Origin of the sequence: Pseudofrankia coriaricola (assembly GCF_001854805.1) — a bacterium.
Classification (GTDB): Bacteria; Actinomycetota; Actinomycetes; order Frankiales; family Frankiaceae; genus Pseudofrankia.
On sequence record NZ_MBLO01000044.1, the window covers coordinates 1 to 48136 of the forward strand.

General features: G+C 68.9%; 34 protein-coding genes. 13 read left to right on the top strand and 21 right to left on the bottom strand.

The genetic code is table 11. The annotated features are described in order from the left end of the window. The first annotated feature begins 574 nt into the window (after positions 1-574). Positions 575-5425 carry a MobF family relaxase gene (gene mobF, locus BCD48_RS45745; RefSeq protein ID WP_083418363.1) on the top strand — a complete coding sequence of 1617 codons (4851 nt, stop codon included), beginning with the start codon at positions 575-577 and terminating at the stop codon, positions 5423-5425. Positions 5426-5591: 166 nt separating this feature from the next. Next, entirely contained in the window at positions 5592-6104 is a 513-nt protein-coding gene (locus BCD48_RS08850) for a DUF4279 domain-containing protein (protein ID WP_071047836.1), read from the top strand. 61 nt (positions 6105-6165) lie between these two features. Here BCD48_RS08850 and BCD48_RS08855 read toward each other — a convergent pair whose 3' ends face one another. Next, positions 6166-7344, bottom strand: coding sequence for an ankyrin repeat domain-containing protein (locus tag BCD48_RS08855; RefSeq protein ID WP_071047837.1), 1179 nt, complete (start codon positions 7342-7344; stop codon positions 6166-6168). Beyond that, positions 7341-8066, bottom strand: a complete 726-nt coding sequence (locus BCD48_RS52105) for a hypothetical protein (protein ID WP_198543156.1) — start codon at positions 8064-8066, stop codon at positions 7341-7343. Before BCD48_RS52105 ends, BCD48_RS08855 begins: the two co-directional genes overlap by 4 nt. 30 nt (positions 8067-8096) lie before the next feature. Here BCD48_RS52105 and BCD48_RS52110 point away from each other — a divergent pair, with 30 nt between their 5' ends. Beyond that, on the top strand, positions 8097-8312 hold the full coding sequence (locus BCD48_RS52110) for a hypothetical protein (protein ID WP_198543157.1): 216 nt from the start codon (positions 8097-8099) through the stop codon (positions 8310-8312). Positions 8313-8677: 365 nt separating this feature from the next. On the opposite strand, the gene BCD48_RS08865 is transcribed toward BCD48_RS52110, so the two are convergent. Together BCD48_RS08865 and BCD48_RS08870 are read right to left on the bottom strand one after the other, a co-directional pair. Continuing rightward, positions 8678-9769 (bottom strand): DUF2637 domain-containing protein, encoded by a 1092-nt coding sequence (locus tag BCD48_RS08865; protein ID WP_083418356.1) that lies wholly within the window; start codon positions 9767-9769, stop codon positions 8678-8680. Between the two features lie 248 nt (positions 9770-10017). Continuing rightward, positions 10018-10908, bottom strand: coding sequence for a hypothetical protein (locus BCD48_RS08870; RefSeq protein WP_157910454.1), 891 nt, complete (start codon positions 10906-10908; stop codon positions 10018-10020). Positions 10909-11073: 165 nt separating this feature from the next. On the opposite strand from BCD48_RS08870, the gene BCD48_RS08875 reads away from it, so the two are divergent. Continuing rightward, positions 11074-11832 carry a GntR family transcriptional regulator gene (locus tag BCD48_RS08875; RefSeq protein ID WP_071047840.1) on the top strand — a complete coding sequence of 253 codons (759 nt, stop codon included), beginning with the start codon at positions 11074-11076 and terminating at the stop codon, positions 11830-11832. Between the two features lie 215 nt (positions 11833-12047). Here BCD48_RS08875 and BCD48_RS50540 read toward each other — a convergent pair whose 3' ends face one another. Genes BCD48_RS50540 through yhhA form a run of 3 tightly spaced genes read right to left on the bottom strand, consistent with a single transcriptional unit; the run spans position 12048 to position 15879 of the window. Further along, complete coding sequence (locus tag BCD48_RS50540) at positions 12048-13499, bottom strand: GNAT family N-acetyltransferase (protein WP_131803850.1); 1452 nt, start codon at positions 13497-13499, stop codon at positions 12048-12050. Next, positions 13499-15679 (bottom strand): cyclophane-forming radical SAM/SPASM peptide maturase YhhB, encoded by a 2181-nt coding sequence (gene yhhB / locus BCD48_RS45750; RefSeq protein ID WP_083418358.1) that lies wholly within the window; start codon positions 15677-15679, stop codon positions 13499-13501. Before yhhB ends, BCD48_RS50540 begins: the two co-directional genes overlap by 1 nt. 26 nt (positions 15680-15705) lie before the next feature. Further along, positions 15706-15879 carry a YhhA family cyclophane-containing RiPP gene (yhhA, locus tag BCD48_RS56435; protein ID WP_491677123.1) on the bottom strand — a complete coding sequence of 58 codons (174 nt, stop codon included), beginning with the start codon at positions 15877-15879 and terminating at the stop codon, positions 15706-15708. Positions 15880-16357: 478 nt separating this feature from the next. Here yhhA and BCD48_RS08890 point away from each other — a divergent pair, with 478 nt between their 5' ends. Further along, positions 16358-16924, top strand: coding sequence for an N-acetyltransferase (locus tag BCD48_RS08890; RefSeq protein ID WP_071047843.1), 567 nt, complete (start codon positions 16358-16360; stop codon positions 16922-16924). Here the strand turns inward: BCD48_RS08890 and BCD48_RS08895 are convergent. The 8 genes from BCD48_RS08895 to fxlM all read right to left on the bottom strand — a co-directional run bounded on the left by BCD48_RS08895 (position 16876) and on the right by fxlM (position 26680). Continuing rightward, positions 16876-18048: an NsdA family TPR-like regulatory protein gene (locus BCD48_RS08895; protein ID WP_071047844.1), complete on the bottom strand. Its 1173-nt coding sequence runs from the start codon at positions 18046-18048 to the stop codon at positions 16876-16878. The genes BCD48_RS08890 and BCD48_RS08895 overlap by 49 nt on opposite strands. A gap of 47 nt (positions 18049-18095) precedes the next feature. After that, complete coding sequence (locus BCD48_RS08900) at positions 18096-18731, bottom strand: PIG-L deacetylase family protein (RefSeq protein WP_071047864.1); 636 nt, start codon at positions 18729-18731, stop codon at positions 18096-18098. Next, positions 18728-19630, bottom strand: coding sequence for a 5'-3' exonuclease (locus BCD48_RS08905; protein WP_071047845.1), 903 nt, complete (start codon positions 19628-19630; stop codon positions 18728-18730). The genes BCD48_RS08900 and BCD48_RS08905 overlap by 4 nt, the downstream gene beginning before the upstream one ends. A 118-nt stretch (positions 19631-19748) precedes the next feature. Continuing rightward, the gene (locus BCD48_RS08910) at positions 19749-20792 is read right to left on the bottom strand and encodes a thiopeptide-type bacteriocin biosynthesis protein (RefSeq protein WP_071047846.1); all 1044 of its coding nucleotides are present in this window, start codon (positions 20790-20792) and stop codon (positions 19749-19751) included. Beyond that, on the bottom strand, positions 20774-22006 hold the full coding sequence (locus tag BCD48_RS08915; protein ID WP_071047847.1) for a lanthionine synthetase C family protein: 1233 nt from the start codon (positions 22004-22006) through the stop codon (positions 20774-20776). The genes BCD48_RS08910 and BCD48_RS08915 overlap by 19 nt, the downstream gene beginning before the upstream one ends. Continuing rightward, entirely contained in the window at positions 21978-25115 is a 3138-nt protein-coding gene (locus BCD48_RS08920; protein ID WP_071047848.1) for a lantibiotic dehydratase, read from the bottom strand. The genes BCD48_RS08915 and BCD48_RS08920 overlap by 29 nt, the downstream gene beginning before the upstream one ends. A gap of 105 nt (positions 25116-25220) precedes the next feature. Next, on the bottom strand, positions 25221-25406 hold the full coding sequence (locus BCD48_RS08925) for a hypothetical protein (protein WP_071047849.1): 186 nt from the start codon (positions 25404-25406) through the stop codon (positions 25221-25223). Beyond that, on the bottom strand, positions 25403-26680 hold the full coding sequence (gene fxlM, locus BCD48_RS08930; protein WP_071047850.1) for a methyltransferase, FxLD system: 1278 nt from the start codon (positions 26678-26680) through the stop codon (positions 25403-25405). The genes BCD48_RS08925 and fxlM overlap by 4 nt, the downstream gene beginning before the upstream one ends. A gap of 264 nt (positions 26681-26944) precedes the next feature. Here fxlM and BCD48_RS08935 point away from each other — a divergent pair, with 264 nt between their 5' ends. Then, positions 26945-28405 carry a hypothetical protein gene (locus tag BCD48_RS08935; protein WP_071047851.1) on the top strand — a complete coding sequence of 487 codons (1461 nt, stop codon included), beginning with the start codon at positions 26945-26947 and terminating at the stop codon, positions 28403-28405. Here the strand turns inward: BCD48_RS08935 and BCD48_RS08940 are convergent. Next, a complete protein-coding gene (locus tag BCD48_RS08940) occupies positions 28371-29450 on the bottom strand; it encodes an NAD-dependent epimerase/dehydratase family protein (protein ID WP_071047852.1) in 1080 nt (359 codons plus the stop codon). The two genes, BCD48_RS08935 and BCD48_RS08940, sit on opposite strands and share 35 nt — an antisense overlap. A gap of 535 nt (positions 29451-29985) precedes the next feature. On the opposite strand from BCD48_RS08940, the gene BCD48_RS08945 reads away from it, so the two are divergent. Beyond that, on the top strand, positions 29986-31731 hold the full coding sequence (locus BCD48_RS08945; RefSeq protein ID WP_071047853.1) for an IS1634 family transposase: 1746 nt from the start codon (positions 29986-29988) through the stop codon (positions 31729-31731). 115 nt (positions 31732-31846) lie between these two features. After that, positions 31847-32008, top strand: coding sequence for a GNAT family N-acetyltransferase (locus BCD48_RS55480; RefSeq protein WP_349308002.1), 162 nt, complete (start codon positions 31847-31849; stop codon positions 32006-32008). Between the two features lie 114 nt (positions 32009-32122). Here BCD48_RS55480 and BCD48_RS08950 read toward each other — a convergent pair whose 3' ends face one another. Genes BCD48_RS08950 through BCD48_RS08965 form a run of 4 tightly spaced genes read right to left on the bottom strand, consistent with a single transcriptional unit; the run spans position 32123 to position 39982 of the window. After that, positions 32123-35308 carry a type I restriction endonuclease subunit R gene (locus tag BCD48_RS08950; protein WP_071047854.1) on the bottom strand — a complete coding sequence of 1062 codons (3186 nt, stop codon included), beginning with the start codon at positions 35306-35308 and terminating at the stop codon, positions 32123-32125. Next, on the bottom strand, positions 35308-36483 hold the full coding sequence (locus tag BCD48_RS08955) for a restriction endonuclease subunit S (RefSeq protein WP_083418359.1): 1176 nt from the start codon (positions 36481-36483) through the stop codon (positions 35308-35310). Before BCD48_RS08955 ends, BCD48_RS08950 begins: the two co-directional genes overlap by 1 nt. Then, on the bottom strand, positions 36425-38050 hold the full coding sequence (locus BCD48_RS08960) for a class I SAM-dependent DNA methyltransferase (protein ID WP_071047856.1): 1626 nt from the start codon (positions 38048-38050) through the stop codon (positions 36425-36427). Before BCD48_RS08960 ends, BCD48_RS08955 begins: the two co-directional genes overlap by 59 nt. Positions 38051-38080: 30 nt before the next feature. After that, on the bottom strand, positions 38081-39982 hold the full coding sequence (locus BCD48_RS08965; protein ID WP_083418360.1) for a helix-turn-helix transcriptional regulator: 1902 nt from the start codon (positions 39980-39982) through the stop codon (positions 38081-38083). Positions 39983-40182: 200 nt separating this feature from the next. Between BCD48_RS08965 and BCD48_RS08970 the strand changes: the two genes are divergently transcribed. The 3 genes from BCD48_RS08970 to BCD48_RS08980 all read left to right on the top strand — a co-directional run bounded on the left by BCD48_RS08970 (position 40183) and on the right by BCD48_RS08980 (position 43671). Next, the gene (locus tag BCD48_RS08970; RefSeq protein WP_071047857.1) at positions 40183-42717 is read left to right on the top strand and encodes an AAA family ATPase; all 2535 of its coding nucleotides are present in this window, start codon (positions 40183-40185) and stop codon (positions 42715-42717) included. After that, positions 42714-43157, top strand: coding sequence for a hypothetical protein (locus BCD48_RS08975; RefSeq protein ID WP_083418361.1), 444 nt, complete (start codon positions 42714-42716; stop codon positions 43155-43157). The genes BCD48_RS08970 and BCD48_RS08975 overlap by 4 nt, the downstream gene beginning before the upstream one ends. A gap of 154 nt (positions 43158-43311) precedes the next feature. Beyond that, a complete protein-coding gene (locus BCD48_RS08980) occupies positions 43312-43671 on the top strand; it encodes a hypothetical protein (protein WP_071047858.1) in 360 nt (119 codons plus the stop codon). 396 nt (positions 43672-44067) lie between these two features. Here BCD48_RS08980 and BCD48_RS08985 read toward each other — a convergent pair whose 3' ends face one another. After that, positions 44068-45246: a site-specific integrase gene (locus BCD48_RS08985; protein WP_071047859.1), complete on the bottom strand. Its 1179-nt coding sequence runs from the start codon at positions 45244-45246 to the stop codon at positions 44068-44070. Positions 45247-46841: 1595 nt separating this feature from the next. Here BCD48_RS08985 and BCD48_RS09000 point away from each other — a divergent pair. Next, positions 46842-47819 carry a zinc-dependent alcohol dehydrogenase family protein gene (locus BCD48_RS09000; protein WP_071047862.1) on the top strand — a complete coding sequence of 326 codons (978 nt, stop codon included), beginning with the start codon at positions 46842-46844 and terminating at the stop codon, positions 47817-47819. A 132-nt stretch (positions 47820-47951) separates the two neighbouring features. Beyond that, positions 47952-48136, top strand: a 185-nt coding sequence (locus tag BCD48_RS52895; RefSeq protein ID WP_206745004.1) for a hypothetical protein, incomplete at its 3' end; no start/stop codon positions are given.

Genomic DNA, 48136 nt, shown 5'->3' on the forward strand with positions numbered 1-48136 from the left:
GTGACGTGTTCCGAGACCAGGTAGACGAAGACACCCGCGATGGCAACCAGGCCGTCCCGCCCGCCGGCGACGTCGGCGACGACTCGACGAGTGTTGCGAGAAAACCGGTAGCGGTAGCCAGTGATTTGACAGACCGATGACCACAGGCCATATAGACRGCACCGGCGAGTAGTGGTAAAGGGCCGCCTTAACTTACTGGTATTGCCCCATAGGTGCCGGAGCAGATGGACCCGAAGCGGGTGGCGGGATGTCGTCGGTTCTGGCGTCCGACATCCAGGTGGTCGTACTGCCCGTGGGAGGGCCGCCGGTCACGGCCACTGCGCGCTCGGTGTTAAAACCCGTGTTCGTGGTTCCCAATTAGATTCAATACCCCGGCTGCCAGCGTGCCGTCGCATGCATCCCTCCGCATACCCGATCATCGGATGGTGTCACCGACTAACCGGGAAGGGCTCTGATCATCTCCTGGAATACGGTAGGTGCGTCGTCGAGATAGGGCCATGCCGAGTTTCGTACGAGGCGCGCGGCGACGACGAGTTCGGTGGTGCTTCCGTCATCCTCGAGCATGTTGGCGAGGATGCTGAGGGGGCCGGTGATTTCGGCCGCGAGTTCGTCGGAGAGCTGGTCGAACAGGACGGCGTCGGGTGCGAGGAGTACGTCGGCGAGGCGTGCGAGATCCGGGACCAGCCGGTCGCGGGGGCAGTTGGCGGCGCTGGTTGGGTTGCGGGGCGAGGTGACGGGAGAGGCGCTGGCTCGGCTTCTCGAGGGGCGGCATGCGGTGACGGGTCGGCCGTTGCTGGCCGCGTCCGGGTCGGCGGGGCGGGCGCAGGTCGCTGCTCGGGATGCCGGCGCGGCAGCGGCGGGGGCAATGGGCGGGAGCGGCGCGGCGGCGGGCGAGTGGCTGACGTTGGCGGAGGCGTCGGCGCTCGCTGGGGTGAGCGCGACCTACCTGCGTTTCCTCGTCGGGAAGGCAGCCCGGGCCAGCGCCGGGCAGACCGCCGCCGATGGTGGTTCGGACCTGTCCGAGCCGGCGGGCCTACCTGCGGATGATGTCCGGGCCGGGCGGTCGACGCCGGGTCCGCCGTCCCGTGACACCGCAGCCGGTCCGCCGGCCGGTGGGCTGGTCGGGGTGAAGGGTGCGGATGGGCGGTGGCGGGTGCGCCGTGGCGATCTGCAGCGGTGGGTCGCTGCAAGGGTGGTGCCGGCGACGGTGCTTGGGTTCGACGTGGTCTGTGCGGTGCCGAAGTCGGTCAGTCTGCTGTGGGCGTTCGGGGACGCGCAGACGCGGGCCGATGTGGCGGCCGCGTTGGATGCGGCGGTCGACGCGACGATCGGCTATCTGGAGCGGTATGCCGCGTTCGGGAAGGTCGCCGGGCACAACCGGCGGGCGACGGGCCTTGCGGTGGCGTCGTACCTGCACGACGTGTCGCGCAGCGTCGAGGCGCACCTGCACGTCCACAACATCGTGTTCAACACGGTCGTCGTACCTGCCGACGAGGACGCCGAGAGCGGGGCCAGGTCGGGGTGGGAGTGGCGGGCGGTGGACGGTGAGGTGTTGCTGTCCCAGGTCCGCACGGCGGGCTTTGTCGGCGCGGCGGTGCTGCGCCACGAGCTCGCCCAGCGTCGCGGCCTGCAGTGGGGGCCGGTGCGTAACGGGGTGGCGGAGCTGGCGGCGTTTCCGGTCGAGTTGTTGGCGGCGTTCTCGACGCGCCACGGGGAGGTGATGGAGGAGTTCGCGCAGCTCGTCGCCGCGGGGTTCGAGCCGTCGGGGGCGACGATGACCGCCGCGCAACGCGGCTCCCGCTCCCCCAAGAAGGTGCTCGCCGACGAGACGGTGCGCGCGCTGCAACTCGAACAGCTTACGGCGGCCGGCTGGACCGTCGACCAGGTCCGCCACCTTGCCACGGCGGACGAGCACCGGCCGATGCCGGTCGGCGATCAGGACGTCGCCGAGCTGTTCACACTGCTGACCGGCCCGGCGGGGTTGACGGAGAAATCGACGACGTTCGACCGCCGCGACATCGTCCAACAGATCGCCGCCTGGAGCGGCGACCGGCTCGACTCGGAGGCCATCGACCGGCTCGCCGATCTGTTCCTCGCCGATCCGCGGGTCGTCTACCTGTGGGACACGGCACCAGGGCAGCGGCGCCGCCAGGAACCGGAACCACTCTACACCGTCGAGGACATGCTGAACGCCGAGCACCGGCTGCTCGCGCTGGTCGGTCAGGGCCGGGTCGCCGCCGGTGCTGCACCCCGCGTACTGGCCAGCCCTCGCCTCGTCGAGATCCACCTGACCGCCGCGACCCGCACCCCGGCTGGCCCCGGCGCGGTCAGCGGCGCGAGCCCGGGCGGCGCGTCCGGCGCTACCGGCGCGAACTCGACCGGCGCGAACGGCGCGACTGGCGCAGCGGTCAATCGCGCCGAGCCGCGCCGTGGAGCAGTGCGCGCCGCTCGCGCCGTCAGCCCACGGGCCGTCGCCGGTGCGGGGCCCCACGTGGAAAGCACGACCGGCTTGCAGCCCCATGGCGCGGAGCGCGCCGGGCCGGTGCTGTCCGCGGAGCAGGCGGAGCTGGTACGCCGGCTGCTCGCCGACCAGGACCTGGTGCGCCTCGCGGTCGGGGCCGCGGGGACGGGCAAGACGGAGGCGATGCGCATCCTGGCCGACATCGTCGAAGCCGAGGGCCGGGCGGTGTTCGCGACCGCGCCCGGCGGACGCCAGGCCGAGGAGCTGGCCGACCGGATCGGCGTCCCGGCGCGGGTCGTCGCGGGCTGGCTGACCCTGCTCGACGCGCTCGACGCCGACCCCACCGGCGACCTGGCCGACGTCTGGCCGGCCGGATCGGTACTCATCGTGGACGAGGCAACCCAGGTAGGGACCCGCGACGCCGCACGTCTCCTGGACTACGCAGCCCGAACCGGGACGGTCGTGATCCTGCTCGGTGACCCGGCGCAGCTCGGGTCGGTCGCGGCCGGCGGCTGGTTCCGCCACCTCGTCGAGACCACCCCCGACGTGCCGACCCTGACGACCGTGCACCGCCAGGCCGGGCCGGAGCTGGCGGCGATGCGGGCCGCGCTCGACGCGCTGCGCGCCGAGTCCGGCACCCCGATCGCCGCGCTCGAGCGTCTCGCCGCAGCCGGCAAGATCCACCTCGCCGATGACCCGGACGCACTGTTCGCCCAGGTCGTGGCCGACTGGTACGCCGAACGCCGCCGCCACCTCGACGCCACCGCGCCGAAGCCGGACGCCGACAACCCTGCTGACGGTGCCGCTCGCCCTCCGCCTGCCCGGACACCGCGGCCGGTCAAGGCCCACCTGATGGCCGAGCGCCACCGCGACGTCGAAACACTCAACCGGGCCGCCCGCACACTCCTGGCCGCCGACGGCACCCTGACCGGACCGGCACTGACCGCAGCGGGCCGACAGTTCCAGGCCGGCGATGAAGTCGTGACCCTCACCCAGGCCGGCCACACCCTCATCCCCACCGGCCGGCCCGGCTCGGCCTACATCCGCACCGGCACCATCGGCGTCGTCACCGCCGTCCACCTCGACCCCGACAACCCGGCCTGTCAGACGGTGACGGTCTACTTCCCATCCAAGGGCACCGTGGTGGTCCCGTGGACGTATCTGACACACCAGTTCGACGACGGCCGCGACGGCGGCCTCACCCACGCCTACGCCCTAACCGCCGCGAAAGCACAGGGCTCGACGATGAACACCGCCCGCGCCCTCGTCACCGACGACACCTCCCGCCCCGGCCTCTACGTCATGCTCTCCCGCGCCCGCACCGACCTCGCCGCCTACCTCATCCGCCGCGACGACCTCAACACCCACAACGACGACGAGACCTGGCTACCCACCACCGCGGGCCCCGGCCCAAGCGACCCGGTCGAGCGGCTGGCTGCCCGACTCGACCACTCCGAACCTGACCAGCCCACCCACGCCCAAGACCCGCTCGCCACCGCGGCCCACCAACTCCGCGCCACCCACACCCTCGCCGAGCTCACCGCCCTACGCATCGGTCCACGAGTCCCCGAGCAACGCCCGGGCCAGAGCGATGCGGCAGCGACCGGGCCGACGGCGGCGCCCCTCGCCGCAGCCGAAGCAACCCGCACGCCACACGCGCCGTTCGCGCCGTTCGCGCCGGACCGCGCCGCGCCGGTCGCGCCGAACAAGGACCAGCCGATCGAGCCGAACACGCTCACCGCGCCTTACCGCGCCGCGCCGGACGGGAGGGGCACGCCGGCGAGGGACGCGCCGATCGGGCCGGTTGCCAGGCGGACGGCGCCCACCGGACCGACCGACAGCCACGGCGCGGGGAGTGGCGAGTTGCCCCGACAGGTGGTGCTGCGTCGCGCCGACCTGGCCGCCGAAGCCGCGATCCGCACCGCGGCACTCGCAGACCCACCAGCCGAACTCCTCGCCCGGATCGGACCACAGCCAGCGACAGGACCACAGCGCGCGATATGGGACGCCGCGGTCGGCGCCCTCGCCGTCTACCACGCCCGCCACCAGCCAGCCGCCCCCACCTGGTCAGCCGGCCCACCACCCGGCGCTTCCCCCGACGACCGGGGACGAGACCTGTGGCTGCTGATGCGTGACCAGGCCGTCCGGCTCGCCGACGCCTGGGCCGCGACCCTGCCCGACCCGGCCCGGACCCGGTTCGCCAGCACCGGCCAGACCGTGCCCCGCCAGCGGGCCATCGCCGGCCTACACGCACTCCTCGACGCCGGCCACCCCGCCGACCAACTCACCGCCGCCCTCCGCCAAGACCCGGTCGACCAGGTCCGGACCGCAGCCGCGGTCCTCGACCACCGCGTAGCCAACCTCTGCCACCACGCCAGCATCGACCCGACGCCCTACGACCTGCCCACCCCCAGCACCGCCCAGCAGGAATGGAACACCGTCACCGACCAACTCGCCCGCGCCGAGACAACCCACCTCGCCACAAGCCCAACCCCGGTACTCGCCGCCGAACGCCGCGATCTCACCACGACGCCGGCCCTCCCCGCCGACCACAACGCCACCGGTTCGGCAGCGGCGGCAGACGGCACCGCGGCCTGGCCGGCGGGGACAGCGACAAGAGCCGACCTGGAGAACCGGCTTCGCCGCGTCGAGGCCGCGCTCGACCGCCAGACCACCGACGCCCTCCTCCACGCGGAATCCGAACCCGCCGGCTACCTCACCGCACTGCTGGGCCCCCGCCCGGCCACCGGCACCGACGTGACGTTGTGGAATCAGGCGGCCAGCCGCATCGAGCACTACCGCCACCACGTCCTCGGCCTGCCCCACGGCACCCCCGCCCAGCCCGACGCCGCCGATCCCACCCAATACGCACTCGGCGGCCGCCCCACCAACCCCACCGACGGCGCCGAATACGACCAGGCCCGCGACATCGGCGGCCTGCACGGCGGGCAACTGACACTGTAGGAATGGCACTCGCAAGGTCGGGCGACGGAACCTACGATGCCGAATTTGGATGGCAAGGCCAGGCGAGCCACCGAGACCGATTCCAGAAACCAAATCCGATGATCAACACAGGCAGCGGCAATAAATAGAGGGCATGCCGCGGCGGGCTGCCCTACTCTCTGCCCCGATGACAGCCGAAACCGTCCGCACTGCGAGTTGCACCCAGCGCGCGTATCTGTACCTGAACCGCAGTCACAACTTCGGCGAGCCGCCATACAGCGACAGTGACCTGGTCGAGATGGCGTTCGACCCTGACGAGGTCACCTCCCTGGTCGGACTCACCCCGACCACGGCGTGGCGGTGTGGGGATCCCTCTGCGCGGGCCGATGGACCACCGCGCCGGTTCAGCTGCTGGGACTACGAGCTACCGGAGGTCAGTACCTTCGACACCGAAGAGGTCGTCGCCGCGCTTCTGGACGCGATCGAGCCGCACGCCGCGGGGCTCACCCGCGCCTGTGGCACTCTGGGCATGCGTGCCGCCGTCATGGTGGTCATCTGGATGCACGGCGCACGAAACGAATGCGGTGACGCCTTCGTGTCAACTCCCACGCTCAGCTACAGCGAGCAGACCATGCGGCGGCTGGCCCAGTTACACCTGGCCCTGCACCATGATCTGAACGTCGAACTACCCGACGCGTAGGCCAAGACCGGCCCGACCGCCAGCCGTGCCTGAACGCCGCGGGTGTTGGCATTGGCGTGCCCTACCGGCCGAGTTGCCGGTTGAGTTCCTCCAGCATGTCGGTGATCTCCAACCTGCCGGTGCCGGCGGGCATGGTACGCGTGGTGCCGTAGGCGAGCTCGTTCAAGGCCGAGCGTGCGGCGGCGAGTTCTTCCGCGGTGGCGTCGAGCTGGTACCAGGACGCGTTGGTCGCCGGGACGCTCTCGTCACGCAGCCGCGCGGCGATCGTCCTCGCCGTCTCAACATCCAGACCCGTGCGGATCCTCCACTCGGCGTCCCCGAGGTCGTCCAGGGCGATGTCGATGACGCTCGCCAGCAGGAGAAGCATCGGCCGGTCGCCGGTGAGCCGGACGCCGATCGGGACGATCCGAACGGCGGTCCGAGCGATCGGGACGTCGTCCAGGCCGGCGTGGTTCTCGCCCAGCATGAACTCGACATGCTGGCGCTGCCAGCCGCGGGCCAGCCGCAGCGCCGTCATACCGTCCGCGCTGACGGCGTCGATGGTGGCACCGGCGAGCAGCAGGGTCGCGATGACCTGTCGTTCGTTGCGTTCGACCGCGTGCATCAGCGCCGTTCGCCCCTGCCCGTCGCGGGCGTCCACGTCGGCGCCGGCCTGCAGGAGCACGTCGACCGCGGCATGGTCGCCTCGGCGGGCGGCCAGGACGATCGCCGGTGTCGTGTCGGTGCGCCGCTGGTCAGCGTCCGCGCCGTAGGCCAGTAGCAGGCGCAGCACAGCCGGCGCGACGGGCCACATCACCGCGGTGATGAGCGGCGCCTCCTCGCCCGGCCCCGGGGCCGCGCCCGCTTCCAACAGCACCCGCAGCGTCGCGAGAGACGCCGGTCCTGGGCGGAACCTGGTGTGGGACGCAGCATGGGTCAACACGCTCGACCGGGTGGCGGGCTCCGCCGCGAGCGCCCCACGCGCGATGAGGAACCGCACCACCTCCACGTTCGCCCCGTCCACGGCGGCGCGCAGCGGCGACGCCGAATAGGGGTCGGCAGGGCCAACGCGGGCGCCGGCCCCCACCAGCCGGTGCGCGATCTCCAACCGGCCGGCGCCCGCCGCCTCGGCCAGGACCGATCCCCGAAACCGGCCAGCCTTCACATCCGGATCCGCGCCGTCGGCCAGCGCCTGTCCGACGGCCGTCTCATCACCGGACCGGACCGCCTCGACCAGGTGCTGATCGGCACCATGTCTCACTGGTCATCACCGCCGGATAGCTCGGCGAACGCGCGCAGGTGCAGTCGCGCCGCAACAGCGCCGGCAAACCAGGTGAAGAAGCTGCTGTTCTCGGCCAGGTCGGCACGGACCGCGTCGCACCACTCCTGCCGGTCGAGCACCGCGAGATACTGCCGCACCAGGTCGTCGCGCTGCTCACTGGTGCAGCCGGATCGTTGCGCGTTCCGATCCGCCAGATGGTCCGCGATGGTCGCCGCGTCGACGTACCGGTCGACGGTTGGTGCCTGCCGGCCGAGGTGAGCCACGTGCGCGGCCAGGACGACGGGCGCTGGCGGATAGTGCTCCAGGGTCATGCCCATGCCACCGCAATCGGCCATGATCTTGAGTAGTCGACCGGTGTGATCGAGCAGCTCATCGTCGACGTCGGTCCCGACAATCGCTTCGTGCAGGTAGGCCACAGTGGCGACCTTGCCGGCGAAGTAGCCGTCGACGAAGTCGCCGTCGCAGGCATGGCGCAGCAGCCAGGGGCGTGCGTCGAAAGCACCGTGCCGACACAGTTCCTCGACGACGTAGACCCGCCCCCAACCCGCGACCCGCTGCGCCAGCCACAGCAGCGCTTGATCGCCGCCGGTGCGACGTCGTAGCGCCTCGGCGGCCAACGGCCCGAACCGGTTCGACAGCAGGCCGATGGTCTGGATCAGCGGGATGTCTTCCTCGGCCCAGTCCGTGGCCAGCAGCGCCAACCCGACGGTGACGGAGCATCGATCGCCGCTGTGCCGTACCAGCCACCGGCCGGTCCGCCGCACCCGCTGCCGATCCGCGCGCAGCGCCGCCGCGGCGATGTGCTCGTTGTGGTGAATCGGGACGGACACGTCGTGGAACGCGTCGGCAAGTTCGCGTGGTACTGCGCCCGCCTTGCCGAGGTGCGCCTCGAGGATGGCGGCGACATCAGCCCCGTCGACCCGTCGATCCTTCGGTTCCCGCGATAGCTCTTGCTGACGGTGAAGTTCGTCGTCCGGATACGGCGCACCATCGCGCGGCAAAGGACGATCCGGATCCTGCCGGTGCAGACGCAGCGCGTGGTCGAACAGGGCGGTCCGAGATCCGAGCGATCCAGGCTCGGTCGTCGCGCTCACCGGCGGACGGAGGACTCAATTCTTCCGATCATCATGGTGGGGATCATGCCAGCGTCGACCCGCAGGGGGCAAGTGCGCACCCCACGCCAGGCATTCTCGAGTCCCGGGTCGTCGCCCGCGAATGGCACAGATCCTCGAGCCGCGCCGACGCCGATGCCAAAACGATCACCTGTTTCCGATCTTGACAGTCTGGATGACCGACCCAAGCGGACTTTGTCTCAGGCCGCGGCGGGTTGGGCGGTGGCCTGGCGGCGCCATTCGGCGAGGTAGCGGCGGGCGGTGCCCGCGTGCAGGTTGATGACGGGCCCGAGGTCGCGGGCGAGGGCGTAGTCGGTACGCGGGTCGCCGGGGGCGACGTCGCGCAGCAGGACGGCGGCGAGACGGGCGCGTTTGCTGCCGCGACGGGCGGTGCGCAGGGCCCGGGTGAGCACGGCAGGCGGGATCGGCTCTGGCGCCGCGTTCCACGCGGTGGCACTGTCCGGCCAGGGCACGTCGCGCCTGGTCGACGGTTGCACCGCCGCGTTCTCGGTGGGCGGGGTTGGCTCTGACCGCGGTGGGTCAGAGGCTTCCGGGCGCTTGGCGCCGTCGCGGCCTGTAGTGGTCGGTTCCGCGTGCTGCCTGCCGTGAAAATCGCGCTGTCGGTCCACGCTGCGCCCGGTCGTGCCGCCGGGGCTGTCGTCGTGGCCGGAGCCAGGCGAGTGGGCGCGGCTGGATGCGAGGTGTTGGGCGCTCCCCGGGCCGGGCCTGTGGGTGCTGGTGTGGCCGGCCGGTCGGGGGCGGGCCTTGCGGATCTGGTTCATGAGCATTTCGTAGGACCCGATCAACGCCGCCGAAGGCCACGCGGCAATCAGCCGGGCCGCAAGATCAACCTCGGCGTGCATGACGTTCGCTGCGATGCTCGCGGCGGAGGCCAGGGCAAGCAGGGCGTAGGGCAACGGGGAGCGGCGGCGGCCGGCGCGGCTGTCGGCGAGCAGGGTCAGGCTCGCCGCGACGATCAGCCCGTCGACCGAGATCGGCACGATCGCCGCCGTCACCCGGTCCTCGCCATGCTCGCGGGCGACGCCGGCCATGTGTCTATAGGACACCGCGCCAGCGATGAGAGCGACGGTGACGACAGCGGCGACGGTCGCCAGACGGATCCACAGCTCCCCACTCCCCCACCGCGACCGGCGGACGGCTACGTCGCCCGGCCAGGTCGCCAGGGCGGTGGAAACGTCGATCGTAGGGGCCGTCGGAGCGACCTCGGCCAGGCGAGCCTGGGCGCCGGCTGGCTGGTCGGGGCGAGGCCGGGCAGAGGTTGGAGCGGTCATGGCGACCTACCAGAGGTGTAGGGGTTCCTACAAAGGCAGTGCGAATCCGCGGGCCGATTCCGGACGCCCGCGTCGGAAGCTGGGGCGAAGGTCCCGAACGCGGCCGTACAGCGCACTGCCATCGCCGATGTCACCGTGGATGTCATCGCCGCAGACATCGCGCTGAACTGGGTCACCGCCGAGGGCACCCGCGCGAACATCGCCGGCCTCACCCGACCGCTCGGCAGTCTGGCGGGGTGATGACCGGGTCAGGCCGCGCGAGCCCGGGCTCGTCGCAGAAGGCTGCTGATGGTGAGGGCACGTTCGGCGGTCTGGGTCGCCAGCCAGGTCAGCACGCATTCGTCCTGCGGCCCGAGCGACATCCCGGCGAGCGCGGCATGCAGCCTGTCGGCGAGGTCGTCGGCGGTGAGACCGACCAGCTCCCGGCCGGTCGAGCCGGTCGGGACCGCGTAGGCGAACGGCATCGGGTCACCGAGCGGTCCGGAACCCTTGGTTGGCAGTGGGGCGGGCAGGAAGACGAGCGTCGTCTCGACGTCGCCCAGAGCCTCGAGGAACCGGGCGGCGGCGGGGAGCTGTCGCAGCGTCGCGATCACACCGGCGACGTCGTCGTCCGGTTCGACCATCACCTCGAATGTGCCTTCCGCGGTCAACCGCGCCCGGCCCGCACCGGCCACGGGCGCCGGGTGAGCGTCGAGTGCGTGGATCTCGGTCACGACGGTGGCGTACTGCTCGTCGAACACCACGCGGCCGGCCGCGGCGGTCGGCAGGTGCGACAGGTCCGGGACGAGCAGCAGCGCCTCAGGGTGGCGAGCGATCTCGTCGATCGCGAGGTGCAGTCCGGGGCGGTCGCCGTCGTCGGCGCTGGCCGGCCGGTCGACGTAGACCTCGACCAGGTCGAGGCCGGCGCGTTCCGCGTGACCTGTGAGCCGTCCGTGTAGACCGTTGACGACGTCTTCGTCGTCAAAGACGCAGACGTAGCCGACTGCCGGGCGCGGTCGGGCCGGTGGCGTGGCCAGGCACGTCACCTTGGCCAGCGTCGCGGGTCCGGCCGGCTCCATCGGGGTTGGCGGGGTGTCGGGAGCGGCTACGGGCGTGGCCAAGGTGGGGGTGGGCAGGGAGCGTGGCACAGGATGGGCCATCGCATCCTCCAGACCAAGGGGGTGCGGTAGACGGATACGCCAGCCTGTCGCGGGGTCGGCGGCCGGAGGCGTGGGCCGACAGTAACCCATGCCTTAAGGCATGTCTATGCGCCTTATGGCATGCAATAGCGCTGCGGGGCAACGGTTCTCGCTATGGTCTAGGGCATGTCGCCCAACGGGCCGCCCTACACACGGATCGCCGCGTCACTACGCGCCCAGATCGCCTCCGGCGAATATCCACCCGGATCCCGCCTCCCGCCCCACCGCGAACTCGCCCGCACCCACGCGGCCGCGCAGGAAACGATCAGACGAGCCATCGCCCAACTCCAAGCCGAAGGACTCATCGAGACCCGCGGCCAGCACGGCACCTTCGTCCAGACCCGCCCCACGATCCGCCGGATCGCCAACGACCACTACCAGCGCCGACCAACCACCACGGGCGAACCCACCTCACCGTTCGCACACTCCGCGGAGGCCTCCGGCGGCCACGCCACCTGGGACCACGAGACCACCCGCGAGACCGCCGACGAAACCATCGCCACCCGACTCGCAATCCAGCCCGGTGACCCCGTCGTCGTCACCCGCTACCTCTACCGCTACGACGGAACACCCACCCAGACCGCCGTCTCCTGGGAACCCGCAGCCCTCACAGCCGGAACACCGATCGAACTACCCGAAACAGGCACCGCCGTCGGCGTCATCCCCCGCTTCGACACAATCGGCCTGCCCATCGACTCCGTCACCGAGGACATCACCGCCCGGCCACCCACCCCCACCGAAGTCCAGACCCTCGCGCTACCCCCAGGCGTCGCCGTCCTCACGATGCGCCGCACCTACCATGCAGGCGAAACACCGGTCGAGACCGCCGACATCGTCATGGCCGGCCACCGAAACCTGCTCACCTACCGCCACGCCGTCACCTGACGAACGATCCGAGCCGAGCCGAGCCAGCACCGTAGCCGTCTCTAAAATCCACCCCGGACCTGTTCCGTAGAACCGCCCAATCCCGAACGAAGCGTCCCGCACACAAGTATTCTGCCTTTCCAGCATTTGCCGATAACATCGAGCTTGCATTTGGATACGCACCTAATACCAACGAGAAGATGCCAGTTAGAGCGGGCCTACGAACTACCACGTCGTCAAGCGGATGGCGCGGTCGAGTGTTCTTCGGATCGCCGGTCCCAGCGCATTACCAGCTGGCGGTCCTCTGGGACTACGACCACGTCGAAGCCAGCTTTCTCGGCCGCTCGCCTACTTGCGACATTGCTCTTGCGCATATGAAGCCACACTGTCGGATGGTCGCTCGCCAGCGCCGCGAGGCGGTACGCTTCGGTCCCTATCCCGTGCCCCCTACTGGCTTTGTTGAGCTCGATGGTGAGGCTCGGGTGCACCCCAATACCCGCCGTGTCCACAATATTGATCCAAATACGGCCCGCCCGCTTGTCGCCATCAAAAATGTGCCAGAAACGCCCGCCCTGGTCTCCACCGCGCCCTGGGCTTCCCCTGCCGGCGACAAGCCGCACGTCCATGCTGTCGCCGTCGTCTCCCATCGAACTAAGCTGAAGCCGTTCAAGACCTTGACAGATGTGGCCAACTGTACCCTGCCAGAACTCTGCAGGGAAGAACCCAGGCGACAGGGCTAGGTGCGTCGCAACTATCTTTCCCGCATGTGGCCGCAACGCCTCGATGACTTTGTCTATCTCGTCGTCTATGCGTGGCTGATCCGCGTCGTGGATACGAGCGTGCGAACGCCAGTCACTGTCTCCGTCATAGCGGTTGGAGAAGTAGTCTGCGTCGATGTGCAAGAGGAGAAGGGCGTCCTCGGGCACGTTCGCCAGCCAGCGGTCTGGCCGTGAGGTGACCAGCAATTCGCATTCTGCGGGCTCATCGACCACCTTGCAGACCAATCTTGGCTGTCCCGACGAGAGTAGCCAGTCAGGTGCCGTATCGAGTTTTATGCCATAGCGACCGTCTGTTCGCGACCGGGGCGGTTCCTGCCGGAGATGGCGTATCTCCACGTTGTGCGACGACCACAATAGTGGGAGCAGGAAACTCCCAATTCCAACAGCGCCGCTCTCGATCGCTCCCACCAAGCTTTCGGGGTCTGCCAAGTCTACTGTGCGGCCTGTTATGAGGTCCCGCAATGCACCTCGTTCTACGCCGAGGCGGGGGCTACCCAGATCCTCATGATCGTCGATGTGGGCGATAACGATCTTGACCGCACTGCCGCATTCCCGGATAGCCTGAGAAAAAGTGTGTAAAGTCCACGCGTCCGAGAGGGAGACTTCTACGCCACACACGCGCCCGCGGGCTACTGGAGTGTCTCGGACACGGGTCAACCCGAAACGCGACGACCACCATCTGAGGCCCTCTGTGAACCGCTCATCCACGTAGTAGGAGGCACGTGGCGGCGGACTCGGCGTTACGTGCCAGACGTCGCCGACCAGTTCGACGACCGGAACCCATTCCGCGAAGTAGTCTTGTAGGAAGTCGTCCCGCGCACGGGATTCTGCGGGGAGGCGGTCCTTCGGAATACGGACGACTGGCCGTGGTAGATCCTCCGTGCGTATTTTCCTGCCAGCCTTGGTCATCACCGCCCCGGCCGGCGCGCGTATTCAGTATACCTATGGTATAGCAGGTCGCACAGGTCGCGGCCTTGCGGGGTGAGCCGACATGCCTGCAGAGTTTCGAAACCGTCAGCTAGTCGCGCCAGGATGGCCGAGGTGTTTTCCTGCGCCCGTTCGCGTAACTTTTCGGGTGCGCCGCCGTCCACCGCCCATGCCCAGAAGGACAGCAGTTCCACGAACACGAACACAGCGTGCAAAAGGCCAGACGGGGGTCGAGGTTCCTCACGCCAGGGCGAACGAACCAATGGCCTGTCGACCGAGACCAGTGAGATGGAACGCCCGATCAAGTAGAGCTTTTGGTGCCGATATTCGTGAATCAGACTGTCCGCCACGTCGAACAGCGCCGCAGCGTCCCAGCGTGCTGGCGGGGAGATATAGAGTCCGCCGGGAACCGTGTCGTCGGAGAAAGACACGCTCTTGTCAGGGTCGGCACTGAGATCTCGGATGAGTTGAATATCGCAGCACAGGCGTGTCAGTTCCGCGAGCATCGCCGGTGAATAAGCTCCAACTACCGCGAGTGACCGCCGAAGGTTCACGCGATGATCGTCGGCTTCCGCAGCGCTGGCCGGGAGGAACTCGATTGGCGGTCCGAATGGCATCTGCAGAAGCCGGTCTTCACGGTGAAGCGCCGGCTCCGTGCGAGGTTCGAGGTCGACAAGCCCAGCGATGTCGTCGAATCCCAGCTGTTCCGACGTGAGCACGGTGCCGTCGAGTGCTCGAAGGGGACGGCCCTCGGCATCGGCCTCACGGATACGCAACCATAACTGTGTGGATGCGTAGGTCGCCACGGCCCGCTTTACCTCCGGGCCTGCGAGCCGTAGGCGGCTGGCCGACTTGTCTTCGGGTCCGGCCGCGGCGACTGCGTCGGCAAGACGTCTATACGACGTTTCGCGCCATGCGGCGAGTATCCGCTCAAGCTCGCCCCGTCCTTCTGCGGAAGGAGCGTCGATTTCGTCCCAGTCTATCCCGCTGTAAGGTTCTGTTCGTAATGCTGCCTGCTCGTCATTGACTGTAGCGATCAGGCGTGCGCGCGCGTGTGTGATGAGCCCGAGCATCTCGCGGCAGTAGACGGTCGGGTTAGCGAACCCGCCACTACCCGATCCTGGTCGGTAGCGGTGGGCGACCGCGCCGCCGCCGCAGACAGTCATTTCTGGGCAGGACCTGCACTGCGCCGAGAGCCCCTCGGGGCTAAGCAGGAAGGCATGCTGCTGGATCGTGGGTGATTCTGCAGCCTCGGCGATGCCGGCGGTGGCTAGTGACAGATCGAGCCTCGTCCGCCCGTCGTAGGTGGTCTTCAGGACATCGAGATCATGCCAACCGCCGTCGGTCTCGACGGTTAGCAGGCTGACGTCACCGATTCCGAAGGCGTCCGTACTGCTCGGAAGGCCACAAAGGGACGCGAGCAGCGCATCAAAGGTCCTTAGCCGCAGCTGGGGGAACTCGTCAAACCAAGTATCGAACGCATGGGTCAGCCAGTCGGCATAGATCCCCAGCTCGCGGTCGCGCCCAGGTGGTGGCGTGGCGTGATTGGCATCAGGGAGTAGGAGATCCAGAGCCGGAATTCCTTGCGCGCCGAACCATCGCACCGTGTCCTGCGGGCTGGCTTCTGGGTCGATGACTGCGATAACTCCAAGGAAGACGTCGGGTCGTGTTCTTAACAAGCGGAGCGCATTCATAACTCCCGCATGGCTCGGCTTCCCATTTCGCAGAGGCCTGTGTCGGTCATGGACCTCGGATGGGCCGTCGAGTGAAAGCGACACCCCTATTTCGGCTTTGCCGAATGCAGTGAGTGCTTCCTCATCGAGCAACACACCGTTGGTTTGGAGCCCTATATCTATCCTAGTGGCGGGCGCGACGGCCGCACGTATGCGCTTGGCAAGCTCGACAAGGCGAGGAACGCCGAGAAGCAGCGGCTCGCCGCCGTGAAAAATGACCGACATCCGAGGAACAGCGACGCGCTCCACGTACTCGGCCAGTCGGCGGGCGAGGAGATCGGTCGTCTCATACGAGATCAGACGAGGCTGATGGCGCCAACTTTGGTCAGCATGCTCATAAATGTAGCAATAATCGCACGCTAGGTTGCACCGCGAGGCAACCTTGACCAGCAGGCTAGTGATCTTTCGACCAGCAATTTCCGCGGACAAGCGCGAACCCTCGTCCCAGGCCGCCGTCAGGATCGGTTGTGTCGATGATGCATGCGGTCGTACGAGGTAATTTCGTGGTGATTGTCGGCCGCCGTAGCCGTGTCATAGAGGCGCGCAAGCGCGGGATGCTCCGATCGGTGGGCGACGACAGCCTCCCTGAGGTTCTCCGCGTCGCCGGTAAGCACTTCCGAAGACTGCATGACGCTATCCACGCCATCCCCCTCGACTTGGCTGCGAAGACACTGTACTCCCCTGGCGTCGTACTTGGTATGTCTTTCGCCCACATCACCCGGTCAGTCCGCGAGTCGTGACCACCCACCGGTCCACGGTGCCGCGGCTCGGCGAGATCAGACCCGGACGACCGCGACAGTGCCAACCCGTCCCGCGTCACCGCCCGGAAGGCCGCCTCCACCGCCAACATCGTGATCATTAGGCCGGCTAGCAGCTTGTCAACCAGCTCAGCACGTTCGGCGTGAGTAGCAGTCTGCCGGGGCCTCACGTCCGAGGGCGCCCGGCAAGACCAGGGCTCACCTGCTCAACGAATGTGGCTGTGAGAGGCCGTGAGCAGGCACGGTAACCCGCTCGTCCTCATGGATCGGTGGACGCGGCGCTCGGCGGGGGATCGGATAGGCGGATATGGGTTCTGTCGACGGCACTGCCGGGTCTGGGGTTGGTGGCATGTCCGCTGCTGCGGAGTTCCAGCGTTCGGTGGCCGAGACGGCGCAGGCACGCACCGATGACCTTCTTGCTGTGTACGCCGACGCCTACGGGGCGGAGGTGGGCGATCGGAAGGTGACGGCGTTCGCGGACCGGCTCGCGCGAGCACAGCTGCGTCCGGGCTTTGAGGTCGCGTTCGCGTCGACGCCTGGCGCCGGGCTGGTCGGTTTCACGTTCGGCTATCCGCTGCCGGCCGGTGACACGCACTGGTGGGTGGGCCTGCGTCCTGGGCCGGAGGCCGGGTTCGTGGTCGAGACCGGATCGCGGACGTTCGTACTCGCCGAGATCGAGGTACGCCGAGCCTTCCAGGGCGGTGGCGTGGGTCGCGGGCTGCATGACCTGCTGTTGGCGGGGCGTTCGGAGGAACGCGCGACGCTGGCGGTGAACCCGGCAGCCAACACGTCGCACGCGATCTATCGGAGCTGGGGCTGGGAGCTGGCTGGCCAGGTTCCTGGTAGCTCGGGTGACTACTTCGACGCCTATGACCTGTTCGTGATCTCGCTGAGCAGCTCGGCAGGGCGGCGGTAGAGCCGGAGCTGTTCGTCAAGGTCCCGGACGGCGGCGGTACGTTTCCAGGGCTCAAGGGCCTGGCGCAGGTGGACGATGCGGTCGTTGATGCGCCCGCTGCTGTTGGCCATGGTCAGCTTCGCGATCTCGACGATGTGCGGGCAGGCGGCGGGGCCGTCGCCCTGGTGGATGATGGCCTCGGCCTGCATCGTCTGGGTCATGACCCGGTTGTGCAGGTTGGTCGGGTTGATGAGCGGCAAGGAGCGGCTGGCCGCGTCGAGCGCCGCGGCGGGCCGGCCGAGCAGCAGGCTTGCCTCGGCCTCGGTACCCAGGCGGAAGGACTCGTCGAAGAAGTACCAGCGGTCAGCGGCCGGGTCGTCGTCGCGGATCGTCGCGGTGGCAGCGTGCTCCAGGGCCAACGCCTCGTCGCAGCCGCTGTGCTGGTCGTCGTCATGGACATAGGCCCGGACGGCGACGTCGGCGGCGTAGGCCACCGCTCGGGGGTTGCCGGTGCGTCTGGCCCAGGTCTGTGCGGCGACGGCGTGGTCGATGCCGACGCGAGGTTGTCCGGTCCAGGTCGCCAGATGGCTCATCGTGCACAGGACGTAGGTGACCAGGTCGGTGTCCTGGGCCGCATGTGCGGCCGCCCTGGCCTCGTCGTAGTAGTGGCTCGCCGTGCGGTAGTCGCCGAGGTTGAACAGCAGCCAGCCGGCCAGCTGGGTCAGCTCCGCGTAGACGGACCGTGCCCGGCGGGCCGGCGCGGCCGGCGGGAGGCTGCGCAGGATCGCGGCGAGCACGTCGCGTTCGGCCATGACGCACTGAAGAGCGGCAGCTGGTCCGAGGACGTCGCCGTGACGTCGACAGTCCGCGATGACGGTCTCTGCCCGGTCAAGGGTGGCGGCGTCGAGCCGGCTTGGGTCGTCGAGCACACGGGCGAGCCGCTGCTGGTCGTCGCTGATGCGTTCGAACACGGGTGCCGCGTCGGCGAGCGCGAACGCGCCGCTGAGCTGGAACAGCAGCGCCCGGCGGTCGACGTCCGCGCCCAGCCGCTCTCCCCACATGGTCACCGCCTGCGCGAGCTCACCAGCACGAGCGTTTTCGTCGTTCGCGCGGAGACCGGGACCGGCCTGTGGTTCCACGGTCATTTCGTCTGTTCTCCCATCCGCGCGATAGTGAACTGGCGGTGAGTCGGTCACAACTGGGTGGCGCCTGGTAGGCGTCCCAGGAGGGGGATCGGAGTGAACAGTTCTGCGTATTGGGTACCGATGCGAGCGCCCCAGAGCCGGGCGAGGGTGTCGGCCATGGGGCCGAAGTGGTCGTTGATCGGCTGGGTGACGCTGTGGGCGGCGAGTGCGCGCATCTTCGTCGAGTACGTCGTGGTGATGTCGATGATCGTGGCGGCGGGTACGGGACCGGCCAGGGTCAGGGAGTTGTAGCTGTCGCAGCTGTAGAGCCGCCGCGGGAACCCGGTACTGATCACCGCGTCGGGGACGGCGGCGAGAACGGCCTCCGCGACGCCGCGGTGGTGCGGGTGGACGTCGGTGGCCGGGTGGGTGACGACGATCTCGGGGCGTAGCCGGGCTATCAGTGCGCTGATCGCTTCCGCGATGGGATGAGCGTCGAGGATGTGGAGGTGGGCGCCGAGGGTGTCGGCTCCAGCTGTCGCCTCGGCCAGGCGGGCTGGTTCGGCGGGTGGGATCGCGATGGTGGCTTGGGCGGCTTCGGCGTGTAGGGCGATGGTTCCGCCGGCCCACAGTTCGGCATCGTCGGGGTGGGCCATCACGGCGAGCAGCGTCCCGGGCCGTCGAGGATCGCCGGGCCGGCTCATGAGGTCGTCGGCGTGGCGGAGACGCCGGGAGACCACCAGAGGCCGAGTTTGGTGATGATCTCGCCGGGGATCGGCAGCGGTGGGATGGGCAGTCCGCTGGGGACGTGCGGCAGGGGCACGTCACAGTGCAGGCGGATCATGTCGCGCCAGGCGAGGACCTGGGGCCAGGCGGCCTGGATGGCTGCTCCTCGGGTGCCCCCGAGTCGGCCGGAAGTGGGTAGGTGGTCGAGGGTGAGTCCGTCGGCGAGCAGCGCGGCGGCGGTTTTGGTGCCGACCCCGCGGATGCCGGGGATGTTGTCGGCTGGGTCGCCGGCGAGGGCGCGCAGGTCGGGGAACTGGGCGGGGGTGACGCCGTACCGTGCGAGGACGTCGGCCGGGCCGACGAGCCGGGTGCCGGGGCGGCGGGCGGTGTTCAGGATGCGGACCGACCCGCCCTGGCCTGCGGGTTCGGCGAGGAGCTGGTAGTAGTCCTGGTCGGTCGACAGGATCAGCACGTCCCGGGTGAGCCGGGCCGTGTGGGTGAGGGTGGCGATGATGTCGTCGGCCTCGGCGTCGGCGAGTTCGAGCCAGGTGACGGCGAACAGGTCGAGGCCGGTCTTGATGTCGGCGAGCGCGCCCAGTGGCCGGCGGGCTTGGTCGTCGCTGGGACGGTTGGCCTTGTAGCCGGGGTCGGTGGCCTGCCTGCTGGCCGCGCCGTGCTCGCCGTCGAAGACGACGAACACCTCGGGCCAGCTGCCCAGCTCGGCGGTGACGGCCTTGCGGAGCAGCGCGAAGAACATGAACTGGGTCGTGATGTCGCGCCGCGCCGAGTCACGGGAGTAGATCTGGGCCGGGGTCCCGAAGCAGGCGCGGAAAAGCAGGTTGTGCCCGTCGACGAGCAGAAGAGGTACCGGGGACATCGATCACCACACCGCTTTCAGGAATGCGTCAGCGACAGTGGTGGGCCGATAGTCCCGTGACCGGTAGTACGCAGCGCCACACGTTGCGTCGCAACATACCGGATCAGACGACGGCCGCTCATGGGCCGGTCGGTGGCGCGGAAGGCCGGGCGCGTTGGGGCTTCGGCAGCGAGCTGGGCCCGAGGATCGCCCGGTGGGCGGCGTGGGCCAGGAGCGCCTGGTGGCGGGCGGCCAGGCCGATCCGGTTCCAGTGAAAAAGCACGTGGTAGCTAAGAACTTCGCGTAGACCTCGGTGGAGTCGGCCGGTCCGGTTCGCCTCAGCGAGGCGTCGGCCCGCCTGGGTGAACGCGCTGGCCCAGGCCGCGTGGGTCGCGGCCGGGCCGCCAGCTCCGAAGATCGGCTCGTTGGGTGCGGTGTCGGCTCTGAGGAAGACGGTGACGGTCTCGCTGAGCGCGGCGACCTGGCCGGCGGAGGCATCGACAGGAAGGCGACGCTCCGCGCAGACCCGGGCCCAGACATCGCCGCGCTCGTACCATTCGAGGCCGGCACCGTGTAGGAACGCGCCGCACAGCAGGATCGACAGCTCCCGACGCCCGGGCCGGCTCACGGCGGGGGTCGCGGCGAGGCACAGGATGGCGCGGCTGTCCGCGGTGAACAGCTCGTGGGCGGCGTCCATCGCCAGCCCACCACCGAAGGCCGCCGTCTCGGCTTCGTAGATCCCTGGCCACCACGCATCGAGGTGCCCAGCCGCCGTGAGGCGATCGAGCGCGGCACCGACTCCGGCGGCGTCGGCCGGCCCCGGCCCGGAGGGACGTAGCCGCAGCCGCCAGCAGGGATGCTTCCGGATGAACCACCAGGCGTCGAGCATGCCGCTTTGTTCGGCGTCGAGCAGGATCGGCAGGAGGTGGGTCGCCGCGACCGCGTCGGCGCGGCCCCAGTCGCGGAAGCGGAGGTAGACCTGCTGCCAGCCGGCGGCCCGGTGGGCGGTGAGTGCGGCACGCCCGGCAGCGCGGTATATCTCGGCGGCGGCCTGAAGGTCCGCCGTTTCAAGTCCGGTGGCTGCGGTGGTCAGGCCGACGGCTCGTCGGCCGGTCAGTAGCGACAGAACCGCTTGCTCGGTGGAGTCGACGTTCATGGGTTCGGCTAGCTGATCAGCAGGCATGCGTCCCATCCCGAGATTGGCAGGGTGTCGGCGGCAGCGGTGTGGAGCGCCAGCGCCGTGCCGGCGAGGCCGTTCAGGAAGCCGCGGTGCCCGGGTCCTTGGGCGGGCGCCGCGTGGGTGGCTCGGAGGAGTTCGCCTACCAGCTGTGGAAGGCGCGTGCTTAGGGCACCTGTGGGGTCGTCGGCGGCGGCGCGACGGACGGTCTGGTAGAGCCCAGCGTGTCCATGGCAAAGCCCTGGATCGGTGAGGAGGGTCTGCTCGGCCGGGTCGTCGAGGCAGGCCAGCAGCGCCTGTTCGTAGGCGTGGCGGCGCTGCGGATCGCCGAGCGCCAAGGCGGCGAGTTGGCCTGCGCGGGCGATGCCCGGGGTGCCGTAGCACCAGCCCGGCCGGCCTGGCTGGTTCCGCGCGCAGTGGCTGGAGCGGAGTTCGGCGAGATTGATGTGCGGTGGCCAGAACGGTCCCGTGGGGCCGTCAATCTGCCAGCTGTCGAGCCACGCACAGATCGTCGCGATTGCTTCGAGGTGACCGTTGACGGTGAGCCCGCGGCGGGCGGCCTGGCTGAGCAGCGCGAGCGGGCCTGCGATTCCGTGGGCGACGCCGATGTTCGCGTGGCCGCCGCGGAAGGCGGCGGCCTGGCCGCGCTGCGGGTCGTGGCCGACCCACCAGCCGGGCAGGGTGTCGCCGTCGACAGTCAGCGTCCGGGTCAGCGCGACGAGGTAGGTCAGGACATGCTCCGTCGCGCTGCTGGTGGGAGCGCGACGTAGTAGGAGGGCGCCAAGTCCGGTCAGGCCGAGGAACAGGTCGTACTCGGCGAAGTCCGCCAGTCTGCCCGCTTTGATCCGTTCCAGGGCGCGGCGGGATCGGCGATGGGCCAGCCGTGCCACGACCTCGTCGAGCGCGGCGAGGGCCTCCCGGTAGCGAGCGGATGGCCCGGCCGCGGCATCGAGGACGAACGCGATGGCGGGGGCACCGAGGTAGAGCCCGGCCGTGTCGTGATCGCTGACGGGCCGTGCGGTGGCGTCGAGCAGGTGGCGGTGCGCGCGTTGCCACCTGTCGAGGCCGACTCGGGCGCGCTCGATGAACAGCAGTGCGGTTCCGACGCTGCCGCTGGACAGCGCCTGTCCGGGAGGGTTGGTGGAGGCGGGCGGCGCCGGCTGCGCGAGCCGTCGAGCCTGCTGGTCGGCCTCACGCAACAGATCGTCGCTGGTGCTCATCGTGGTCTTTCGCCGTTCGCAGGTTCCAGGTCAGCGCGATGGCACGGGCCAGCCGTAGGCAGAACTGTTCGGACTCTGCGTCGAGTCCGATCAGCCTGCCGTGCTGCAGATGCAGTAGCGATGCGAGCACCGAGTCCATATCGGGCGCGAAGTCGTTCGCGTCAGGCTGGTCAAGGTGGCGGCGGTAGGCACGGATGACCTGTCGGCGCTGTACCCACGCCGCGATGAGTGGTTCCTGGTTCGTGAGTAGCTCCGCGCGGTCCGGGGTTACCAGTTGGAGGCCCTGCTCGCGAAGGTCTCGGGGGAGGCGCGGACTGCCTCCGTGCGGGACGTGGTGCGTGAACCACCGCGCCGCAGCGTCCCGGCCGCCCAAGAATCCCGCCGCGAGGTCGATCATGCTGGCGGCGGCGACTGCTCGCGGATCCAGGTCCGACGGCGTCGTCGTCAGGGTGAGCTGCGCGAGCGCGGCGGTGGAATCGGCGGCGAACGCGGCCTCGGCCGCGGCCAGTGTCAGCCCGGTGCCGTATCTGCCGACTTCGGGCCGGTAGGTGCGGAGTTCCAGCGTGTGCAGAAGCCCCGTACGGCAGAGGCGTTCCGCCCAGGTGCCGAGATGGCGGGTCGCGTCGCCGTAGGCATCCGGCGTGGCCAGGCCGATCCAAAGACGCAGGTGGGGGACGTCCGAGCCGTGTCGCAAATACCACAGGCCAGGGGACGCGCCCGGCTCCGTGCATGGCCAGACGGCGAGTAGCTCGGGCAGGTGGGCGGTCAGTATCTCGGTCTGGCGGCGGGGGTTCCCGTGCAGCCGCGCGTAGAGCCGGGTCGAAGCGCCGGGGAGGTGGCCGGCGTGCCGGACGATCCGTACCGGCCGGCGGCGCAGCGGAGGAGTGGGAGAGCGCTCCGGGTCGAAGCGGACGAGCGGGAGCGCGATCTCGTGCGGACGGCCGTCGATCCAGCCGAAGACTGTGCTGTCGGGTGCTTCGGTGAGCAGGATCGTGCCGTCCCGGTTGAGCTGGGAGCGCAGCAGGCCGCGGTGCGCGGGCTCGGACACGTCGAGCTGCACGACGATGTCGCGCTCGCCCATGTAGACCGACGTCGGAATCCGGTAGACGTCGCGTAGCCGCTGCCACGCCCGTTCCCACTCGAGCTGCGAGGCATGTCGACCCGGCAAGTCCGTCGAGGTCAACGACCAAACGGCAGGGTGCAGGACGGTGCGCCCGTAACGGACCTGCGGTAACACGGGCAGACCGCGGGCAGCTCCCCAGGAGAACGGGACGCATGGCGCGGCGAGGGCTGTGGTGATCTCGGACAGGAAGCGGGCCAGCGGCTGGGTCGCGAGCTGGAAGTCCAGCGCATGCAGCGACATCGGCTCGATGACCTGGCCGGTCGAGAGCGACACCAGCATGAGGCGGCGCGCGGCACCCGTGACCGCGAGATCCCCAAAGTCGATGTTCTTCGTGTCGTCGGGCGGCCAGTGCTCGCCGAGGCGGAGCAAGGGATACAGGGCCGGTGTCCGGACGAGGTGCTGTGACCGTGGCATGAGCGCCGGGCACGACACCTGGACCGCGATCGCACCCGGGTTCAGCGTCGGCACGGTCGCGAACGCGCGGCCGAGGCGGTCACGGTCCAACTGGGCGAACAGATACAGGAAGCGCCCGATAGACGTGCCGGCGCTCCTGGCCGCGCTGGCGAGGACAAGCCTGAAGTCCCCGCGATCGAGCGCCTGCGGAGAGGCCGCGTGCAGGGCGAAGCGCAGCTCCGTATGCGCGACGGCGGTTGGCTCGTCGGCCGCCTGGCTGGTGGCGGCGATCTCCGCCACCATGCGGTCGTCGAGGACGAGGTCCGCGCCGTGCAGCACGGCACGCTGAGCGAGGCGCAGGAGCGCATGGTCGCGTGCCAGCACCGCGTGAACCGGCGGTCTGGCGGCCGTACCCCGGTAGCCGGCCGGGTAGCCAAGCCCGCGGTCGGCATCGACGACCTCGCCGAGCGGGACGATGGCGCCCTCCCCATAGCGTTCGAGAAACCGCCTGTGCCACGTCCGCCACGCCGGCCCGCCCGCGGGATAGGGCGCGAGCCGGACCAGTGCTGCCGCCGCGGTCGCGGCCTCACGAACCACCGCGCGCGGCAGCGCGATGTCAGCGTCGAGCAACAGGTCGGCGGCGAGCACCGGCCCGGGCCGGTCGTGCAGCGCCGTCATTCGGGCGGTCGCTGTCGCGCGCAGCTCCGATCGTTCGCGTGCCGTACGCGCGGCGCCGTAGTCGCGGAGGAGTTCTCCGATCTCCTCCAGCTGGCGCAGGCCGGACCATCCGGCGTCCGGTAGCGAACGAAGCCGCTCGCGAAGATGGCGCAGCGGATCGGTCACGTCTGCTGGCGGATGCAGACCGCTGATGAGGACTCCGGTCGCGACCAGCTGCGCGAGCAGCCGATCGACGATCTGTGTCGGCGTGTCGGGGAAGCCGGCGGCCAGCTCGGTCGCCAGGTCGGCGAGTCGGCTGGGGTCCTGTGCCGCCCGCAGGACAGTTCGAACTGGGCCACTGTGGCGTACCTCGATATCCACCAGGGACACGCCGCCGGATTCATCGGTCCGAGCCTGGAAGGGAACGACGATCCGGTCCCCGCGGACGAAGGCCAGCGAATTCACCATGACCGGCAGCTCGCGCAGCACCGCCGGGTCGGATTCCAGCGCGGAGACCAGCTCGGACAGCCATCGAGCATCCGGGCGCGCGACCGGCCGCGGAGCACCGCCCCAGCGGACTCGTGTTCGATCCGCCAATGCCGCCAGCGCAACGCCCGCGAAGAGGCCGAACGGTGTCGACCTCGTCGTCATGCGCAGGAGATAGAACATCACCGACTCGACGGCCCGGCGCACCCGCGGGGGCGCCATGGAGTCACTTTCGTTGATCTCCCGGACCGCCGCGGCGAGAGCTGGGCTGGCGACCTCGATCGCCTCGACCAACTCCTCGTCGCCCCAGGCCTGGCGCAGCCAATCCCGCCACTGGCGGACCCGCTCGGGGTCCTGATCTGCCAGGTCCGGCCACTCTCGTCGATCAGCCACGCCGTCGCGCGCGCTCGCCCGAAGGACCACAACGTCGATGTCCCGGTAGCGGACCATTCCCGCCTTCCTTCGCTGCCGTGGCCGTCCCGGGCAGCCCGGGACGGCCACGCTTCCTCCGATCGGCCTGGGGCTACTGATCGTGGGTCAGCCGGCGCAGCCCATCTACTGCTGTTCGCAGGTCACGCCCGCGCTCTCGGCGGTGGCGGAGCAGTTGTCGCTGGTGCAGTCGGCCGAGTCGAAGCCGCTGGCGGGCAGGCCGGCGGTCACGATGCTCACGTCCAGGTCGAACTCGTCGAACCCGAGCTCGTCGGCGTCGAGCGACGGCACCGTGGTGGTGGGGGCGGTCATGGCGCGCTCCTATCTGGTGAGGGTGTTGCGGAGGTAGCGCGGTCCCAGGAGAGGACCAGCGTGGAATGACGCTTGGCGATGACGTAGCCGTCCGGAAGGCTCTCGCCAGGGGCGCGAGCGGGGACGACGGTCAGCCGCGGCTCGGCGCCTTCGCGGCGGGCCCGCTCCCAGCCGCGGATCTCCTCGGCGAGTTGCTCGGCCAGGTCAGCGCCGCGCGGGCCGTGACCGAAGGCGCCGATCTCGAAGACCGTCGCGGGGTCATCCAGCGGCCGAAGCCGGGCGCGGTAGGCCAGGCTGTCGCCGTCTGCCAGGGCCGGCGTGAGGATGCGCCAGGACGGGGCAACCACGCCTCGCTCGACAGCGTCCTCGCTGCTGGTCATCTGACAGGCCTGCGGCGTGGCGAGCAGCCACAGGTCCTGGTCGGCCCACAGCTCGCCTCGCCGAAGCGTGACGCCGGTCCACCTTTCGGCGCGCGGCTGGGTCAGCACCCCGGCCAGCCCGCTGGTGTCCACCGGGCCGAGTTCGTCCAGCCAGACACTCACCCCCGCGTCGTCGAGCGTGACCGACCGGCCGCGGTGCTCGCCGATGCCCTGCACTGGGACAAAGCCACACTGAATCTGACTTGTGCCCACCAGCCGGTCGCCGTCCCGGTCCAGCGCCCATGACCGGGTCAGCCCACGCGTGCGCAGCGGCAGCACAAGACGGCCGTTCGGAGCCAGCTGCCGTACCCACTCCGGCGCGACGTCCCAGACCCCGACCGTGACGATGATCAAATCGAAGGGCGCGTACTCCGACGCCGCGAACTCGCCGTCCCGGCACACGGTGCGGACGTCGTGGTAGCCGGCCAGGTCCAGGCAGGTACGCGCCCGGTCCATGACCTCCGGGTCGATGTCGAGCGTCGTAACCTCGCCCGCGGGGCCGACCAGTTCTCGCAGGAGCGCGGCGTTGTATCCGCCGCTGCCGATCTCGAGGACACGCTTCCCCGTGAGGTCACCGGCCTGGGCCAGCATCCCCGAGATGACCCCCGGCGCGGACACAGCGCTCAGGTTGAGCCCGTCGCTGCCGGTCTTGGTAATGATCGACTCGTTCGCGTAGGCCTGCTCCAGCGGAATCCCCGGCGTGAACAGGTGGCGAGGCGTCCGGAGCAACGCCGACTGCAGCGCGTCCGACATCGGAAGACGGAGCGCGTCCAGGCCGCGCGCGAGGCGCTCGACCATCGCCGCGCGCAGCCGCCCCGCGTCCGGCTCGGCGACCTTCCCCGTGGACAGCACCATGTCGGTCGGGACCTTCCCTGTTGATGTATGAACCGTGGACTCGATCCGGGCCCTACGACGGTCGTCGATACTTCACGCGATCATGAACTGTGGAGGACGAACAACCGCGCCGCCGACCGAGGAGTCATGCGCTCGCCGGTGCGGCTTCCGTTGCAGCCATGACACAATCGGCACAAGGTCCTGCACAGACTGCAACATGCGGGGGCGATGCCTGTCCCTAGTCGTTGCATCCACGGCATCCCGCGACAGCAGGGAGGTGGCACGGTGCTCGCCGAGGGGGAGCCGAACGGCGCACTCGCCGAGCTGTCCGCCCTGCTGCGCCATGTCATCGCGAGCAAGGGCACCAACAACAGCGAGCTGGCCCGGCGTACTAGCTACCGGCGCCAGCAGATCGCCGAGGCTGTCAACGGCCACAACGTTCCGTCGGAGGGGCTCGCCAAGAAGCTCGACGAGGCTCTGGACGCGGACGGCCAGGTCATAGCCCTGCGCGACCAGGCCGACCGAGAGCGCAAGGCGCGCCGGCTCAATCTCCTGCTCCCACGCACCGAAGCCGCGCAAGACGTGGAGACCGCCGACCTCCGCCTTATGCCGGCGCTCGGTCGCCGAGTCGATGCCGCTGGCTTGGCGTTACCGATTCCGCAGGTGGCAGGGGACCGCGCCGCCGCGTCGGATCCGGACCCGGTTACGGCCACAGGGGGCGCGGAGATGACAGCGCGGAAGGCCTCGGAGCACGCTACCGATGCGGCGGGGTGCTCACTCCCCGACCTGACCATCGACCAGCTCGATGACGACCTGCGGCATCTGGCGGCACAGTACGGCGCGATCACCCTCCCCAACGCCTACCAGCAGGCTCAGGCGCTGCTTGATGTCGCTCAGCGGTCGCTTGAACGGACGAAGGCGCCCCGGCAGTTGTCCCGGCTTTATCTGCTCGCCGGCGAGGCGGCGGCGCTCTGCGGCTCCGCATGCTTCGACCTGTCGTTGCTGCGGCCGGCTGCGCAGTTCGCCCGCACCGCCGCGTTGTACGGGCAGACGATCGAGTTCGGCCCGTTGCAGGCGTTCGCCCACGGCACCCTCGCGTACATCGCGTACTGGCAACGCCGCCCGGCCGAAGGTGTGCGCCACGCCCTGGCGGCGGCGGAGGCGCCGGGGGTCGGCACTGTTGGACGCCGCAGGATCGCCGCCATCGCCGGCCGCGCCTGGGCCCACCTCGGAGAGACGTCCCAGGCACGGGCAGCCATGGCCGAAGCAGAGGCGCTCACCGACTCCTCAGAGCACGACGACCTGCACGACATCGACGGCGAGTTCGGCATGACCATCGAGCGCATGCTCATGAGCAACGCCGCTACGGCACTTCTCCTCGGCGATGCGGAGGCTGCCTGCACATATGCGCAGGCAGCTCTGGACCAGTACAGCGCGCTGCCTGCCGAACAACGCCCACCGATGTTCGTCGCGCAGGCTCAGGCCGATCTGGCGAATGCCCGGCTTGCCTGCGGCGACGCCGACGGCGCTGCCGCGGCGCTGGATGCCGTCCTCACGCTTCCGGTCTCCTGGCGGGGTACCGGAGTGATCCAGCGGGTGAACTCCATCCGCCTGCGGCTCGTCACACCGGCCTTCGCCCAGGCTCAGGCCCTGCGGGGCTACGGCGACGCCATCGAGGACTGGGCCGCGATGGTGCCCGCGCAGGCCGATCTCATTCGTCCAGTCGCACCGATGACGGAGAGCTGACCTCGGTCTGTACCGCCGACAACCGGGCGGCGCGCAGCACCCTTGCCTCGTTCTCGGCGGAGATCCCGTGCTCGTGCCATCGGGGGTTGTCCACCGGGCGGCCACCCGCCTGCATCCATCGCCAGGTGTCGTGCACGGTGTCGCGGATGGGCCGTGTCGACAGGCCCACGGCTCGCGCTGCCGACGAGTCGACAGCCCACACGCCGGCGTTGGTCCGCCACAGCGGCAGTTCCGTCCATTGGCGTATCCCAGCGTCCACCAGCACCTCGTCGGCGACCCACTCGACGGTGCCCCGCCGGCCGGTCACCTCGACACAGGCATCCAGAAGGTCGCCGAAGGTCTCGTCGCCCGGCGCGGTGACGTTGTAGCTGCCTCCCTCGGCTGCGGCGGCCCGGTCGAGGGCGAACGACGCAAGGTCGCGGACGTCGACTGGCTGGATGCGGCGGCCAGGATCGCCCGGTCCCAGGATGGTGCCGCCGCGGGCGGCGCGCGTGAGCCACCACGGCAGGCGCCCGACATACTCGCCCGGCCCGAGGATGACGCCCGGCCGTAGGATCACGGACCGCCACTCGCCGAAGGTCTCGCGGACCGCCTTCTCCGCGCCGGCCTTCTGCCGGCCGTAGTACCAGTCCGGCCCGGTCCAGTCCGCGGGCAGCCGTCCGAACTCGGCGTCGGCATCAGCGGGAGCGTCCAGGACCTCCGAGCTTTCGTCCAGCGGCTTGTCCGGCCAGTCCCGGTAGACGTTGACCGTCGACACGAAGACGTAGGCGCCGGCCACCGGTTCCAGGAGCGTGGCCGACGTTAGTACCTCCCGCGGTGCCATGTCGGTGGCGGACGTGTCGATGACGACGTCCCACGGCCCGCGGCCCGCGAGCGCGCTCAGGTCGTACCGGCTCGTCCTGTCCCCGGTCACGGCGACGGCCCCTGTGGGCGCGGGACCGGACCGCCCGCGGGTGAAGACCGTTAGCTCCCACCCACGCGCCAGGACCTCGTTCGCCGTCGCCCGACCGAGGAACCAGGTACCTCCGAGCAACAGAACACGCATGCCCAGATGCTGCCTGCCGGATCACCCAGCGCGCCAGGCCGTTGCGGCACAAGGAGAGATCGGGAGCGCGGTCCTGTAAGAAGTTGGAACAGAGCCGTTGTTCCTACAGGCCCCCGCAGGAAGCGCTGCCAGGGCCGGGGCGACAGCGCGGGCCAGTTCGGAGACTCTGACCAGGGACAAGAGCCAGTGGGTGCGCCAACCTCTATATCATCTACCGAGTCGAACAAGCGTTCCGAATCTCGAGCGGTTGCGGACGCTTCGGCGCGCCTCCCATCGGCCGCCGCAGCGACGCGACCAGCGACAGCGGATGGCTGGTCGCCGGGTCGGGCTGCGCGAGGCGTACGGGTGGCCGGAAACGGAGGTCGCCTGGACCCGGGTTCCGCAGTTCGTGGGCACACAGTGAAGATCGCTGACGTGAAGTCGCAGGTAGCGGGCTTGTCGACCATGGAAATCGGGCTCGCGGTGCCGAAAGTGTGGTAACACGACTGGTCTGATCGTGGTTGCTCCGCCTGGGTCTGTGTGGTTTGGTGTGGGCATGTACCTGCGGTTCACGCAGCGGCGGAACGCCGACGGGTCGGTCGTGCGCTACGTCGCGCTGGCCCACAACCACCGCGTCGACGGGGCGGTCAAGCCCCAGGTGCTGATGAACCTGGGCCGGGTCGAGGCGGTCGACGTCGACGGGCTGCGCCGGTTGGCCGCCTCGATCCGCACGCACTTCGGCGACGGCCAGGACGACCCCGCCGGCTGCGGCGAGACCGGGCTGGCCGCCGGAGCCGGGCCGATGGAGGTCACGGACGCCCGGCCGATCGGCGGGACGTGGCTGCTTGACGGGCTGTGGCATGAGCTCGGCATCGCGACCGCCCTGGAGAAGGCGGTCGCGGACCGGCGGTTCACCACGGCGGTGGAGCGGGTGCTGTTCGCGCTGGTCGCGAACCGGGCGCTGGCGCCGATGTCGAAGCTGTCCGCGGCCGAATGGGCCGGCGAGGACGTCGTTGTGCCGGGTCTGGCGTCGATGGATGAGGACCAGGCCTACCGGGCGATGGACCTGCTCGTCGAGGCCGACGTCGCCGGCGCGGTGCAGGAGGCGGTGTTCTTCTCGGTGGCCCACCTGCTCAACCTCGAAGTGGATCTGCTGTTCTTCGACACGACCTCGACCTACTTCGAGACCGACACCCCTGATGCCGACCAGCCCGCCGCCGACGACGTGGGCGAGCCGGCGCCGGGGTTCCGCAAATACGGCAAGTCGAAGGACCACCGGGACGACCTGCCGCAGGTCGTGATCGGCCTGGCGGTCACCCGGGAGGGGATCCCGGTGCGGGTCTGGTGCTGGCCCGGCAACACAGGCGACCAGAGTGTGCTGGAACAGGTCACCGACGACCTGCGCAGTTGGAAGCTCGGCCGCGTCATCACCGTCGTCGACCGCGGCTTCTCCTCGGCCGCGAACCTGGCCTACCTGCGCCGCGCCGGCGGCCACTACCTGGCCGGGATGCGGATGCGCGACGGCAACCCGCTCGTCGACCAGGTCCTGTCCCGCCAAGGCCGCTACCAGGACGTCCGCGACAACCTGCGCGTCAAGGAGATCCGCCTCGACGACGCCGACGGGACGCGGTTCATCCTGTGTCACAACCCCGACCAGGCGACCCGCGACCAGGCCCGGCGCACCGCCGACCTCGACCGCATCGAGGCCGAACTCGCCCGCATCGCCGACCAGCGTCAGCGCGACCGCGACCGGCAGCTCACCGATACCGCCCGCCAGCGGGTCGAACAAGCGCACGTCAGGGCCGAGTGCGCGCTGCGCGACCACCCCTCGCTCGGCCGCTGGATCCGCCAGACCCCGAAAGGCCGGCTCGCGATCGACCGCGCCAAGGTCAAGGCCGAGGAACGCCTCGACGGCAAGTACCTGCTCGCGACCTCCGACCCCGACCTGACGGCCGAGGACGCCGCGCTGGGCTACAAGAACTTGCTGGAAGCCGAACGCGGCTTCCGCGACATGAAGAGCGAACTGCTGCTGCGCCCGGTGTTCCACCGGCTCGAGCACCGCATCCGCGCGCACGTGCTGCTCTGCTGGCTCGCGCTCCTGCTCATCCGGGTCGCCGAACGCCGATCCGGGCAAACCTGGCGCACCCTGCGTCGCCAGACCGGCCGGATCATGCAGATCACCCTCGCCGGCCCCGCCGGCACCGTCGCCCAGACGACCGCCCTCAGCCCGACCCAGAAGGCCATCTACCAGGACGTCTCCATCGCACCACCCGCCCGGGTCACCGCCTTCGACCCCAGCTGATCACCCCGCGGCAGCCCCGCCAGGGCCGGCCAGGGCGTGGACACACGCCCTCTCCCGGCCCTACACGTGTTCCCCCAGGCCAAAGCCATGATCAGCAGATTCGTGTGACCACCAACTGCGGAACTCGGGTGGACGGTCCGCCGAGAGCGGTAGGGGCGAAGGGCTCGCGACCGAGGGCGGCGCGGCCGCGCTTGACTATGCTTTCAGAGTCCTGGCGCGGAAACGGATGATCAGCGTCATCCACCCGGAGAACGCCATCTACATCCGGGTCGCGTAAAAGCTCGGCCTCAGGCTCGCCGAGACCGCCGAACACAGCGGCTAATCTCGCAGCATCTACGCGAATACCCACGACTGAGCCGGGTGCACTGGCGATCTCTAACGGACGAAACCGCTATCCCGTGACGTATCGGGGTGCCATAGCTTCCATCTGCTCGATCACGAGGCGGATGGCCTCCGGCTGCTTGTCCGGCGGGTACTTGTACTTGACGAGAAGCCGTTTGACGGACGATCGGAGCTTGGCGCGCACGTCGTCTCGCACGGTCCAGTCGGTCTTGACGTCACGGCGCATAACCGCGACCAGCTCGCGGGCGATCTGGGCGAGCACGTCATCGCCTTGAAGGGCGACGGCCGACTCGTTGGTGCTGACCGCGTCGTAAAACGCCAGTTCGTCGCCGGAGAGCGGTGGGCTGAAGTGCTGGCCGCGGTTGCCCTCGGCGGCGACCTCCTTGGCCAGTTCGATGAGCTCGGCGATCACTTCGGCCGAGGTGAGCTGCTGGTTGGTGTACTTCCGCATCAGTTCAGCGATAAGCTTGGAGAACGCCCGCTGGCGCACCAGGTTGTGCCGCGAGACCTGGCTCGACTCCTCGACGAGAAGTGCCCGAAGCGCCTCGATCGCGAGATGCGGGTTCGAGGCTGACTGTGCCTTGACGTGGAACTCCGGCCCCAGGTTGGAGAGCGACGGCTTCGGCAGGCCGGCGGCCTCGTAGATGTCGATGATCTCGTCGGAGGCGGTCGAGGTCGCGACCAGCGTGGCGAGCATCCGCTGGATCTCTTCCGGTACCGGTTTGCCCTCGGCCTGCCGCTGCTGGGCGTCGAACTTGCCCATCCAGACCCGGACTTCCTCGTAGAACCGCGCCGTCGAGCGTAGGTGCTCGAGAGTCTGGCTGCCCGAACACAGCGCCCACGCCCGGGCCAGTTGGTTGGACAGTTTACGGAAGCGGTCGCCGAGAGTCTCCTCGCCTTCCGCAGCCTGGTTGCCGGGGGTAGTCGGGGAGCGCAGGTAGTTGGTAAGTCCGTAGACGGCCTTGACCCAGCTCTTCTGGGCACCGGTCAACTGCTTCCGCCACGGATAGCCGGCGCACAGCGCGTTCAGGGAGGCTATAAGCGTGGTGGTGAGGTCGACGGCCTCGTCGATGCTCTTGCCGACCGGCTTCTTGGCCCGGTCGGTGTCGGTGTACTCGGCGAGCGCCCGGCTCAGGTTGTCGACCAAGGGGGCGAAGGCGACGAGCAACCCGTCCGGCTTGCCACGGAAGGTGCGGTTCACCCGCGCCAGCGTCTGCATCAACAGGGCGCCCTTGAGCGGGCGGTCGAGGTAGAGCGTGTGCAGCGGCGGAGCGTCAAAGCCGGTGAGCATCATGTCCTTGACGATGACGATCTGCAGTTCGTCCTCGGCGTCACGCAGCCGCTTCTGGATGGTCTTGTTCTGCCCCTCGCGGCGAACATGCTTCGCCACCGGCATGACGTCCTGCACGGAGCCGGAGTACACGACCTTGATCACACCCTTGTCGACGGCGTCGTGGTGCCATTCCGGTCTGAGCGTGACGATCTCGTCGTAGAGGCGGGCGCAGATCTCGCGGGTCGCGCCGACGATGAACGCCTTGCCCGGCGAGCCGATGAACTTGCGCATCTCCCCCGAGCGAGTCTCCCAGTGCGTGACGATCTCGCTCGCGAGCGAGGCCAGCCGGGCCGGCGCCCCATACACGGCGTTGATCACGACGACCGATTTCTCGATCTTCGTCCGCTCCACCTCGTCAAGCCCGGCCGTGGCCTCGTCGGCGGCCCGGTCGAGATCTTCCTCGCTGATGTCCTTAGCCAGAGCGACCTTCGGCAGCCGCGGTTCGAAGTAGACGGGGACGGTCGCCCCATCCTCGACGGCCCGGGTCAGGTCGTAGATGTCGATGTAGTCGCCGAACACCTCGCGGGTGTTGCGGTCCTCGAAGGAGATCGGCGTCCCGGTGAAGGCGATCAGCGCGGCGTTCGGCAGGGCGTCCTTGAGATGGCGGGCGTAGCCGTCGAGGTCGTCGTAGTGGCTGCGGTGCGCCTCGTCGGCGATGACGATGATGTTGCGCCGTTCCGACAGCAGCGGATGATCGAGGCCGGCGTCCTTCTCCGCTTTGCTGAGGCCGAATTTCTGCAGCGTGGTGAAGTAGATGCCGCCCGTCGCACGGCTGGCCAGCTCGTCGCGTAGCTGCGCGCGGGTCGTCACCTTGACCGGAGACTCGCTCAGCAGGCGGGAGCGATTGAATGCCTCGAAGAGCTGGCCGTCCAGCTCCCGGCGGTCGGTCACCAGGACGAGAGTCGGGTTCTTGAGCTTGGGCTGGACGGCCACCAGATGGGCGTACAGCTCCATCTCCATGGACTTGCCCGAGCCCTGGGTATGCCACACGACACCGGCCTTGCCGTTGCTTTCGACGGCGGCGACCGTCGTGCCGACCGCCTTGGCGACGGCGAAGTACTGGTGGGGCTTCGCGATCCGCTTCGCGTAACCATCGGCCCCGCCGTCGAAGGCGGTGAAGTTGCGCTGCAACTGGAGAAACCGTTCGGGGTTGAACACACCCTCGATCAGAAACTCGAGCTCGGTGCCGAGATGCACGTCATCGACGGGTTCGCCGAGCTTCACCGGCTTGCCATCATCGTCGACGTTCCAGGGCGAGTAGTGGTTCAGCGGCGTGAACGGGGTGCCGTAGCGGGCGGTGATCCCGTCGCTGATCACTGTCACGACGGCGAACCGGAAGGCCATCGGGAACTCACGCAGGTACGTCACCAACTGGGCGTGCGCGGCGTCGAGGTCGGCCTTGGCCGACCCTGCCCGCTTCAGCTCAAAGATCGCGACCGGCAGGCCGTTGAGGTAGAGCACTACGTCGAAACGGCGCTCGATCTCCGCCGTCCGGACGGTGACCTGGTTTACCGCGAGCAGCTCGTTGTCGCCGACCTGATGACTGACCAACCGGATGGTGGGGTTCTGCTCGACACCGTCAGCGTCAATGTAGCTGATCCCCCGATAGCCCTGGACGCAGATCTGGTGCAGCCGGTAGTTCTCCGCGATGGCATCCTGCGAGGTCGGCTGGATGATCTCCGCCAGCGCCTGCTCCAGGTACTCCGCCGGCACCTGCGGGTTCAGCGTGCGCATCGCGGCCAGCGCCCGGCCCGGAAGCACGATGTCATCCCACGACGCCCGCCCGTTCCCGGCGCCCGGCGCGACAGCGCTCCCCGGCAGCGCCCGCCACTCCTGCTCAGCAAGCGTCTCCAGCGCCACCCCCTCCCAGTCCGCCTCACTGAACCCCGACTGCCCCGCCATCACACAACCCCCTCCACGACCCTCTCCGCGTCCCGTACGCGGATCTTGCCGGACATGAGTAGTGGTAGCAGTTCGTCGCGCGCTTCAGCGGCCTTTCTCGATTCAACAGTCATCTGCGCGGCGGCCGCGTGAATCGCACCCACTTCTCGAGAGAAGCCGTGCGCAATATCTGCACGAGGGACCCGAACCGAGAACTGCTTGAACTTGCCTCTGCTCAGCTCAAGGAAAGTCGCACCGTTGGCGTGACTAATAAATTCCGATGTCCGAGCGCGCATCTCATGGAAGAGCCAGTGCTGATACCTGGAATCCCTAGCATTGACGACAATGAAGCCCTGATTCACCGCCACCGGCAGTTGAGTAACAGCAAAGGCGCCGATAGTGGCCCGTGATGTCATCAGGATTGAACCCTTAGGGTAGAGCGCCGAGGAGCATGAACTCAACCCCGCTGGTGTAATTGTGCGGCTTGTTGAGAACAGGTAAGGACCTGCGAGAGCGGTCACATCGGTCGGCGTCGCCCACCAAATATCTCCGTTCCAATACTCGTCGACCGAGGTCTTCGGGGTTCCTCCTCCACCGACTTCAGCCATGTCGCCAAACGTCCTGTCGCCAGGCTTAATATTCTTGACGGCCTGCGTGAACTTGGCGTCGGACAGCTCCACGCAGAGACGCAGAGCCCGGTCATTGGCGGCGATCTTGTCGTCGAGTGCCCCCAGAACGTCCGCGATCGCGCGCTGTTCCGATATTTCGGGGGTCTGTACCTGTAGCCCCGCGATGTAGTTTCGGTTCAACATCGGCTGCGCCCCGCCTGAGTTGAATCCGGTGAAGTCCGTGATCTCGAACAAGTAGTACACCCAGCGCGGGTTATTTCCCTTGAAATCTTTGACAAAGAGCGAGGTATTGAGTGGCCAATAGGGACCCTTTACTAGTGTGGGCTTCCCGATAGACGCACCCGCTCGACCGACGACGACGCCTGGGCCCTCCTCGCGGGCCTCGTTGTGCCGGCCGGATATACCGCCTGAGCCCACGACTGGCACCGTGCCAGCGGTTCGCGTGCTAGTTGGAAGATCATATCCGCGTTGAAGGCTAATCAGGTCGCTCAGCGCACGTGTTGGCCACTCACTCACCGATTCGCTCCAACTGCTCGCGGACGATTTTTCCGAAGCGCGCTGATTCATCAAACGCTGCCAGCAGCTCCTTTGTGAGTCGTTGGATCTTGTCGTCGAGGAGTTCGCCGTCGTCTTGGACTTCGGCCGAGCCGACGTAGCGGCCTGGGGTGAGGGCGTAGTCCGCGGCCTTGATGTCGGGGATGCCTACGGACTTGCAGAAGCCGGGGACGTCCTTGTAACTCAGCTTCTTCTGGGCGGCGGAGCGGGTGCCGCGCCAGGCGTGGAAGGTGTCAGCGATCCTGGCAATGTCTTCGTTCGACAGATCACGTTCGGCGCGGTCGACCATGTAGCCGAGGTCGCGTGCGTCGATGAACAGCACCTGGCCGGAGCGGTCCACACCCCCGTACTCCCCAGCGCGCTTGTCCTTGGCGAAGAACCAGACGCACACTGGGATGCCGGTGCTGCGGAACAACTGGGTAGGCAGGGCGACCATGCAGGAGACGAGGTCGGCCTCGACGATCTGGGCACGGATGGCGCCCTCGCCGTTGGAGTTGGACGACATCGAGCCGTTGGCCATCACCACACCGGCGCTGCCGCCGGGGGCGAGCTTGTACAGGATGTGCTGGATCCAGGCGTAGTTGGCGTTGGTCGCCGGCGGGACGCCGAACTTCCAGCGCGGGTCCTCGGTGTTGCGCGACCAATGCTTGATGTTGAACGGTGGGTTCGCCATCGCGTGGTTCATCTGCACATCCGCGTGCTGGTCGCGGGCGAACGTGTCACCCCACCGCGCCCCGAGGCCCTTGTTGTCGATGCCGTGGATGGCGAGGTTCATCTTCGCCATCCGCCACGTCTCCTCCAGGCTCTCCTGGCCGTAGATGGCGATGTCCTTCGGATCACCCTTGTGGTCGTAGATGAACTTCTCGGTCTGGACGAACATGCCGCCCGACCCACAGCAAGGGTCATACACCCGGCCCTGTGAGGGCTCCAGCAGTTCGACGATCACACGCACCACACTCGGCGGGGTGAAGAACTCGCCGCCTCGCTTGCCCTCCGAGCGGGCGAAGTTGCCGAGGAAGTACTCGTACACCTCACCCATCAGGTCGCGGGCGCGGTGCTCCCCCTGCCGGCTGAACCTGGCGCTGTTGAACAGGTCGAGCAGCTCGCCGAGGCGGCGCTGGTCGATGTTGTCCTTGTTATAGAGGCGGGGCAGCGTGCCCTGCAGCGTCGGGTTGGCCTTCATGACCAGGTCCATCGCCTCGTCGATGAGCCGGCCGACGTTCTTGGCGGGCTCGGTGCCCTCCGCCGGCCGGCCCTTGGCGTTCTCCGCTAGGTACGTCCACTGGGCCAGGGGCGGCACGACGAAGACCCCGTACCCCTGGTACTCCTCGGGGTCGTCGATTAGATCCTCGATCTGCTCGTCGTCGTAGCCTTCGGCCGTCAACTCGGCGTGGATGTCCTCGCGGCGCTCGTCGTAGGCGTCGGAGACGTACTTGAGGAACACTAGGCCGAGGATGACGTCCTTGTACTGGTTCGCGGACAGCGAGCCGCGGAGCCGGTCGGCGGCCTTCCAGAGAGTGTCCTTGAGCTCCTTCATCGTCGAGGGCGCCGACGGTTCCTTCTTGGTGCGGGGCGGCATGCTGCCCGTCCTTCCTCCTGCGTCGTGGTCCTACTGCGTCGTCCGTACGGTCAGGGTCACCGCGCCGGCAGCGACCCCGTCGATCATGGCGGCGACGAGATCCCCAGTCGCGGCCAGGTGGCGCCGCAGGCTCGCCTCGTGGTTCGCCGCCGCGACGAGCGCCGCGTCCAGTTGCTCCATCTCGGCGGTGTCGAGGATCGGCACATTCCAGGTCTGCCACTCGGCGGGCTCGTCTGGCAGCCGGTTGATGATCGCTGCCACCGCGTGCGGGCCGATACCGGCACCCGGTCCGATCCTGAGAATCCTCGACGGTGAGGCCACTAATGATCCGCCGTGGTCGTCGACCGTCGCGACGGGGCGGGGCCGCTCCGCGATCACCACATCCCCCGGCTCGGTACGGGCTGCCTGCGGGTACAACCGCGCCGCGTCGAACGGGTCCAGCAGCATCGAACGGAGTGGGTCGATCGCCGACAGAACTCGCACCGACCCGGCCGGATCGGCGTGTCCGGGATTGATTCGGCTGCCGCGCAGCACCCGTAGATGCTTCATTCCCGTCAGCTCGCCGAGCGACCGCCGACTCAGCAGCGTCGACCCTGGGGCGCGCTCGACCAGGACGTCGAAAGGTTGGATCGGCTCGCTCGTCACCAGCGTGCCCGTGTTGATCGCGGCAATGTGCCGGTCAAGCTCCGTCGTGGCCAGCCGCGCCGCCCGTGCCCCGCGAGGCACGACGACGGCGCGGGCACTCAGGATGCGCTGCAGATCGTGCGGGCGAAGATAGCGGAACGCCCGGCTACGGACGGCCAGCGCCGTGGCGGCTACGGCGGCGGTCACGTCAGAGGCGAGGTCGTCGAGGTCCAGCTCGTCCCGCGTGAACGCGGCCAGGTCGGCCACCAGCGGGTGCCGCGTGAAGCCGCCGGGCGCGCAGACCCACAGGCCCAGCGCCTGCCGATGCGCCTCCCGCCACAGACCCCGGGGCAGTCGGAGCGCGACGGCGAGGCTTTCGGAACGAAGTGTCTGCGCGCGGTGCTTCTCCTGCTCGCCGTGAAGGTCGTCGCACAGGACGGCTGCCGGGCCGACAACCACCGCAAGTTCACCGTCGCCGAGGTCGAGCACGACGTTGTCGAGCAGATCGAGGATCTCGTCCGCCGTCCTGCCGACGACCGACATCACGCGGACGCTCGGCGCCACCGCTGCTCCGGCCGTCTCGATGCCGCGTATCGCCGCCCGCCGCCTGAGGTCGCGAAGGTCCGTAGTGTCACCGGCGACCGCGAGTTGGGCGAACGACTCGGCGATCGCCAGGGTCACGCTCGTGACGGGGCCGACGTGCACGAGCGGCACGCCATCTGGGGCGAGGTGGAGTGCGCAGGCATCAGCGACGGCGTGAATAAGGCCGACCACCTCGGACGTGAGGTCGCGCGCGCCCCGCGCTCGGGCCGCCCGGCCCTGCTCCAGGCGGTCAAGTGCCTCGCGAGCGCCGTACGACGCCTCCACCAGGTCGTCGACAAACCCCAGGGTGCTGGTAGCCGGCGCAGCAACCGCTATCTCGCGTAGCAGCATCTCGTCATCGGGGTCGACCGAACGCGCTCGCGCGAGACGTTGCTCCGGTGTCGTCTCGGCCAACTCCTGCCCGGTGAGCGTCGCCAGACAGAGCCAGGTGACGAGCTCGTCCAGCGAAACGCCCTCCGGCACGCTCAACGCCGGTGCGTCGAGATTCGCCTCCGCGTTGTTGCCCCGGCCGGTACGCGCCAGCCACGCGACGATATCTTCGCGCGGGAATCGCTCTATCCCGCCGGAGGTCTCCACCGGGTCGGGAAAGGGCAGGTACTGACCGCGTACGCGCGGGCGGTTACGCCACATGCTCACGACCGGACGACGAACCCGCGCCAGATCCGCGACGTCCTGCAGCGTCAAGGTGGGCCCAGCGCCCTCCACCGCGCACCTCCTCCGATCGCTCCGGCGACTCACACAGAGTACTGGGACGCATCCTGCTATCAACGCTGGCGAGTGATAAGCCGGTTTATCAGGCTTCTCGTTATAAGTTTCGAGTCTTCAGGAGCACAGTGATCTCCGTCCGGGCCGCTCGGGGGGCGGCCCGGGCACCACACCCTCTCGCCCCCGCGGAGGTCACGACCATGAACCCGACGCGAAGCGCCCTCTACGAGCAGTTGTTCGACGAACTGGCCGAGGCCGGCGCGTCCGACCTGGCCGCCGATCTGGTGCTCGCCGCCTTCGAGGGGGCCGACGCCCTGGCTGGCGTTCTCGGTGGCGCCACGACACCGCGCCCGTCAGCGCCGCAACGAGCCGTCCGTCCCGACGCAGCCGCGATCCCGGGCATGTATCTCACCGCCATCTCGGTCTGCGGCTTCCGCGGCATCGGCCCGACGAAGACGCTCAACCTGCGGCCCGGCCCCGGCCTCACGCTCGTCACCGGTCGCAACGGCTCCGGGAAGTCCAGCTTCGCCGAGGCCGTCGAACTGGCCCTCACCGGGACGAACGAGCGCCTCCAGCGCGGGAAGATCTGGCGGGACGGCTGGCGCAACCTGCACTGCGGGGACGCACCCAGGGTCGAGGTGGAGCTGACGTCAGAGGGCACGCCACGGCCCATCCGGGTCGTACGGGCCTGGCACGCGGACGACACCGACCTGCTGGCCGCGACGACCACGGTGCGCCTGCCCGGCGAGACCGCCCGCCCGCTGGCCGACCTGCCGTGGCGGGAGGCACTCGCCGACTTCCGGCCGTTCCTCGCCTACTCGGAGCTGAGCGGCCTGATCACGGACGGCAGCGCGAAGATCTTCGATGCGCTGAGCGGGCTGCTCCGGCTCACCGAGCTGACCGACACCCACACCCTGCTGCAACAGACGCACAGCGACCTCGACAAGGCGCACAAGGCGGTCCGCGACGGCCGAACGGTGCTGCTCGCCGCCCTCGCAACCTCGGACGACCCACGGGCGAAGGCCGTCTCGGCGGCGCTCGCCTCGAAGGTCTCCCAGGCGTGGGATCTCGACAGCGCGCAATCTGCGGTCAGCGGGGGCAGCGGCAACAGCCCCGCTGCCGGCGGCAGTGGTGTCGACGGTGAGGTGGCGGCACTGCGGCGCCTCACCGCGCTCACCGTGCCCGACCCGGCCGACGTGGCCGACGGCGCGGCACGACTGCGGTCCGCCGTCGCGCGGGCGGGCGCCACGGCCGGAACACCCGCCGCCGACGCCCGCCGGGTCGCCGGGCTGCTGCGTGCCGGGCTCAGTCACCACCAGGAGCACGGAGACAGCACCTGCCCCCTGTGCGGGGTCGGCACGCTTGACGGGACCTGGCGTGCGGCCGCCGCCGCCGAGGCCGACAGGTTCGGCATCCTCGCGAAGGAGGCCGACGACGCCGACCTCCGGCTGCGCGACGCTCTCGCCGCGGCCCACGCGCTGGTGGAACGGCGCCCGGACATCCTCGGCACCGATCCCGCGGGTGGCCTGACCGCCGCCGAGGTCGTCGATTCGGTCGCGGAAGATGCCGCCGGAACCCGGGCCGCCTGGGATGCCTGGGACGGGCTCCGCGCCGTCGTCGACCCCGCCGCACTCGCCGACGAGCTTGTCGTCCGGCACACGGCACTGGTCACCGCCGTGGACGCGCTGAGGTCCAACGCCCGCTCTCGCCTGGACGACTTCGAGACCGCCTGGTCACCGCTGGCGCGGCAGGCCCAGGACTGGCTCGACGCCGCCCGCCGCGCCCGTTCCCTCCAGCCGCACCTGGCCGCCCTCAAGGAGGCCGGCGACTTCCTGAAGCAGCTGCTCGAACGCCTGCGGGACGAGCGGCTCGCGCCGTTCGCCGCGCAGCAGCAGGCCATCTGGGGCGAACTCCGCCAGGAAAGCAATGTCGATCTCGGCCCGGTGCGGCTGCGCGGTACGGCGACCCGACGCCGGCTCGTGCTCGACGTCACCGTCGATGGCGCGGGTGGCACCGCGCTCGGCGTGATGAGCCAGGGCGAACTGCACGCCCTCGGGCTCGCGCTGTTCCTGCCGCGCGCCACCGTTCCCGAAAGCCCGTTCCGGTTCGTCGTCATCGACGACCCGGTGCAGGCGATGGATCCGGCGAAGGTCGACGGGCTCGCGCGGGTGCTGCTACGCACCGCCGAAACCCGTCAGGTTGTCGTCTTCACCCATGACGACCGGCTCGCCGACGCGGTGCGGCGGTTCAGCCCGAGCGCCTTTCCCACCTACCACCTGGACGTCATCCGCGCGGAGCAGTCGGTCGTCGACATCAGGCCGTCTCTCGACCCGGCAGCGCGGTGGCTGAACGAGGCCGAGGCGCTTACGCTGACCGACGGCCTGCCGGATGACATCAAGGCGGTGCTGGTCCCCGCCTTCTGCAGGTCGGCCGTGGACGCCGTGTGCCTCGACATCCACCGCCGCCGACGGCTCACCGCCGGCGACCGCCATCACGACGTCGAGGCCGCGATCACCGCTGCCCGCCGGACGGGGTCGAAGGCCGCGCTCGCGATCTTCAACGACACCGCCCAGGAGAAGAAGGTCGCGTCCTACATCACCAACAAGTGGGGCGCGTCGGCCGGGAGTTTCTACCGGACCATCAAGGAACGCGGCCACGAGCCCTGGGCCGGTGACCTCAGCGACCTGGTGCGGCAGTCGACCGACCTCGTCGGCAAGCTCGGCGAGCTTCGATGAGCGCCACCGGTCGCCACCCGAACACCGCTGATCACTACCTGAAGGCGGCGGATCGCTACCTGGACGTCGCTGACGGCCTCCTCCGTGGCGCACCAGCAGGTGTCGCGGGGTTCTGGCCACGGGCCTGCGCCTGGCTGCTGCGGCTCGCGCTCGAAGCCACGGTGAACGAACTGTGGGCCCGGGAACGCCCGGAGGTCGTGCAGGTGTCGATGCGCGCGCGACTGCTCAGTCTGCACAGTGCGCGAGCCCTCGAACCGACCGTTCCCAGCCGCGCGGAATACCTCTGGGCGGTCCTCTCCCGCACAGTGCACCACCACCCGTACGAACTCTCCCCGACCGCCGCCGAACTGCGCGGCTGGTACCAGGACGTGCGGACGCTCGCGGACGAGCTGCGCTCATATCTGCCGACGCGCACCCGAGGGGGAAGTCCGCCGGCCTGACCCACCCACGACCGACGACCGCGCACCGTCCACGGCACCGGAATCCAGTCCCGCGAAGCCGGCACCCATTCAGAAAGGGATCGACCATGTCATTTTCGGAGTTCTCAGGACCGCAGGCTCCGCCCGGAAGGCCGAATCGCTGGCCGTCCCAGCCGTGCCGCTCACGCTTCTCCTGTCGCTGGGCCTGGTGCTGAGCGTCGACCCGGACGACGCTGGCGCCGTCATCGTCGACCAGCAGGACGGCCCCGCGGGGCCGGCTGACGAGGCCGGCGGGGGCGACGGCAGCGGCGGCGGGGCCGCCGGCACCAGGCAGCAGCCGCTGCCCGCCGGCACCACCGGCGACTGGCAGGTGAGGCTGAAGGTGACGATCCCCGACACGATCGCCCAGGTCGCCGCGGAGAACCAGTCCAACGTGGATGGTGGCGTGGCGCGGCGTCGGGGCCTCGGCCGAGGGAGTCATCGGGCCGACGGCGGGTCCGACGACAGTGACGAGCCTCGCTGTCGAGGTCGGTAACGCGGCGACCCGAAGACGGCACGCCGGGTGCCAAATGAACTGTGCCCGGCGTTGACAGCCACCACCGGAGCCGGCACACGTTCGAGGAGCCCGGCATTGTACGAACCGGCTTCCCGTGCCCGCTGAACTGCACGGATAGAAGATTTCCACGCACCGAGCCTGATAGCTACAATCTACTTGCCCAGGTAAGCGGCCCACTGTGGGGCAGGGTGGGGCGGGAGGGGCTCGAGCCCTGACCTGTCTTGCTCCATCCGATCGCGGATCCTGGCTTTGCGTGCGGCTCAGGGCGACTGTCCGTGATCGTTCCCGTCGCCGGATCTGTCGTCGTGTTGCCCGTCCGGTGTCTCCTCTATCCGCATGCGCGCAGAGTGACACAAGTAGCGACACCGTTGATCGTCAGGTTCGCACCCGAAGCTCGGCGGGGCTGAGGCGTTCGAGTGCCTTTCCGGCTCGGGGGTTGACGATGCCGCGGCCCATGTAGGTGTCGAGTGTCATGGAGGCGCGAGAGTGGCCGAGCTGGTCGGCGATCTCGCGTGGGGTGAGTCCGGCTTTGTCGAGAGCAGTGGCAGCGGTCTTGCGGAAGTGGTGGGGGACGAGCCAGGTGTAACCCATCCGGTCGAACGCTTCCCGCAGCTGGGTGTGGGCGTTGTCCGGGTCCTTGAGCGTTCCGGCCGATGACATGAACACCGGGTCCCATGCAATTTTCGACGCGCGGCGGTTCTCCTGCCGCCGACGGAAAAGGTCGACACCCCAGCCCGGCAGCACCAGCAGTCGTTCGTGAACCTTCGACGTCGTCGTGGTCTTGACGAGGAGCCCTTGGCCCTTGACCCGCACGACGACGCTGCCGGTGAGGAGCGTGCCCGCCTCAAGGTCGAGGTCGGGCCACTGGATCGCGAGTACCTCGGCGATCCGCAGCGCCGTGCACAGCATCCCGTCGATCATGTCGGGCAGCTCCTGGCGCATCGCCGCGTCGTCGTAGGTGAAGCTGGCCCGGACCTGCGCGAGCTCAACAGTAGACAGCGCTCGAGGCGGGTTCTTGACCTTGGGCCTGACCGGTGCCACTTCGCGGCAAGGGTTGATCTTCATCGCGTCGAGCCGGCAGGCATGGCCGCACATGTTGCTCAGCACCGTCCGGCACACCTTCGCGATCGCGGCGCCGTGGTTGTGGCCGACGGTCTTGATGAAGCGGTTGACCGCGCCGGTGGTCAGCTCACGGACTCGCAGCTGACCGAGGCCGGGGATGATCTGGTTGTCGAGCCGGTCCCGGTAGAGCTGCAGGGTGCCGGGTGACCTGTCCAATTGGTGGAACTCGGTCCACCAGTGCTCGGCGAGAGCCTTGACCCGGGACTCTGGGGTGATCTCGTCACCGCCGCCAGCCGCCGTGACGCGGTCAGCGAGGGCCTTCTTGAGGTTGCGCTCGGCCGCGGCCATGGTGGGTCCGTACCGTTCGACGGGCGAGGTGCTCCCATCGAACTCGCGGTAGAGCGTCATCGCGCGAAAGCTGGAACCGGCCCGGTAGACGCGAATCTTGCCATAGGTCCCGGGCGGGGTTTCGGGTCTGCCTGTACCTCCCACAGCCCACACATTACCCACAGAAAACTACGAAGATCGCCAACAGCTAGCGCAAGATCACGACGAACGTCGGCGGCCAGAAGCTGCTGCTACCAAAGAGCTTTGACGGTCATCGGAGGAAGCCGACAGGCCTCCTGGTCCATCCCGGCAGGTTATAGGTTCGAGTCCTATCGCGGGAGCCTGACCAGCAGGTTTGCAAGATCTACTGGCCTGGTGGGCGCCCGAGAGCCATTTTAGGACCACTTTATTCGCCGGTACCACGTCGCTTTTCGTGGTCTCTCATCGCTCCACTGTGTGCCTGCCGAAAATCCCATCCGCGCTGGTCAGGGCAGTCACGGCCGTCAGGACTGGTCGTGCCCCCTCCAGCGTCCGGCCCTCGCCCGGTACGGCCCATGGCTGCGGGCGGATGCCGGTTCGTGCTGCTTCGGCTGACCTACCTCGGTGTCACGAACGCGTTCGCCCTGCTACGCCTGCTGCCCTACGGCGACCGTGACAAGGACATCGAGATCCTCACCCTGCGCCACCAGATCGCCGTGCTKCAACGCCAGCTCGACGGYCAACGGATCCRGKTCMAGCCCGCCGACCGCGCCCTGCTCGCCGCACTCCTGCGTCCGCTGCCCCGGCCAACCTTGCACGGCCTGCGGCTTCTGGTGCGCCCGGAAACTKTCCTGCGCTGGCACCGCGACCTGATCACCCGCCACCACRCCGCCATCTCCCGTCCCCGCCGGCGTGGCCGGCCCCGCACCGTGGCCTCAATCCGTCTCCTGGTGCCGCGCCTGGCCAAGGAGAACAGCAGCTGGGGCTACCGAAGGATCCACGGCGAACTCCTGACCCTCGGCATCAAAGTAGCCCCATCCACAGTCTGGGAGATCATGCGCGACGCGGGCATCGACCCCGCACCCGACCGCACCGCGACCAGCTGGGCCGACTTCCTCCGCTCCCAGGCCCACGCCCTGCTCGCCGCCGACTTCCTCGAGACCGTGACCCTCAACGGAGAGCCTCGGCACGCTCGTCCTCGCTGTGTACGAACGCACGGACCGGCACTTCCCGGTTCCGTAGGAGCTCCACGGTGGTCCTACCGACCGCTCCCACGCGTCCCGCTGCGCCGGTTACGAGAACGGGCGACACATCCGGCATCGGCTCTCCCCCGCAGTCATTGCACCGGGCGTCGCCTACCCCCTCAAGCAGGTACTACACGGCTTGCGAACAGGTCACTGGATCGAGCACGGCACGCCGGCGGCCACGCGAGCCCGCCGCCCGCGTTGGGCGCCGACCGCGCTGACGTGATGCGACGTTTGGTGAAGGACGTGTCATCAGGATATGAATGTCAAATGTTTCTGAAATACATATTATCGCATGGGGTGACCGTGATATTCGTCGACAACGCGACGAGCGTGCTGGCAACCAGGCGCAGGAGCCGATCAGTTCCGCGTCGCATGTCGTGGACTGCCGTGTAGGACGGACGGGACCGGCGAGTAGAGCGCCGTGACTGGGAAGGTCTTCGGTGCTGGACGTGAGTTGCAGGGGCAAACGTGCCGTGGTGACCTGAGGTACCCAGGGGTCGGAGCTGCCATCGCGGGTGAAGAAGGGAATCCAGCGTGAAAGCGATCCAGATCGAGGCGTTCGGCGATCCGGCCGAAGTCGTCGAAACCGTCGACATCCCGGATGTCGGTGCGCCAGCGACCGGCGAAGTGGTGATCGCCGTCGAAGCCTCGCCGATCAATCAGTACGATTTTACGATGATTGCCGGCGACTATGGCTATCGGCCACGGCTCCCCGCCATTATGGGCACGGAAGGAGTCGGCCGCGTCGTCGCGGTGGGCGCGGGCGTCACACATCTGACGGAAGGCGACCGGACGCTGGTGCCGTTCCTGCACCCGACCTGGGCCGAGCGCATCAAGACCGACGCACCCTGGCTGCGGCCGCTGCCACCAGGCGACATCAACCAGTTCGCGATGATGGGGGTCAACCCACCCACGGCCTATCTCCTGCTGACCGACATCGTGAAATTGCCGCGCGGATCCTGGGTCATCCAGAACGGCGCCAACTCCGGCGTCGGGCGGGCAGCAGTTGCGATCGGCAAATCGCTCGGGCTGCGAACGGTCAACGTCGTCCGTCGTGACGAGGTCGTCGCGGAAATGAAGACGCTTGGCGGCGACGTTGTGCTGGTCGACGGACCCGACCTTGCCGAACGCGTCGCGGTGGAGACAGGAAACGCGCCGATAACCCTGGCACTCGACGGGGTCAGCGATACATCGCCGATGAATCTGATGAACTGCCTGTCCGAAAGCGGCGTGCTGGTGTCCTACGGGCAGACCAGCCGCAAGCCGATGCTCGCGCAACCGCACAACCTTATCTTCAAGAAGCAGACGATACGCGGCTTCTGGCTTCGCTACTGGTATCAGTCAGCCAAACCGGACGAGATCGCGGCGATGTTCGATCAGCTGACGTCGCTGGTCGCCGCCGGCACGATCTCGACCCCGGTCGCCGCCACCTACGGTTTCGACCAGGTCGGGGAAGCGATCACGAAAGCGGCACAGAGCGGCGGAAAGGTGCTGTTCACGTCGAACACGTGATTCGTCGGCGAGGGGGTTCCATTCGGTCGAGCTACGCAACTCGACGGCCCCGACCCGCGCGGCCTGCGACGTCACGTGCACAGGACGCCCGTCAGCACGGGCGGCATGCTACTACCTAGAGGGAAATAGAACGTGACCGATCAGCGCAACGCGGCCCAGGGCGAGGCGACCACGCTGGGACAGGCGCCTTCCGGTGGGCGCCCACGCTGGAACGGGCACCTTCGGTGGGGTGACCGCGCCGGGTCAGGCGGCCTGGGTGGCGTGGTCGGGTCGTTTGGTGATGACGGTGTCGTAGCCGATGGCGTTGAGCTGGGCCT

Bases quoted from the DNA above. Each gene is read 5' to 3' on its own strand.
- BCD48_RS08950 (WP_071047854.1), bottom strand. From the start codon at position 35,308: ATGGCGGGGCAGTCGGGGTTCAGTGAGGCGGACTGGGAGGGGGTGGCG.
- yhhA (WP_491677123.1), bottom strand. From the start codon at position 15,879: ATGCAGTCTTCGGAAGTGCTTACCGGCGACGCGGAGAACCTCAGGGAG.
- BCD48_RS08895 (WP_071047844.1), bottom strand. From the start codon at position 18,048: ATGACCGTGGAACCACAGGCCGGTCCCGGTCTCCGCGCGAACGACGAA.
- BCD48_RS08940 (WP_071047852.1), bottom strand. From the start codon at position 29,450: ATGCGTGTTCTGTTGCTCGGAGGTACCTGGTTCCTCGGTCGGGCGACG.
- BCD48_RS08865 (WP_083418356.1), bottom strand. From the start codon at position 9,769: ATGACCGCTCCAACCTCTGCCCGGCCTCGCCCCGACCAGCCAGCCGGC.
- BCD48_RS08870 (WP_157910454.1), bottom strand. From the start codon at position 10,908: ATGGCCCATCCTGTGCCACGCTCCCTGCCCACCCCCACCTTGGCCACG.
- BCD48_RS08955 (WP_083418359.1), bottom strand. From the start codon at position 36,483: ATGAATCAGCGCGCTTCGGAAAAATCGTCCGCGAGCAGTTGGAGCGAA.
- BCD48_RS08970 (WP_071047857.1), top strand. From the start codon at position 40,183: ATGAACCCGACGCGAAGCGCCCTCTACGAGCAGTTGTTCGACGAACTG.
- mobF (WP_083418363.1), top strand. From the start codon at position 575: ATGCTGAGGGGGCCGGTGATTTCGGCCGCGAGTTCGTCGGAGAGCTGG.
- BCD48_RS08875 (WP_071047840.1), top strand. From the start codon at position 11,074: ATGTCGCCCAACGGGCCGCCCTACACACGGATCGCCGCGTCACTACGC.
- BCD48_RS08890 (WP_071047843.1), top strand. From the start codon at position 16,358: ATGTCCGCTGCTGCGGAGTTCCAGCGTTCGGTGGCCGAGACGGCGCAG.
- BCD48_RS08915 (WP_071047847.1), bottom strand. From the start codon at position 22,006: ATGAGCACCAGCGACGATCTGTTGCGTGAGGCCGACCAGCAGGCTCGA.
- BCD48_RS08925 (WP_071047849.1), bottom strand. From the start codon at position 25,406: ATGACCGCCCCCACCACCACGGTGCCGTCGCTCGACGCCGACGAGCTC.
- fxlM (WP_071047850.1), bottom strand. From the start codon at position 26,680: ATGGTGCTGTCCACGGGGAAGGTCGCCGAGCCGGACGCGGGGCGGCTG.
- BCD48_RS08920 (WP_071047848.1), bottom strand. From the start codon at position 25,115: ATGGTCCGCTACCGGGACATCGACGTTGTGGTCCTTCGGGCGAGCGCG.
- BCD48_RS08850 (WP_071047836.1), top strand. From the start codon at position 5,592: ATGACAGCCGAAACCGTCCGCACTGCGAGTTGCACCCAGCGCGCGTAT.
- BCD48_RS08945 (WP_071047853.1), top strand. From the start codon at position 29,986: ATGTACCTGCGGTTCACGCAGCGGCGGAACGCCGACGGGTCGGTCGTG.
- BCD48_RS08960 (WP_071047856.1), bottom strand. From the start codon at position 38,050: ATGCCGCCCCGCACCAAGAAGGAACCGTCGGCGCCCTCGACGATGAAG.
- BCD48_RS08975 (WP_083418361.1), top strand. From the start codon at position 42,714: ATGAGCGCCACCGGTCGCCACCCGAACACCGCTGATCACTACCTGAAG.
- BCD48_RS08900 (WP_071047864.1), bottom strand. From the start codon at position 18,731: ATGAGCCGGCCCGGCGATCCTCGACGGCCCGGGACGCTGCTCGCCGTG.
- BCD48_RS08910 (WP_071047846.1), bottom strand. From the start codon at position 20,792: ATGCCTGCTGATCAGCTAGCCGAACCCATGAACGTCGACTCCACCGAG.
- BCD48_RS08905 (WP_071047845.1), bottom strand. From the start codon at position 19,630: ATGTCCCCGGTACCTCTTCTGCTCGTCGACGGGCACAACCTGCTTTTC.
- BCD48_RS50540 (WP_131803850.1), bottom strand. From the start codon at position 13,499: ATGACCAAGGCTGGCAGGAAAATACGCACGGAGGATCTACCACGGCCA.